The sequence below is a fragment of the Actinacidiphila oryziradicis genome (assembly GCF_005047355.1).
Lineage (GTDB): Bacteria > Actinomycetota > Actinomycetes > Streptomycetales > Streptomycetaceae > Actinacidiphila > Actinacidiphila oryziradicis.
Window position 1 is genome coordinate 1 of record NZ_SUMC01000012.1, and the last position, 57671, is coordinate 57671.

Here is a 57671-nt window from a genome sequence, read left to right on the forward strand (position 1 = left end):
CCCCACCCCCAGCTACCTCCCCCAGCCTTCGGCCGGGAGGTGCCCCCAGGAGGTGCCCCCACCTCCGCCTTGCCAGACTTGCCCCTCGCCCCGCTCCTTCCTCCACCCCACCTATTCGCGCGGCCTCTTAGCTAGCCCACCCAGAGGGTCACCGTGCTGCCCCTCGCGGCTTGGCCGCCGGCGCCGGGGGACTGGCTGCTGACCGTACCGGTGAAGAAGAAGCGGATCACGCGGACGTTGAAGCCGGCGTCCTGCAGGATCTGCTTGGCGTCGGCGACCTTCTTGCCGCTGACATCGGGGACGTCGATCATGTCCTGGCCCTTGGAAAGGGTGAGGGTGACCGTGTCGCCCTTGGCGAGCGGGATGCCGGCGGAGGGGGACTGCTGGGCGATACCGCCGGCGGTGACGGTGTCGGAGAAGGCTCGGGCGTCGGCGAGGGTGACCTTGAGGCCCGCGTCCTGGAGCTTCTGCTGGGCGTCGGCGACGGAGTCACCGACCACGTCGGGGGCGTCGATGGGCCGGCCCTTGCTGACGGTGATGGCGACGGCGTTGTCGGGGGAGCGGAGAGTGCCGGCGGCGGGCTCGGTGGAGATGACGATCCCGGCGGCGATGCTGTTGTCGAAGACCTTGGTGACGGTGCCCGGGGCGAGGCCGGCCGACTTGAGCCGTTGCCTGGCCTGGGCGAGCGTCTTGCCGACGGCATCGGGGACCCGGACGCGCTCGGGGCCCTTGGAGATGGTCAGAGTGACGGTGCCGTTGCTGCGGACCCGCCCGCCGGGGGCCGGCCTGGTGGAGATGACGTCGCCCTTGGCCACGGTCTCGCTGAAGCCGTAGGCCACGGCGGTGTTGAGACCGGCCGCGTCGAGCTGCTTCTCCGCCTCGGCCCGGGGCAGGGCGAGCACGCCGGGGGTACGGGTGAACTGGCCGTCGCTGATGTACCAGACGCCGGTGCCGAGGCCGAGGGCCAGGAGCACGGCCGCGACCAGGGCGATCACGGTGCGCCGGGAGCGGCGCCCGGGCTCGGGCGGTTCCAGGAGCTCCCCCATGGGGACCTGGAAGCGGCTGGTGCGGTTGAGGACCTCGTTGGTGTCGGTGGAGCCCATGCCGGTGGCGGGGGTACGCGGGATCGCGGCCGTAAGGTCCTCTGAGTGTGTGGCCGCGACCGCGGCGGCGGGCGGCATGGCGTCCAGCTGCTCGTCGGTGAGGGTCTGGCGGGCCGAGTGCAGTCCGGCGAGCAGCTGGGCGGCGTCGGCGGGGCGTAGCCGCGGGTCGCGGGCGGCGGCACCCGTGACAAGGGCGTCGAGCTGGGGCGCGAGGCCGGGGACGGTGGCGGAGGGCGGCGCGATGTCCTGGTTGAGGCGCTGGTAGATGACCTGCATCGGGGTGCCGCCGGTGTGCGGCTTGCTGCCGGTCAGCATTTCGTGGAGCAGCAGGCCGCAGGCGTAGACGTCCGAACGCGGGTCGCAGTGACCGTGCTCGATCTGCTCGGGCGCCATGTAGGAGACGGTGCCGAGCACCGATCCGGAGGAGGCGGTCGTGTTGGTGTCGACCGCCCTGACCAGGCCGAAGTCGGCGACCTTGACCCGGCCGTCGTCCCCGATGAGGACATTTTCCGGCTTCATGTCGCGGTGTACGAGCCCGGCCCGGTGCGCGGCCCCGAGGGCGGCGAGCACCGGCTCCAGGATGTCGAGCGCGGCGCGCGGCCGCAGGGCGCCGCGCTCGCGCAGGACGTCGCGCAGGGTGCAGCCCGCGATGTACTCCATGGCGAGGTAGACATAGGTGCCGTCGGAGCCCTGGTCGTAAACGCCCACCACATTGGGGTGGTCCAGGCGGGCGACGGACTTGGCCTCGCGGATGAAACGCTCGATGAATTCGTCGTCGGCGGCGAGCCCCGGATGCATCACCTTGAGGGCCAGCAGGCGGTCCAGCCGGATGTCCACGGCCCGGTAGACCGTCGCCATGCCGCCGACCGCGATGCGCGCCTCGATGCGGTACCGGCCGTCGAGCGTGTGCCCGATGAGCGGGTCGTGCAGGGTCGTATCCACGGTTCAGCAGTCTACGAGCCGTCCCGCAAGGCTTCTGCGGGATGCCCGGACTGTGGCGGGCCCGTGTTGTAAGGCGACCTAACCGTGACAGCCGAGCACGGCCCGGGCGTGGCTGATCAGCGCCCGGGCGGCGGGGCTGACCGGGCCGCCGTCCCGCCAGGCCAGCACGATCCGGGCACGCAGCCGTGGGTGGGTGACCGCGATGGCGTGGAGTTGCCCCGGACTGCCCTGGGCGGCGGAGGCGGGCAGGATGGCGACACCCAGGCCGCGGGCGGCGAGCCGCGCGACGACGGCCGGGTCGCCGGCCTCGAAGGCGATCCGGGGCCGGAACCCGGCGGCGGCACAGGCGTCGTCGAGGGCGGTACGCAGGCCGGTGCCCGGCGGGAGGCTGATGAGGGGCCGCCCGGCGAGGGCTTCGAGGGGGAGGGTGGTGTGCGCGGCCAGGGGATCGGTGGCGCTGACCGCGGCGGCCAGCGCCTCGTCGATGACGACCTGGGTCGCGATTCCGGGTGGCGCCGCGGTCGCCAGGCCGATCACGGCCATGTCCAGCCGCCCGGTCCGGAGCGCCTCGGTCAGGTGGTCGGAGGTGTCCTCGGAGAGAGTGATCTCCACCGCCGGATGGTCCTGGTGGAAGCCGGCCAGCAGATCGGGCAGGTCGACGCCGCCGCACGAGACCACCATCCCGACCGCGACCCGCCCGCGCACCAGCCCGGTGAGCTCGTCCACGGCGAGCCGCGCCCCGTCGACCGCGCCGAGCGCCGCCCGGGCGTAGGGGAGCACGGCCGTCCCGGCGGCGGTGAGCCGTACGGTGCGTCCCGAACGGTCGAACAGGGCCTGGCCCAGCTCTCGTTCCAGCTGGCGGATCTGGGCGCTCACACCGGGCTGTGCGACATGCAGTCTGGCGGCGGCCCTGGTGAAGTTCGCCTCTTCGGACACGGCGACGAAGTACTCAAGCTGACGCAGCTCCATAACTGATGATTCTAGTGACCAGAAGAACCAGATCTTCGACTTATGGCTCTTTGAACCCCACGATGGGTGGTGAGCGGCATGAGCGCCATGAGCTTGCAGATACGAAAGGGCGATGACGATCACGATGACGATGACCGGTTCACGTGAAAAGGCCGAACAGCCGGAGGACCTGGCGCGGCTCTTCGTCGAGCGGGCCAACGCCGGCGACGCGGAGGGACTCGCGGAGCTCTACGAGCCCGACGCGGTGCTCGGTTTCCCGCCGGGGGCCGAAACCGTGGGGCGGGAGGCGATCCGGGCCGTGTGCGAGCAGATGCTCGCCAAGGCGGGCGGCGTCAAGTTCGAACTGGAGGAGGCACTGCCCACGCTGCGCCACGGCGACCTCGCCCTCACGGCCACGCGTCCCGCCGACGGGACCGGCGGCCGGGCCCAGGTCGCCCGCCGCCAGCCGGACGGGACCTGGCTGCGGATCCTCGACCGCCCTGAGGCGCGAGGCTAGGTCCTCAATCGCCGGACGGGACGGGCTCATTTTTTGAGCCCGTCCCGACAGAACCGGCACCGGACGGATCCGGTGAACCGATGCGGTCACCGCAACTACCGCAGCGACCCCCCGGCCCCTGCGGGGAACGCCGGCCGCTCCGGATCGAACGCGGCCACCCCCTCGACCGGCGAGGACGCCTCCGCGTAGTGCCGCCGCGGGATCCGCCCGGCCCGGCGCGCGAGGCGGCCGCCCTCGACGGCATGGCGCATGGCCTCGGCCATGAGGACCGGCTCCTGGGCGCGGGTGACGGCCGACGCGAGCATGACGGCGGCACAGCCGAGCTCCATCGCGAAGGCCGCGTCCGACGCCGTACCCGCGCCCGCGTCGAGGATGACGGGAACGGCGGCGCGCTCGATGATCAGCTGGAAGTTGTGCGGGTTGCGGATCCCGAGCCCGGAGCCGATCGGGGAGCCGAGCGGCATGACGGCGGCGCACCCGGCGTCCTCGAGCCTGCGGGCGAGCACCGGGTCGTCGTTCGTGTACGGCAGGACGGTGAAGCCGTCGTCGACCAGCGTCTCGGCGGCGTCCAGCAGCTCCACCGGATCGGGCAGCAGGGTCCGCTCGTCGGCCACGACTTCGAGCTTCACCCAGTCCGTGCCGAGCGCCTCACGGGCGAGCCGGGCGGTGAGCACCGCTTCGCCCGCGGTGAAGCAGCCGGCCGTGTTGGGCAGGACGCGGATGCCGTGCCGCTGCAGCACGGACAGCACGGAGCCCTTGACCGTCGGGTCGAGGCGGCGCATCGCGACGGTGGTGAGTTGGGTGCCGGAGGCGAGCAGCGCCTGCTCCATGACCTCCAGGCTGGGGGCGCCGCCGGTGCCCATGATGAGGCGGGAGGCGAAGGCGGTGCCGGCGATGGTCAGCGGGTCTTCTGCCACGGTGGTGATCAGCCTCCCTGAACCGCGGTGAGGACCTCGACCCGGTCGCCGTCGGCGAGTGCGGTGGCGGGCCACTGACCGCGCGGTACGACGGTTTCGTTGACGGCGGCGGCGACACCGGACGGTGCCGCGCTGAAGCTCGCCACAAGGCGGTCGAGGGTGAGCCCGGCGGGGATGTCGCGGGGCTCGCCGTTCACTGACACGGTCATACGGGCTGCTCCTGCCGGGAAACGGGCCTGCCTGGGCGGAACCGGGCGGGGGAGAAGGGCCGTGCCTGTTCGGGCACCTCGCCGGTGGTGAGCAGCTCGGCCATGATGTCGCCGGTGACCGGGGTGAGCAGCACGCCATTGCGGTGGTGGCCGGTCGCCAGCGACAACCCCGGCAGAGCGGTACGGCCGAGCAGCGGGGCATTGTCCGGAGAGCCGGGGCGCAGTCCCGCCAGGGTCTCGGTGAGCGGCAGTTCGGTGATCCCCGGGACCAGCTCATGCGCGTCCCGCAGTAGTTCGTACACCCCGCCGGCGGTGACCGTGGTGTCCCAGCCGAGCTCCTCGCTGGTCGCGCCGACCACCAGCTCGCCGTTCTCGCGCGGTACGAGGTAGACGTGACTGCCCCGCACCACCGCTCGTACGGTCCTGGACAGGAACGCCGCCTGCCGCCCGTGCGGCGCCGGCATCCGCAGCCGCACCACCTGCCCCTTCACCGGTCGTACCGGCGGCAGGACGTGCTCCGGGAGGCCGTCCACCGTGCCGCTGCGGCTGCCCGCGGCCAGCACCGTCTGCCCGGCGGCCAGCACTGTCCCGTCATCGAGGACGGCGCCGCGCGCCCGGTCCCGTACGACCTCCACCCGGGCGGCCGCCGAGCGGTGGAAGACGGCCCCCGCGGCTTCGGCCGCCCGCAGCAGTGCCTTCGCCAGGCGGCGCGGGTCGACCTGATGGTCACCGTCCACCCGCAGGCCGCCCCGCACCCCCGGGGCGAGCATCGGCTCCAGGCGGCGGCATTCGCGGCCCGTGAGCCACTCCGACTCCAGTCCCAGGGAGCGCTGGAAGGTGTGCAGTTCACGCAGATGGGCACGGTCGTCGGCATCGAGCGCCACGGCGAGCGTCCCGCAACGCCGGTAGCCGATGTCCCCGCCGCCCGCCTCCGCCAGCTCTGCCGCGAAGGAGGGATACCGGCGCGCGGACGCGACGTTCAGGTCGAGCAGTGTCTGCTCGCCGTAACTCAGCTCCGTCACCGCCGCCAGCATCCCCGCCGCGACCCGCGCCGCCCCGCCGCCGGGTTCCGGATCCGCGACCGCGGTGCGCAAGCCCCGCTGGGCCGCGCGCCAGGCCGTGACAAGGCCGATGATTCCGCCGCCGATGACGAGCACGTCGTAGCTGTCGCGAGATGGACGCATGGGTGTCCCGCTCCTCCCTTCGCCGGCATGACCCGGATCAGGTTCGTACGGTCGGCGGCCGGTCAGCCGCCCTCTCAGCCCGGTCGCCGGGCTCCCGCGAGTGCGCTTCTTAGGCCTGACACCTTAGTACGCCCCCGCTCCCCGCAATAGGGCGCCCGGCAAGCGCGCTCCCCCCGGGCGGCCCGGCCCGGCGTTACGGTGATCGCGTGAGCAGCGATGAGCGAGTAGTAATCGTCGGGGCCGGGATGGCCGGCGTACAGACCGCGGTGGCGCTACGGGAGCAGGGGTGGGGCGGCGGGATCACGCTGCTGGGCGCGGAACGGCACGCGCCGTACGACCGGCCGCCGCTGTCGAAGGCGGTGCTCCTGGGCACGGTCGAGGACGCGGCGCTGGAGGTGGATTTCGCCGCGCTGGACGTGGAACTGCTGCTGAGCCGGGAGGCGGTGGCCCTGCACCCCGGCGAGCGGCGGGTGAGCACGGACCTCGGGCCGGTGCCGTACGACCGGCTGGTGGTGGCGACGGGGGCGGAGCCGGTGATGCTGCCCGGGAGCGAGGGCGTGCCAGGCGTGTACGCGCTGCGGACGCTGGACGACGCGGTGGCCCTGCGGCCGGTGCTGGAGGAGAAACGCCAGGTGGTGGTCGTCGGGGCGGGGTGGATCGGCGCGGAACTGGCGACGGTGGCCCGCACGGCGGGCTGTGCGGTGACCGTGGTGGAGGCGGCGCAGCGGCCGCTGGCGGGGGTGGTGCCGGAGGTGGTGTCGGAGCGGATGCGGGGCTGGTACGCGGAGGCGGGGGTGGGGCTGCTGACGGGGACGGCGGTCGCGGATGTCGAGCCGGGCGGGGTGCGGCTGGCGGACGGCAGATGGCTGGCGGCGGGGGCGGTGGTGGTGGGGATCGGGGCCCGGCCGACGACGGCATGGCTGGCCGGGTCGGGGGTGGCGCTGGGCCCGGACCGCGCGATCGTGGCGGACGACCGGCTGCGTACGTCGGTGCCGGAGGTGTACGCGGTGGGGGACTGCGCCTCCTTCCCGTCGGCGCGCTACGGGGAGCGGCTGCTGGTCCACCACTGGGACAACGCGGTGCAGGGGCCCCGCGTGGCCGCCGCGAATCTGCTGGGCGGGGACGAGGTGTACGACCCGGTGCCGTACTTCTGGTCGGAGCAGTTCGGCCGCTTCGTGCAGTACGCGGGACATCACGCCGCCGCGGACACGACGCTGCAGCGCGGTGATCCGGACGGTCACGCCTGGTCGGTGTGCTGGCTGCGCGAAGGCACCCTCGTCGCTCTCCTCGCCGTCGACCGTCCGCGCGATCTCGCCCAGGGCCGCAAGCTCATCGAACGCCGCGCGCGGCTCGACCCGGGCCTGGCCGCAGACCCGGCGGTGCCGTTGAAGGCCGCCGTGGCGTAGTCGGCACCGCGTACGGAGCAATGCCGCGGCACCCGCTCGCGGCCGCGGCCGCACCCGCCGTGGCCTGCGGCGCAGCCGCCTCCGGAGGGCAGACGAAGGCGCTCCGGAGGACGCCGCGGCGGCGATTGCGGTACCGCACTGTCGGTGCGGAGTGGCACGCTTGTCCTGTGACCGAGATCGACGCAAAGATTGACGCCCTCGTACCTTCATGGATGAACCTCCCCGATGTCGCCGAACGGCTCGGGCTGGAGATCACCCGGATCCGCCCGCTGATCAAGGAAGGTCAGCTGATCGCGGTGCGCCGCGGCGAGAACCGGGTGCTGATGGTTCCCTCAGACTTCATCGGCGACGGAAAGATTGTGAAGGGCCTCGCAGGCACCCTGACCCTGCTCAAGGATGACGGGTTCACTGACGAAGAGGCTCTGGAGTGGCTCTTCACGGAGGACCCGACCCTGCCTGGCACCCCGGCGCAGGCGCTGCGAGAGAATCGCGGGACCGAGGTGAAGCGCCGAGCCCAGGCGCTCGCCGTCTAGTCCGGCCCACGTAGGGGGAGCACCACACCATGTCCACCGCCCGCGAGAAGCTCGCCGATGCCCGGTTGTATCTGTGTACCGACGCACGTAGCGGCCGGGGTGATCTGGCGGCCTTCGCGGACGAGGTGCTCGCCACAGGCGTGGACATCATCCAGCTGCGGGACAAGGGCCTTGAGGCCCGCGAGGAGCTGGAACACCTCGCGGTGCTCGCGGAAGCGTGCCGCCGGCACGGCAAGCTGCTGGCGGTGAACGACCGGGCGGATGTCGCCCATGCGATCGGCGCGGACGTGCTGCACCTGGGCCAGGGTGACCTGCCGGTGCCTGCGGCCCGCGCCATCCTGGGCGGCTCCGACAAGGTGCTCATCGGCCGCTCCTGCCATGCCGAGTCCGAGGTGGCCGCGGCCGCCGTGGAGCCCGGTGCGGACTACTTCTGCACCGGGCCGTGCTGGCCGACGCCGACAAAGCCGGGACGGCCGGCCCCGGGCCTGCCCCTGGTGCGGTACGCGGCGGGGCTGGGCACGGCGCGGCCATGGTTCGCGATCGGCGGGATCGATCTGTCGAATGTGGAGCGGGTGCTGGAGGCCGGCGCCCGGCGGGTCGTTGTCGTACGGGCGGTCACCGAGGCCGCCGACCCCGGTGCGGCGGCTGCCGAGCTGGCCAAACGAGTCAGGTCGTACGACGGGTAGGACAGATGGACATCAGCCCGCTCACCGGCCCGGGCAATGAACATCCCGCAGACGTAACGGGCATATCCTCCCTTCCGGCGGTTGGCCGGGTGCGGTGCCAGCTAGCCTGAGGCGTATGGCATTGGGAACCCCTTCCACCAGGACCGATCGTGCGGTCACCATCCGTGAGCTGCTTGCGTCCGGTACGAGGTCGTTCTCGTTCGAGTTCTCCGCTCCGAAGACGGAGAAGGGCGAGCGGACTCTCTGGAACGCCATCCGGCGGATCGAGGCGGTCGGGCCGACCTTTGTGTCCGTCACCTATGGCGCCGGCGGCACCTCCCGGGAGGGCACGGTCCGTGCGACCGACCGGATCGTCTCGGACACCACGCTCACGCCGGTCGCACACCTCACGGCGGTCAACCATTCGATCGCCGAGCTGCGCAATATCATCGGCCAGTACGCGGACGCCGGGATCCGCAACATGCTCGCGGTGCGCGGTGACCCGCCCGGCGATCCGCTGGGCGATTGGGTCCGCCACCCGCAGGGCGTGGAGTACGCGGCGGATCTCGTCCGGCTGATCAAGGAGTCCGGCGACTTCTGCGTCGGGGTCGCGGCATTCACCGAGATGCACCCGCGGTCGGTCGACTGGGATACCGACACTCGTCACTTTGTCGACAAATGCCGGGCCGGGGCCGACTTCGCCATCACCCAGATGTTCTTCGACGCGGACGACTATCTGCGGCTGCGCGACCGGGTTGCCGCGGCCCGTTGCACCACCCCGATCATTCCGGAGATCATGCCCGTCACGAATGTCCGGCAGATCGAGCGGTTCGCGCAGCTCGGCAATGCTCCATTCCCTCCCGAGTTGGCCGACCGTATCCTCGCGGTCAAGGAGGATCCGGCCGCGGTGCGGGCGATCGGCGTAGAGTTCGCCACCGAGATGTGCCGCCGGCTGCTGGCCGAGGACATTCCGGGGCTGCACTTCATTACGCTGAACCACTCCACGGCCTCGTTGGAAATCTACGAGAATCTCGGATTGCACCAGCGGTCGTGACGGGCGGAACTGCCGCCCGCGGATGCCGACAGCACGGTGAACGGTGAGGAAGTGCGCACATGGGCTACACGGTCCTCTACATCGCGTTCGGTGGCGTCGCGCTGTGGCTGCTCGGCGAGGTGCTGCTGCAGTACAAGGCGCGGCTGCGCTGGCGGCTCCTAGCCTTCGGCGGTTTCGTCGGCGTGGTCCTGGGTGTCTACCTGCCGTCCGTGATTGTCATCGCACTCGGTGCGGCAGCCTTCGGCACCGGGCAGACCTTCGTCACTCTCTCCTACCGGCGCGGCTTCACTTCCGGCTGGGCGATCCGGTCCGGCGCGGACAAGCCCGGTAAGGACGAGCAGCCGGACAGGTCCGGCAAGTCGGAGAAGCCCGCCGGAGGCAACCGCCGCCGCCGGGGCCGTGGCGAGGAGGCCGAGGCCCAGCCTCCGTTCCAGGTCTCCCCGGTCGAACCGATCGCCGCGGGCGTCGGTGCGGGCGCGGCCACCGGCTCGGGGATGGGCGCCGCCGAGGACTACCAGGCGTACGAGAACTACGGCGCCTCGTACGAGAACGCCTCGTACGAGGGCATCGACTCCACGCAGGTCTACCAGCCGATGCCGCTGGTCGATGAAAGCGGCGAGTACCCGATCTACAACAACCAGTCCTCCTACACTCCCGACCCCTACACCAGCGGCGGCTACGAGGGCTATGGCGCCCAGGGCTACGACGGCTGGAACGGCGAGCAGCAGCAGCCCGCCGCTCCCGTCTACGACCAGCAGCAGGGCGCCTGGGACTCCCAGCAGGGGTACCAGCCCGCCAGCGACCCCTACCTCGGCTACGGCTACTCGGACCCCAACCAGGCCCAGCCTCAGTCCCAGTACAGCTACGACACCCCCGCCGGCGGGGTCTGGGTCCCCCAGCAGCAGTCCGGCGACGAGCAGCAGCCGTACATCCCGCAGCAACCGCAGTACGAGCCGAACCAGCAGGCCCAGCAGCCGCAGTACGAGCAGCAGCACGTGGACCCCTCCGACCCGTACCGCTTCTAACCGGGGGCTCCGCCCCCGGACCCGCCCCCTACGCCCTGCGGGCGTGGGGGGACCCCCACGGGGGAGGGTGGCCACAACCCGGCCACCGGCCCGCGCGTAAACAACGGGGCCCGGGGCAGAGCGGGGCCGGTTTCCTGCCCGTCCGGCGAGGACTCAGCGGCTGCCGCCAGGCCCGCCGGATATCAGGTCGGCCGTGATCGCACCGGACATCCCGGCATGCGCGAGCCCCCCGCCGGGGTGCGCCCACCCGCCCACGAGGTAGAGCCCGGGGAAAGGCGTGCGGTTCGCCGGGCGGCGGAACGCGCCGCCGCTTCCGGCGAGGACCGGGCCCGGGACGGCGCCGCCTGGGGCGCCGGTCTCACGCTCGGTGTCGGCGGGGGTGCGGACCTCGCGCCACAGGATGCGCTCGCGCAGCCCGGGGACGGCCGCCTCGGCCGCCCGCAGGAGACGCTCCGCGGTCTCATCGGCGCCGCCCTCCACCTCATGCCACGCGGCGGTGGCGGTGACGGTCACCGCCTCGTGCGACTCGTCCGGGCGGAGCGCGGGATCATCCGGCCGGAGCACGGTGACCGTGGGTTCCCCGCCGTGCCGCTCGGCGGGGTGGACCAGGGTGCGGTGTGCGGTACCGGCGGGGCGGGCACCGCACAGGGCGAGGCAGAGCGTGAGACGGCCGGGCATGCCAGGGCCGGGGGCGGGCGCCCAGGAGGTGTCCGGCGGGCCGGGCAGCAGCGCGTTCAGCTGCCAGGGGTCCACCCCGGCGACGACCGCGTCGGCTTCGGCCACGCGACCGTCGGCAAGCTCGGCCCCGGCGGCGCGGCCGTTCTTCTCGGTGATCCGCACTGCCTCGGCGCCGAAGTGGAACTCCACCCCGCGCGCAACGCACCGTCCGTACACCGCGTCGGCGAGGGCGCGCATCCCGCCCCGCACGTACCAGGTGCCGAAGGTCTGCTCGATGTACGGCAGCACGGTCGCGGCGGCCGGGGCGCGCCGGGGGTCGTAGCCGTACTCGAGCGCGTAGCTCTCCAGGAGGGCCGCCAGCCGGGGATCGCGCAGCTCGCGGATGGCGACCGAGGCCAGGGTCGGCTCTCCGCGCCGGAACAGGCCGCGCCGCGCCGGGTAGGGGTCGCGCCCGAGTGGAACGGCGCCGGGGGGCAGGGCGTCCTCCAGCAGCGGCCGGCGGGTGGCCTCCCAGACTTCCCGGGCGCGGGTCAGCAGCTCGCTCCACCGCTCCCCGGCGCCCGCGCCGAACGCGGCGTCCAGCGCGGCGGTGACGCCCGACCGCGAGGCGTTCGGCAGGGACACATCCGTGCCGTCGGCGAAGAGGTGGCGGCTCGCCGGGTCGACCTGCACCAGCTCGATGCTCTGCTCCAGAGTCTCCTTGCCGGTCTTGACGAACAGGTCCCGGTACACCGCCGGGAGCCGCAGCAGCCCCGGCCCGGTGTCGAAGGCGAAACCCTCCCGCGCGTACTGGCCGACGCCGCCGCCATGTGTTGCCGAGCGCTCGTAGACCGCCACCCGGTGGCCACCCGTGGCCAGCCGGGCAGCCGCTGCCAGCGCGCCCATTCCGGCGCCGATCACCGCGATTCGTGCCATGTCAGGGACTGTATCGGCAGCCACTGACAATGGCCGACGCCGGACCCTGAGTCATACCGCCCACCGGTGAGTACCTGTACTCAGGGGCGCAGTTGAGTAGGCGCGCGGATAGGCCGCTACGGGCGTAGACGTCAAAGTAGAGGCAACGGACGGGCGCGGTGCCGGACCGCCGACACGGGGCGGCGGAACGGTGCGGCCCGGACGGGAACGGGGGGAGCACGGGGGAGCGGGGAAAGCGCTGTTCTGGCACGGCCCGACGGGGGTTCGGACCGCGCCAGGACAGCGCGCTTTCATGTCCGGGCTCAGGCCGGGGCGTGGGGGATGTGCCGCCCCCCGACCCGGCCCTGGAGCAGCCGGGACAGCGCCGCGTGGACGTCGTCGATGCTCCGCTGCGGCTGGAACGCCTGCCAGTCCAGGGCCGTCATGAGGACCATCCCGAAGAGCGCCGCGGCCGTGAGCGGCACATCGATCTCCTCGCTCAGCTCGCCCGTGGCCACCGCCTCCGCCAGCACCTTCTCCACGGCCGACACCGCGTCGCTGCGGACCAGCATCAGGGTCCCCTGCCAGGCCCGGTTGGTGCGCCACAGCTCGGCGACGTACAGCTGGGTGACGGAGGGGTAGCGGGCGATGAACTCGAGTCCGGCCCGGATCATCGCGTCCAGGGCGTCCACCCGGCTGCCGCCGGCGGCGGCGGTGGCGGTGTCCGCCGCCCGCAGGGAAGCGGTGAGCAGCCCGACGCCGTGCCGCAGCAGCTCCTCGAAGAGCTCGTTCTTACTGGCGAAGTTGTAGTAGACGGTGCCCTTGGCGACCCCGGCGCGCTCGGCGATCTCGTCGACCGTGGTGGCCGAGAAGCCCTGCTCGGCGATGAGGGTGACGGCGGCCTCGTAGAGCTTCTGCCGGGTGGCCTGGCGTCGTGCGCTGTTCATGCCGTTGATTCTCCCTCGCACGGCGTCACAAGGTCAGCTCCGGGTGGAGCCGGTCCAGCGTCCACACCTGCTTGCGGCGGGCCGACCACGCGGTGAGGGTAAGCGCCGGCTCCTTGAGGCCGAACGACTCCGCTCGGATCACGATTCCTCTTTTTACGCTGACCAGTCAGTGCAAAAACTCTGCCGCATGGACTCCGACTCGTTCCGAACCGGCCTGTGTTGCGGGTGTTTGCCCAGGTCAGAGTGATTGTCAGTGGTGTGCCTCACGATGAACATGTACGGCCCGGAACTGTCGGACACGTCCCACGAAGACAGGAGGTTCGTGATGACTGCTCCAGCCACCGATGTACATCCCGTCCTGCGCCAGGCCGCGGCCCCGGCTGCCGCCCTCGACCTGCTCGGCCAGGCCCGCCGCGGGCTCGAGGAGGCGGCTGCCCTCGAACCGGCCAACGAACGCTATGCCACGGCTCATCTCGCCGCCCTCCGCACCGCGGCCGCCGTCCTCGCCGTGCGCGGCAGGCCCGAGCCCACCCGGCGGCGCCGGCAGCGGATCCGCAGCGCCTGGGAAGTGCTCCCCGAGGTCGCCCCCGAACTCGCCGAGTGGAGCGCGCTGTTCGAGGCCGGCGCGAGCACCCGGGCGCGGGCCGAGGCCGGCATACAGGGCGCCGCCACCCGCCGGGAAGCGGATGACCTGATGCGGGCGGCCGGGATGTTCCTGCGACTGGTCGAGCGGCTGCTGGCGCTCCAGCCGACGCTGCCCCAGCAGCAGGCCACCTGACCGGCCGCCGCCCGGGCAGGCCTTAGCGGCCGCGCCGCTGCGGCTGATATGCCTCCCCCGGCTACCTCCCCCATCTTCGGCCGGGAGGTGCTCCCAGCGCGGCGGGCCGCTCCTTCTCCCACGGAGATCGGCCGGGCAGGCCTTAGGGTTGAGGACAGGCCCCAGGGCCTGCCCGCCACCGCCCCCCGAGGAGCCGTTCGCCATGTCCCGTAATGGAGGGGCCGACTCGATGCGGCCCCGCGCGTCCCTGCGCACCGCCGTGGTCTGGGAGGTCCTCCGCGATGCCCTCGACCGGCAGGCCAAGGCAACCGGGCGGGACGTCCTGGACGTACTCGACACCGGGGGCGGCACCGGCAACTTCGCGGTGCCCGTCGCACGGCTCGGACACCGGGTCACCGTCGTCGACCCCAGCCCCGACGCGCTCTTCGCGCTGGAGCGCCGGGCCGCGGAGGCCGGAGTGACCGACCTGGTTCGCGGCGTCCAAGGCGACACCCATGGCCTGCTGGAAGTGGTCGGGCCGGAGAGCTACGACGTGGTGCTGTGCCACGGGGTCCTGGAATACGTCGACGACCCGGCCGAGGGCGTTCGCAACGCCGTGGGCGCGCTCCGTCCGTCCGGCACCCTCAGCCTGCTCGCCGCGAGCCGGGGCGGGGCGGTGCTGGCCCGTGCCCTCGCCGGCCACTTCGTCGAGGCCCGGCACGCCCTGGACGACCCCGACGGCCGCTGGGGCGACGGCGACCCGGTGCCGCGCCGCTTCGACGCAGACGGGCTCACCCGGCTGGTCGCCGACGCCGGGCTGCGGGTCGGCCCCGTGCACGGGGTCCGGGTTTTCGCGGACCTGGTGCCCGGAGTCCTGGTGGACACCGAGCCGGGAGCCCTCGAAGAGCTGCTCCGACTTGAGCTGGCCGCAGCCGAGCAGCCGGCGTTCCACGCGATCGCCACGCAGCTGCATGTGCTGGCCCATCGCGGTGATCGGTAGCAGGCAGTAGCAGATCCGGAGTAGTCCGTCACAGGCCCCCCGATCAGCGTTCCAGGACCGTATGCTGGCATGACGTGATGACGGACGGGGAATATCCCTACCGTCGGACTGGCGCAGTGGGGCGGGTTTCACGGGGACGATTCCCTGCCTATTCTGGAAGGGTCGTACCGGTCGCTTCCCCGCGACCGATGAGTAGGAGGACTCCGTGCCGCTCTCGGAGCACGAGCAGCGCATGCTCGAGCAGATGGAGCGAGCGTTGTACGCCGAAGATCCCAAGTTCGCGTCGGCGCTCGAGGGAAGCGGGCTGCGCACGTACACCCGGCGGCGCGTCTACCTGTCGGTGGCGGGCTTTCTGGTCGGTATCGCGCTGCTGATGGCCGGCATGATCGCACTCCAGTGGTGGATCAGTGTCGTGGGCTTCCTCGTCATGCTGGGCTGTGCCGTTCTCACGGTCACCGGATGGCGCCGGGTCACCAGACCCGGCGAAGCCCCGGTGCCTCCGGGTCACCATGGCCGCGCACCCCGCCAGGCTCGCCGCAGGGGCAAGGTGATGGACCGGATCGAGGAGCGGTGGCAGCGCCGCCGTGACGAACAGGGGCGGTGCGCGTGCCGCTTCGGCGCCCGAAACAGCCGCACAACGCCGAGGGGCGCGGGCTCTCAGGAGCCCGCGCCCCTCGGCGTTGTGTCGCCACTTGGCTCGTGCCCGCGGCGTTCGGTACCGCCGCCGGGCGGCGCTTGTCAAGGCCGCCCGGCGAGGCTGGGCCCTCTATGCCTGCCGTGAGGGCCGCCGGAGTGCGGTGAGTGCCCGGCGCAGGGCCACGGCCCATCGCTGAGTGGTCTCCGACCAGCGGTCGGAGAGTTCCCACACCACTCGGGCGGCCGATCGTGGCATGAGCACCGCCCGGAGCCGCGTCGTCCGCCCCGTCGAGCGCCGCAGGCCCTCCCGGACCAGGCGTACGTCGTCGGCCACTCCCACCGCGGGCTGCGGCCGGGGCGCGTACATCGCCTGTTCCGCCGCGTGGCCGACCCGCATGGCGGCCTGTCCGGCGGTCTCGTCGAGGCTTCCGTCCAGGACGAGCCGGGCCACAGCCCGGCGCGGCGTCTCGGAGTCGTCGGGCAGTACGCCGTAGTCCCAGCCGGTGTCGATGAGTTCACGCCATGCCGCCAGCGCCCGGGCCCCGTTGGACGCACGCAGGTGCGGCTGCCCCGGCTCCGAGGAGCCGGGCGCCACGGGATGGCCGGGATCCGGATCCGGGCCCTGACCCCCGTTCCCGGCGGCGGACGGTCCGCTGCCGAGCCGCCGGGCCCGCACCCGCAGCCGCCACAGCAATGGCACCGCGGGCACGGCGAGCAGGAGCAGCGCCAGCAGGGAGATGCCGAGCACGTTCCACTGGCTCAGCCCGGTACTGGTGGGCCCGGGGGCCGTCGCGGTGGTCAACAGGTCGCAGTTGCCCAGCTGCTGGTCCTTGGGGGAGCAACTCGACGTGGGCGAGGCGCTGACGTTCGGCGCCTCGGTGCCGGCCTTTGACGGAGTGTCGGTGCCGGGAGCGGTGGAGGCCGGCGTCTGGTCCAACGTGTAGCCGGGGGTGGAGCCGCGGCTCGGGGTCGGCTCGAAGCGGGTCCAGCCCACGCCCTGGAAGTACAGCTCGGGCCAGGCGTGGGCGTCCTTCAGCCCCACCGAGTAAGCCCCGTCGGCCTGCAGCGTCCCGGGTGTGAAGCCGACCGCGACCCGTGCCGGGATGCCCAGCGTGCGGGCCATCGCCGCCATGGTGAAGGCGAAGTGGACGCAGAAGCCCTGCTTGTCCTTGAGGAAGCGGGTGATGGCGTCGACCCCGGTGCCGGAACGTACCGAGGTGCTGTACGTGAACAGGCCGGAGGTGAACCAGCGTTGCAGCGCGACGGCCTTCTCGTAGTCGTTCGTGGCTCCCTGGGTGACCTGGAGCGCGGTCTTGGCCACCACATCCGGCAACGACCGGGGGACTTTGGTGTATTCGGCGAGGAACTTCGCATCCGGCGCCGGGGCGTTCGCGAGTTGCGCGGCAGTCGGCTCCACGGTCCAGCTCTGCACGCTGTACTTGGCACCGGAGGTGGTCTGCCCCCGGTCGCCGATGATCGTGCGGCCCTCGGGCTCGAACCGCCAGTGCCCGCCGACGTTCACCTTCATGGCGGGGTAGGGGAGCGGCAGCCAGATCTGCTGGTAGGCGGAGCTGGCGGCGATGTTGGTGGTGACTTCCTTGATCTTCACCCCGGCGCCGAGGCCCTTCGGGGTGGGCAGCTCCTTGGGCACGTCGGTGAGCGAGCGTTTCGACGGCTGCCACTCGGTGCCGTTGAACTGGTCCAGCGCGACGATCCGCAGATAGAGGTCGGAGTTGTCGACGGCGTTCGTCTTGTAGGTGAGCACCTGCTGGTTCGAGGACTGGTTGAGATTGTCCTGCAGGGCGACCACGGGGTTGACCGCCGCGATCGTCCCGCCGCCGTTACCTATGCCGCGCCCCGCCCCGGCGGCCCCCAGCAGCCCGCCGCCCAGCGAGGGCAGTGCCACGGGCGCGACCAGCGCGATACCCAGCGCCATCGCGCCGATCCTGCGCCCGGTACGGACCGGTGCCATCGCCCCGCCGTGGGGAGGGAGTCCGGACTGTCCGCCGCTGCCCCGGTAACCGGATTGCGCGGCGCCCGCTGAGCCGCCGGACCCCCCAAAGACTCGGCCCCACCGCGAGAGCCGGTCCTGGCCCTCGGCGAGGAGCAGCAGCAGATACCCGGAGGCGGCGACCACGAAGTACAGCCACCGGCTGCCGCCGGCATCCAGCCCGGCCGCGACCGAGTACAGGGCCAGCAGCGGCAGCCCCGCCGGAGCGGCCTGCCCGTAGGTCACCGCCAGCGCGTCGACGACCAGCGCGACCACCACCACCCCGCCGACCAGCAGCAGCCGGATGCCCTCCGTCACCGGCGCCGGGATGGCGTACTGGCTGACGTCCTGCCCGCCGGCGTTCAGCAGTTGCCCGAAGTGCTCGAACACCTTTGGCCCGGGCAGCAGCCCCAGCAGCGCCTGGTTCCGCGCGAAGAGCAGCGTCAGCAGCAGCAGCGACACGGCGGTCTGCACCAGCACTGTCACCGGTCTGGGCAGCGGTGCCCGCCGGGTCAGCGCGCCGACCGAGGTCTGCACCGCCACCAGCAGCACGGCCTCCAGGATCCACCCCGTGGGGGTCACCAGCGGCAGCAGCGAGCATGCGGCCATGACTGAGGCCGCCGCCGCGCACACCGCCAGCCGGGCACGTCCGCTCAGCATCTCGTCATCCTGTTCCCGCTTCTTCGCGAGACCGGTACCGGTCCGCGCGCTGCCACAGGTCGGCGAGCACATCGCCCGCCGAGACCTGCAGCACTGTCCATCCGGCCTCGCGCAGCATCCGTACCGCCCGCCGCGCTCTGATCTCCCCGTTCCGGGTCTCCCCGTCCCCGGCGTCCGCCCCGGGCAGCGGCAGAGCGGGATACGCCGGGTCCTGTGACTCCCGTGACTCCCGTGAAGACCACACCGAGCTGTCCATGACGAAGGCGACCGCGCCCCCGGCCCGCTGCCGCATCCGGCCGACGATCGCCGCCTGCTCCTCGTCCAGGTCGCCGAGGAAGGCCACCAGCAGCCCCTCGTTGCCGGCCCGCAGGACCTCGTGCGCCCGGGACAGGCCGGCCCCGTCGGAGTGGTCCACGACCGCCAGGGTGTCCAGCATGATCCCTGCCGCGTCCGAGGCGTCGGCGCCGCCTGCCCCGTCGGGGCCCGGTACCGAACTCCCGGTGTCCGTCAGCAGTCGCACCGAGTAGCCGCGCTCCAGCATGTGCATCGCCACCGACGCCGAACCGCCCACCGCCCACTCGAACGCCGAGTCGGGCCCGGCCCCGTAGTAGGCCGGCCGCCGGGTGTCGAGCAGCACCGTGCAGCGCGCCTTGTGCGGCTGTTCCTCGCGGCGCACCATCAGCTCGCCGTACTTCGCGGTCGACCGCCAGTGCACCCGTCGCAGGTCGTCGCCGTGCCGGTAGCCGCGCGGGATCAGATCGTCCTCGCCTGCCAGTGACAGGGTGCGGGTGCGGCTCTCGCCGTACCCGGAGGCCTCGCCGCCGAGCCGTACCGCCGGCAGCGCCTCGACCTTCGGGACCACGGTCAGGGTGTCGTACGCGCTGAAGGAGCGGGTCAGCTCGCACATGCCGAAGGGATCCGTCAGCCGCAGTTGCAACGGACCCAGCGGGTACTGCCCGCGCAGATCGGAACGGACCCGGTACGACACCTCGCGGTGCCCGCCCGGCTCCACCCGGTCCAGTACGAAGCGCGGCCGTGGCCCCAGCACATACGGCACCTGGTCCTGGAGCATCAGCAGCCCGGTCGGGATCCTCGACACGTTGTCGATCCGCAGATGCACCCGCGCCTCCGACGTGGCCGGCACCCGGGACGGCGCCAGCCGCCGGCCACCCGCCACCCGGTAGCGGGTCCGGTAGAGCACCGCCACGCACACCAGCGGCAGCACCGCCAGCAGCAGCCCCACCCTCAACAGGTCCGGCTGCCCCAGCACATACGCGCACACCGCCGCCGCGATCCCGGCTGCCAGGAACGACCGCCCGCGGGTCGTCAGGCCGCCGAGCGCGGCGCGCAGCCCGCTACCGCTGTCCTCGGTCACTTCACAGCCCCCGGATGCCCGGCGGCTTGGTGGCGAAAGGATCCGGCACAGGGGTGCGCTGCACGATCTCGGCCACCACCGCCTCCGGTGTACGCCGGTTCAGCTGGGCCTGCGCGGTGGGCAGCAACCGGTGCGCCAGCACGGCGGGGACCAGCGCCTGCACATCGTCCGGGAGCACGTATTCGCGCCCGTCCAGCGCCGCCGCGGCCCGTGCGGCCCGCAGCAGGTGCAGGCTGGCCCGGGGCGAGGCGCCGAGCCGCAGATCGGGGTGGTTGCGGGTGGCGCCGACCAGCGACACCACGTATCTCTGCACGGGGATCGCCACATGCACCGTGCGCACCGCCTCGACGAGCTTGGCGATCTCGTGCGCGTGCGCGACCGGCTGCAGGTCGTCCAGCGGACTGGCACCGCCGTGCACGTCGAGCATCTGCAGCTCGGCCTCCGGGCTGGGGTAGCCGACCGAGACCCGGGCCATGAAGCGGTCACGCTGCGCTTCGGGCAGCGGATACGTTCCTTCCATCTCCACCGGGTTCTGGGTGGCGATGACCATGAACGGATTGGGCAGCTGATAGGTGCTGCCGTCGACGGTGACCTGCCGCTCCTCCATGGACTCCAGGAGCGCGGACTGCGTCTTGGGCGAGGCGCGGTTGATCTCGTCGCCGACCACGATCTGCGCGAAGATCGCGCCCGGCTTGAACTCGAAGTCCCGCCGCTGCTGGTCGAAGACGCTGACACCGGTGATGTCGGAGGGCAGCAGATCCGGCGTGAACTGGATGCGCTGTACCGAACAGTCGATGGACCGCGCGAGCGCCTTGCAGAGCATTGTCTTGCCGACACCCGGCACATCTTCGATCAGGAGGTGCCCTTCGGCCAGCAACACGGTCAAAGCGATCCGTACGACCTCGGGCTTGCCCTCGATCACGTTCTCCACCGAACGGCGGACCCGGTCCGCCGTTGCCGTGAGATCGCCGAGACCCGCTCGTGCGTCATAGGTCGTCACCCAGTACTCCTCGGCCCGTTCTTAGGGACACGGTCAGCCCTGGACCGGCCCTCCCCGACTGCGTGCCCCTCACCTCGGGCGAGGCGGCACCGCACGGAGCATTGTCTCCTTGAACTATGCTCCGCGTCACGCGTTCCGTTACGTAGTCGTGATTTCCCGCAGCAAACCGGTATGCACATCGAAGACAAAGCCTCGGACATCATCGGTGTGTGCTAGGAACGGCGAGGTCCGCACCCGGGCCATCGACTGACGTACGTCCTGGTCAACATCGCGGAAGGACTCGACCGCCCACGTCGGCCGCTGTCCGACCGCGACCTCCAATTCCGTCCGGAAATCCTCGGTGAGGGTCTCCAGGCCGCACCCCGTGTGGTGGATCAGCACCACCGAACGGGTGCCGAGCGCGCGCTGGCTGATGGTGAGCGAGCGGATGGTGTCGTCGGTGACCACACCCCCCGCGTTACGGATGGTGTGGGCATCGCCGAGCTCCAGGCCGAGCGCGGCGTGCAGATCGAGCCGGGCGTCCATGCAGGCGACGATCGCCACCCGCAGGACCGGCCGGGCGTCCATGCCCGGGTCGCGGAAGTCATCGGCGTAAGTGCGGTTCGCGAGCACGAGCCGGTCAGTGACCGACCTGTTGACGGACTCGCCGGGCTGAGGCGCGGAAATCGACATAACACTGAAGGTAAGGCGCGCGGACCGCTCCGGCCTGCGTCAACGGGCCGTGGTGTGAGGTAACCCACAGGGCTCACCATGCCTCCCCCACCAGGGTGAATCGAGCGCGGAGGCGTGCGCGGGCGCCCACGCCGGAGCGGGCCTCTCGTTGACCGTGGGGCTTAGTGGAGTAAAGTGGCGCGAAGTGGGTTGCCTGATCAACCGCAGGAGGTGCGGATGTTCCTCGGGACGTACGCACCAAGGCTCGACGACAAGAGCCGCCTTGTGCTGCCTGCCAAGTTCCGCGAGCCGCTCGCCGAGGGCCTGGTGATCACCAAGGGCCAGGAACGCTGTCTCTACGTGTGGCCGCTGGCCGAATTCCAGTCGGTGACCGAGCAGCTCCGCCGGGCCCCGCTGACCTCGAAGTCGGCGCGGGACTACATGCGTGTGCTGTTCGCCGGTGCCCATGACGAGGTGCCCGACAAGCAGGGCCGGGTCACCGTCCCGCCCCCGCTCCGCGACTACGCCGGCCTGCGCCGGGACTGCGCGGTGATCGGCGCCAACACCAGGGTCGAGGTGTGGGACGCCACGGCCTGGGAGCAGTATCTGGCAGCCCAGGAGGACGCCTTCTCCGCGTTGTCGCAGGAGGTGCCCCCGGGCTTACTCTGACGCCGCCGGCTGTACGTACGGCTCGGCCTCCTCCCGCTCCCCGTCCCGCTGGCGCTACTTCCCCGGTGCCAGAGGCCCAGCCGAGCGGGCGGGGACCCAGTGGTACGTCCAAAGACCCGAAGGACACCGGATCCCGATGAGCTCCACCCCTCCCGCCAAGCATGTCCCCGTGATGCTCAAGCGCTGCCTGGACCTGCTGGACCCCGCGCTGACCGAACCCGGCGCGGTAGTGGTGGACGCCACGCTCGGCCTCGGCGGCCACAGTGAGGCGCTGCTCGCCCGCTTCCCCGACGCCCGGCTGGTCGCCATCGACCGGGACCGCGCCGCGCTCAAGCTCTCCGGCGAGCGGCTCTCCCCGTACGGCGACCGGGCCAGCCTGGTGCACGCCGTCTACGACGAACTCCCGGCCGTCCTGGACGGGCTCGGCATCCCGAAGGTCCAGGGCATCCTCTTCGACCTCGGCGTCTCCTCCATGCAGCTCGACGAGGCCGAGCGCGGCTTCGCCTACGCCCAGGACGCCCCGCTCGACATGCGCATGGACCAGAGCACCGGCATCAGCGCCGCCGAGGTCCTCAACACCTATCCGCCGGGCGACCTGGTACGGATCCTGCGCGTTTACGGTGAGGAGAAATTCGCCCGCAAGATCGTCGACGCGGTGGTCCGCCAGCGCGAGAAGGAACCCTTCAGCAATAGCGCCCGACTGGTCGAGCTGATCCGCGAGGCCCTCCCGCAGGCCGCCAAACGCACCGGCGGCAACCCCGCCAAACGCACCTTCCAGGCGCTGCGCATCGAGGTCAACGGCGAGCTCGCGGTGCTGGAGCGGGCCATCCCGGCGGCGGTGGCGGCCCTCGCCGTCGGCGGCCGGATCGCCGTCCTGTCGTACCACTCGCTCGAGGACCGCCTGGTCAAACAGGTCTTCGCGGCCGGCGCCGCCAACACCGCCCCACCCGGACTGCCGGTGGTACCCGAGCGCTACCAGCCCCGGCTGAAGCTCCTCACACGGGGCGCCGAGCTGCCGACCGAGACCGAGATCGCCGAGAACCGCCGCGCCGCGCCCGCCCGGCTGCGCGGCGCGATGCGCATCCGGGAGGACGAGCGGTGAGCTCCGTCCGGCCCCTTACCGGCACCGCCAAACGGTCGCCCTTCGTGCTGCTCGTCGTGGTCCTGCTGGCCGGCGGCCTCATCTCGCTGCTGCTCCTCAACGCGGCCGTCAACCAGGACTCCTTCGAGCTCACCAAGCTCCAGAAGGAGACCACCCAGCTCACCGACGAGAAACAGGCCCTCCAACAGGACGTCGGCCAATACGCCGCCCCCGGCGCCCTCGACAAGCGCGCCCGCGAACTCGGCATGGTCCCCGGCGGCAACCCGGCGTTCCTCGCTCCCGACGGCACCGTCCGTGGCGTCCCCGGCTCCGCCAGCGCCCTCCCCAGCCCCACCCCCGGCCCCTCCACCAGCACCCCGTCCACCGTCGCCGCCTCCCCTCAGGCCAGCCTCACCACCCTCCAGGCCACCCCATGACCCCGCCCCGCCCTCCCGCCAGGCGCACCGCCGCCTGCCATCCGGCGCCCGGCGGTCCGCGCGCTGAACCGGCGTACGCGGCTGCCCGCCCCGCGGCCCCGGTTCCGTCCGCGGCTTGCCATGGCGCGCGGGACACAGACCGTCGCCGCCCACCCGCTTCCGCCGTTCGGCACTGTTGTGTTCCGAGTAATGGGCGGGTGGGTGGGAAAACGCACACCGGGAGCCGCGCGTGAACCGTGAACAGCAACCACCCCGCAGGCGCCCGGCACAGCGGCCACCGGCACCGGGCCGGCAGCCCGGGCGCGGCGGGCCGTCCAGGCGCCGCGTGACGCCGTCCGGGCACAGTGTGCTGCGCCTCGGCAGCCCGCGCCCCAGGCTGCGCCTGGTGTGTATCGCCCTGGCCCTCGTCCTGATGGCATTCGTGGTGCGCCTCGTACAGGTGCAGGCCGTCGACGCGGCGCAGTTCGCCTCCAGGGCGGAGGTCAACCGCAATGTGACGTACACCCTGGCTGCCGAGCGTGGCACGATCACCGACCGCAATGGTGTGGATCTGGCCAATACGGTCGACGGGTACGACATCACCGCCGACCCCCTCCTCTTCACGCCCGACCAGGCGAAGGTGAAGGACGCCCCGCAGCAGGCGGCAGCGCTGCTCGCACCGATTGTCGGCGGCAACGAGAAGACGATCGCCAAGCAGCTCGGCAACACCAAGTCCCAGTACGAGCTCATCGCCCGCCAGCAGTCACCGCAGGTGTGGAAGCAGATCAAGGACCTGAAGAGCGCGCTCGCCGACCAGGCGGTCAAGGGCAAGGGTGCCAACGTCCTGGCCGGGATCTTCCAGCAGCCGCACACCAAGCGGGTCTATCCGGCGGGCGATCTCGCGGCCGGCGTCATCGGTTTCGTCAAGTCCGACGGCACCGGCGGCGGTGGGCTGGAGGCCGAGCTCAACAAGGAGCTGGCAGGCAAGGACGGCAAAATCACCTACGCCCAGTCCGGCGGCCGGCAGGTGCCGACCGTGGGCGTCCAGGAACGGGCCGCGGAAGCCGGTACCGATGTGGAGCTCACCCTGGACCAGGACATCCAGTGGGCCGCCCAGGACGCCATCACCAAACAGGTGAAGGAGTCCAAGGCCGACCGCGGCTATGTCATCGTCCAGGACAGCCGCACCGGCCAGATCCTGGCGATGGCCAACTCACCCGGCTACGACCCGAACGACCTCTCCACCGCCAGCGCCTCCGCCCTGGGCAACGCCGCCCTGCAGGACGCCTACGAGCCCGGCAGCGTCAGCAAGCTGATGTCCATGGCCGCCGTGCTCGACACCGGCGCGGCGACCGCCACGACCAGCGTCACCGTCCCCGGCACCCTGCCGCGCGCGGACCGGGTCTTCCACGACGACGTGGACCACGGCACCTGGTACCTGACGCTCAACGGGGTGCTGGCGAAATCCAGCAACATCGGCACCATCCTCGCCGCCCAGCAGCTCGGCAAGACGCAGGCCCAGGCCAACCAGGTGCTCTACTCCTACCTGAGGAAATTCGGCATCGGACAGCCCAGCGGCCTGGGCTTCCCCGGCGAGACCAGCGGCATCCTTGCCACGGCCAAGGACTGGAACGCCTCCCAGCAGTACACGATCCCGTTCGGCCAGGGCCTGTCCCTCAATGCCCTCCAGGCCACCTCGGTCTACTCCACCATCGCCAACGGCGGCGTGCGGGTCGAGCCCAGCCTGATCCGCGGCACCACGGGCCCGGACGGGAAGTTCGTGCCCGCCGCCGCGCCCAAGAAGACCCGCGTGGTGAGCGAGAAGACCGCGAAATCGCTCACCCAGATGCTGGAGTCCGTGGTCGGTGACGAACAGGGCACCGGCATCAAGGCGCGCATCCCCGGCTACCTGGTGGCGGGCAAGACCGGCACGGCGAACCGGGTGGACCCCAAGACCGGCACCTATCGTGGCTACACCGCGTCCTTTCTGGGATACGCCCCCGCCGACAACCCGCGCGTCACCGTCTCCTGCGTGATCCAGAACCCGACCAGTGGCAGCTACTTCGGCGGCCAGATCTGCGGTCCGGTCTTCAAGTCCGTCATGGAATTCGCCCTGAAATCGCTCCAGGTACAGCCGTCCGGTAGCAAGGCGCCCAATCTGCCGGTCGAATTCAATCCGGCGAAACCCTGACCCGCGTCCGTGAGGGGACGATCCAGTGAGAGACGATCCAGTGAGATCAGTCACACCGAACATCGGCCGCCCAGGACCGGGCCTGAGTCCTTTTGGCCCCGAGCCCGGCCCGCCCGGTACTCTCACCGCCGTGTCCCACCCTGATCAGTTCCCCCCCGGCAAACGCCCGCCCGCAGCCCCGGGCGGCACTCCCCGCCCGGCCCAGGTCCGTCCCAAGCCGCTGGCGGAGCTCGCGGAGCAGCTGGGCATCGAGCCGCCGGCCGACGGAGCTCCCGCGACCGGCATCACGCATGACTCGCGGGCGGTACGGCCCGGCGATGTGTACGCGGCGCTGCCCGGCGCCCGGTTCCATGGTGCGGACTTCGCCGCCCAGGCCGCCACCTCCGGCGCGGTGGCGGTCCTGACCGACCCGGCGGGTGCCGACCGGGCTGCCGCGACCGGGCTGCCGGTACTGGTGGTCGGGAACCCCCGCGGGCGGATGGGCGCGCTCGCCGCCGCCGTCTACGACGAGCCGGGCGCGGACCTCCTCCAGATCGGCATCACCGGCACCTCCGGCAAGACCACCACCGCCTACCTCGTCGAAGGCGGTCTGCGGGCGGTGCACGGCCGTCATACGGGACTGATCGGCACCGTCGAGTCGCGGATCGGGGACGAGCGGCTCAAGAGCGAGCGCACCACCCCCGAGGCCACCGACCTCCAGGCGCTGTTCGCGGTGATGCGGGAGCGCGGCGTGGAGTCGGTGGTGATGGAGGTTTCCAGCCACGCGCTCGTACTGGGGAGGGTGGACGGTGCGGTCTTCGATGTCGCCGTTTTCAACAACCTCAGCCCCGAGCACATGGAATTCCACGAAGGGATGGAGGACTACTTCCAGGCCAAGGCGCGGCTGTTCACCCTGAGCCGCAGCCGCCTCGGAGTGGTCAACATCGACGACGCCTACGGCCGCCGGCTCGCCGCCGAGGCCGAGGTGCCGGTCACCACCTTCTCCGCCGCGGGTCATCCCGGCGCCGACTGGCGTGCCGAAGAGCTTGAGATGGGGGCCCTGGGCTCCACCTTCACCGCGGTCGGCCCCAAGGGCGAGCGGGTCGCCGCCGCCGCCCCGATGCCAGGCCCCTTCAACGTCGCCAACGCGCTCGCCGCGATCACCGCGCTGGTCACCGCCGGGATCGACCCCCAGACGGCCGCCGACGGCGTCGCCGAGGTCCCCGGCGTCCCCGGCCGCCTGGAGCGGGTCGACGCGGGGCAGCCGTATCTCGCCGTCGTGGACTACGCGCACAAGACGGACGCCGTTGAATCGGTGCTGCGGGCGCTCCGCGAGGTCACCGAGGGCCGGCTGCACATCGTCATCGGCTGCGGCGGCGACCGTGACCGCACCAAGCGCGCCCCGATGGGCGCCGCCAGCGCCCGGCTCGCCGACACCGTCGTACTGACCTCGGACAACCCGCGTTCCGAGGACCCGCTGGTGATCCTCTCGGCAATGCTGGCGGGCGCCATCGAAGTGCCTCCGGACGAGCGCGGCCACGTCATCGTCGAGGGCGACCGGGCCGCCGCCATCGCCACCGCCGTCGCCCGCGCCCGGCCCGGCGACACCGTGCTGGTCGCCGGCAAAGGCCATGAACAGGGCCAGGAGGTCGCCGGAGTCGTACGTCCGTTCGATGACCGTGAGGTGCTCGCCGCAGCCATCCACGCCGCAGGACCCCACTTCGCCCCACCCCCGGCATGCCAGGAGGCCCCGTCCGGAGCGGATCCGAACGCAAGAATCGGCTCCACGAAGCCGGCCGCAGGCCATACGCAGTCGTACGACAAGGACCAGCTGTGATCCCACTCACCCTCGCCGAGATCGCATACGCGACCGGCGGGAGCATGCATGACATACCGGACCGCGAAACCCGGGTCACCGGGCCCGTGGTCAGGGACTCCCGAGAGGTGGAGCCCGGCGCGCTGTTCGCCGCACTGTCCGGGGAGCGCGTGGACGGCCATGACTTCGCCGCACAGGTCGTGGCAGCCGGAGCGGTGGCGGTGCTCGCCGCCCGGCCCGTCGGCGTGCCCGCGATCGTCGTCGACGACGTACAGGCGGCGCTCGGCAAGCTCGCCCAGCACGTCCTCGGGCGGCTCAAGGCCACCGTCGTCGCGCTCACCGGCTCGACGGGCAAGACCAGCACCAAGGACCTCATCGCACAGCTCCTGGAGCGCCTGGGACCGACGGTCTACACGCTCGGCTCGTACAACAACGAGATCGGCCTGCCGCTGACCGCCCTGCGCGCCGAGGAGTCCACCAGGCACCTCGTCCTGGAGATGGGCGCCCGGGGCATCGGGCACATCAGCTACCTCGCCTCCCTCACCCCGCCGCGCATCGGCCTCGTGCTCAACGTCGGCACCGCGCACATCGGCGAGTTCGGCGGCCGGGAACAGATCGCCCGGGCCAAGGGCGAGCTGGTCGAGTCCCTGCCGGCCGACGGCCTGGCGGTGCTCAACGCCGACGACCCGCTCGTGCGCGCCATGGCGACCCGTACCAAGGCGAGGGTGGTCCTGTTCGGCGAGGCCGAGGACGCCGAGGTAAGCGCCGAGAATGTCCGGGTGGGCGACCGGGGACAGGCGGCCTTCACGCTCAGAACACCCTCCGGGTGCAGCGAAGTGACCTTGCGCCTGTACGGTGAGCATCACGTGTCGAACGCGCTCGCCGCGGCTGCCGTCGCCCGTGAACTGGGCATGTCCACCGAAGAGATCGCCACCGCGCTCTCCGAGGCGGGAACGCTCTCCCGCTGGCGGATGGAAGTCACCGAGCGGCCGGACGGCGTGACGGTGATCAATGACGCCTACAACGCGAACCCCGACTCCATGAGGGCGGCTCTCCGAGCACTCGTCGCCATGGGCAGTGCCTCGCGGGCACAAGGGGGCCGCACGTGGGCGGTGCTCGGCGAGATGGCGGAGCTGGGCGGGGAATCCCTCGCCGAGCACGACGCGGTCGGGCGGCTCGCCGTCCGGCTCAACGTCAGCAAGCTCGTGGCGGTGGGCGGTGTGGAAGCCGCCTGGCTGCAAATGGGCGCCTATAACGAGGGTTCGTGGGGTGAGGAGTCGGTGCACGTGTCCGACGCTGAGGCGGCGATCGACCTGTTGCGCAGCGAGTTGCGCGCGGGGGACGTCGTGCTGGTGAAGGCATCGAGGGCAGTCGGCCTGGAGCGGATCGCGCAAGCGCTGCTCGACTCGGCCGAGGGCGAGGTCGCCGCCCGATGAAGCAGATTCTCATCTCCGGTGTGATCGCGCTCTTTCTGTCCCTGGTCGGCACTCCGGTGCTGATCAAGCTGCTGGCCCGCAAGGGCTACGGCCAGTTCATCCGCGACGACGGCCCGCGCGGCCACCACAGCAAGCGCGGCACGCCCACCATGGGCGGTATCGCCTTCATCCTGGCCACGATCATCGCGTACGTGGTCACCAAGGTGGTCACCTCCGACAGGCCGACGATGTCCGGTCTGCTGGTGCTCTTCCTGTTCGCCGGGATGGGCCTGGTCGGCTTCCTGGACGACTACATCAAGATCGTCAAGCAGCGGAGCCTCGGCCTGCGGGCCAAGGCGAAGATGGCCGGCCAGCTCATCGTCGGCATCACCTTCGCCGTCCTGGCCCTGAACTTCTCGGACGCCCGCGGCCAGACCCCGGCTTCCACCCGGCTGTCCTTCACCCAGGACTTCGGCTGGACGCTCGGGCCGGTGATCTTCGTCATCTGGGCGCTGTTCATGATCCTGGCGATGTCGAACGGGGTGAACCTCACCGACGGCCTCGACGGCCTGGCCACCGGCGCCTCCGTGATGGTCTTCGCCTCGTACACCGTCATCGGTATCTGGCAGTACGGCCAGACCTGTTCCAGCGTGGTCACCGCCGGCGCCGGCTGCTACGACACACCACATCCACTCGACCTCGCCGTCGTCGCCGCCGCGCTGATGGGCTCCTGCTTCGGCTTCCTGTGGTGGAACACCTCGCCCGCCAAGATCTTCATGGGCGACACCGGTTCGCTCGCGCTCGGCGGCGCACTGGCCGGGCTGGGAATCCTCACCCGCACCGAGCTGCTGCTCGCCATCCTCGGCGGCCTCTTCGTCCTGATCACCATGTCGGTGGTCATCCAGGTCGGCTCCTTCCGGCTCACCGGCAAGCGGGTCTTCCGGATGGCGCCACTGCAGCACCACTTCGAACTGAAGGGCTGGAGCGAAGTGCTGGTCGTGGTCCGCTTCTGGATCATCCAGGGCATGTGCATGGCCGTCGGCCTGGGCCTGTTCTACGCGGGCTTCGTGGCGGCCCAATGAGTACGTCCCCGGTGAGTACGGTCGAGGAACTGGCCGGGCGGCGCGTCACCGTCGCCGGCCTCGGGGTGAGCGGCGTCCCCGCCGCCAAGGTGCTGCAGGGCCTTGGCGCGGACGTCACCGTCGTGGACGGTGCCGACGGAGAGCGCCCGCGAGCCCAGGCCGCCGAGCTGGAGGCGCTCGGCGTGACCGTGCGCCTCGGCGACGGCGCCACCCTGCCCAAGGGCACCGAGCTGATCGTCACCACCCCCGGCTGGAAGCCCAGCAGCCCGCTCTTCCTGGCCGCCGCCGAGGTCGGCGTCCCCATCTGGGGCGACGTCGAACTGGCATGGCGCCTGCGCGGCCGGAACGGCGAGGTTCCAGCGCCCTGGCTGGCGGTCACCGGCACCAACGGCAAGACCACCACCGTCCGGATGCTCGCCGCCATCCTTGAGGCCGCGGGCCTGCGCACGGCCGCCGTCGGCAACATCGGCGTCTCGCTCCTGGACGTCGTACTCGCCGACGAGCCCTACGACGTCCTCGCCGTCGAGCTCTCCAGCTACCAGCTGCACTGGGCGTCCTCGGTGCGCGCCCACTCCGCGGTCGTCCTCAACCTGGCCCCCGACCACCTCGACTGGCACGGGTCGATGGAGGCGTACGCCGCCGACAAGGGCCGTATCTACGAGGGCAACCAGGTGGCCTGCGTCTACAACACCGCCGACCCCGCCACCGAGGCCCTGGTCCGCGAGGCCGACGTCGAGGAGGGCTGCCGGGCGATCGGCTTCACCCTCGCCAGCCCCGGGCCCTCCGAACTGGGGGTTGTGGACGGCATTCTGGTGGACCGCGCTTTTGTGCCGGACCGGCGTTCGAACGCCCAGGAGCTCGCCGAGGTCTCCGACATCAGCCCACCGGCCCCCCACAACATCGCCAACGCCCTGGCCGCCGCCGCCCTGGCCCGCGCCTTCGGCGTGGAACCCGCGGCCGTCCGCGACGGCCTGCGCGCCTTCCGCCCCGACGACCACCGCATCACCCATGTCGAGACCGTCGACGGCGTCGAGTACGTCAACGACTCCAAGGCCACCAACACGCACGCTGCCGAGGCGTCATTGGCCGCCTACGAACACATCGTCTGGATCGCCGGCGGCCTCGCCAAGGGCGCCGCCTTCGACGACCTCGTCACCCGGTCCGCCAGGCACCTGCGAGCAGTGGTGCTGATCGGCGCCGACCGGGCCCTCATCCGCGACGCCCTCGCGCGACACGCCCCCGAGGTCCCGGTCGTCGACCTCGACCGCACCGACACTGGTGCGATGGCGGCAGCCGTCCGGGCCGCCCATGAGCTGGCGCGGCCCGGTGACACCGTCCTGCTCGCCCCGGCCTGTGCCTCCATGGACATGTATCTCGACTACAACCAGCGCGGCGACGTCTTCGCGGAGGCGGTAAGGGACCTGGCAGCCACCGCGCAGTAGCCGGAGCGATCCGCACCCAGGAGGGCACATGACGGCCGACGGCTCTTCATCCCGCCGCGACGGCGCGAGCCGCGGCGGCGGGGCTCGGCGGTCCAGGAACGACCGCGGCTACCGCGGGGCGCCGTTCGCCGCCGCCCTGGGGCGGGCGCTGCGCAGCCTCGTCCCCGTACGGCCGGCGCTCGCCGGGGCGGCGGCACCGGCACCGGCGCCCTACGACCGACCGGGGAAGCGCGCCGCAGGCACCGCGCTGCGCGAGCGGATGGCCGCCCGGCCCGCCGGGCCGCCCCGGCCGCGCGCCGGGGGGCGTAGCGGCCCCGTCGCCCCCAAACCTCCGCGCGGGAGCGCCCTGCGCGGCGCGCGCACCGTGTACGAGCGGGCCAAGCGGGCTTGGGACCGCCCGCTGACGGCTTACTACGTCATCCTGGGCAGCAGCCTGCTGATCACGGTGCTGGGCCTGGTGATGGTGTTCTCCGCGTCGCAGATCAAGGCGCTGGAGTACGGACTGCCGTCCACGTACTACTTCCGTAAGCAGCTCTTCGCGGCGTCGCTCGGCGGAGTACTGCTGCTCGTTGCCTCGCGGATGCCCGTCCGGCTGCACCGGACGTTCGCGTATCCGCTGCTGGCGGGCTGCTTCTTCCTCCTGGTCCTGGTCCAGATCCCCGGGATAGGGGAGACGGTCAACGGCAACCAGAACTGGCTCTATCTCGGCGGTCCGTTCCAGCTGCAGCCCAGCGAGTTCGCCAAGCTCGCACTCGCCCTGTGGGGCGCGGACCTGCTGGCGCGCAAGGACGAGAAGAAGCTGCTGGTGCACTGGAAGCACCTGCTGGTGCCCCTCGTGCCCGTGGCGTTCATGATCCTGGGCCTGATCATGCTCGGCGGCGACATGGGCACGACGATCATCCTCACCGCGATCCTCTTCGGCCTTCTGTGGATCGCGGGCGCCCCCACCCGGCTCTTCGCCGGGGTGCTGTCCGTGGCCGGGCTGATCGCGATCCTGCTGATCAAGACCAGCGGCAACCGGATGGGCCGGCTGGCCTGCATCGGAGCCACCGACGTCACGCCTTCGGGAGGCTGCTGGCAGGCGGTGCACGGGATCTACGCCCTCGCCTCGGGCGGATGGTTCGGTTCCGGTCTCGGCGCGAGTGTGGAAAAATGGGGCCAACTTCCCGAGCCCCACACAGACTTCATCTTTGCCGTGACCGGGGAGGAACTGGGTTTGGCAGGGACACTGTCAGTGCTGGCCCTCTTCGCGGCTCTAGGCTATGCGGGTATCCGCGTGGCAGGACGTACGGAGGACCCCTTCGTCAGGTATGCCGCGGGTGGCGTGACAACGTGGATCATGGCCCAGGCCGTGATCAACATCGGTGCGGTGCTCGGCCTGTTGCCGATCGCCGGTGTCCCGCTCCCGCTGTTCTCCTACGGAGGGTCGGCCCTTCTGCCGACCATGTTCGCGATCGGGTTGCTCATCGCCTTCGCGCGGAGCGAGCCCGCCGCGCGAGCGGCACTCGCCATACGGGCACCTGGGCTGATGACTCGGACAATGAGGCGGTTCGCCAGACGGCGGCCGTCCGGAGAGCGGTGAATTTCGGTGCATGTCGTACTCGCCGGCGGGGGGACCGCCGGCCACATCGAGCCCGCGCTCGCACTCGCAGATGCCCTGCGCAGGCAGGACCCGACTGTGGGGATCACAGCCCTCGGTACGGAGAAGGGCCTGGAGACCAGGCTCGTCCCAGAGCGTGGCTACGAGCTGGCGCTGATCCCCGCGGTCCCGCTGCCACGCAAACCCACCCCTGAGCTGATCACCGTCCCCGGACGGCTGCGCGGCACCATCAAGGCCGCCGAGCAGATCCTGGAGCGCACGAAGGCCGATGTGGTCGTCGGCTTCGGCGGCTATGTGGCGCTGCCCGGCTACCTCGCCGCCAAGCGCCTCGGCGTGCCGATCGTCGTCCACGAGGCCAACGCGCGTCCCGGCCTCGCCAACAAGATCGGCTCCCGTTACGCCGCCGCCGTCGCCGTCTCCACCCCGGACAGCAAGCTGCGCGACGCCCGCTACATCGGCATCCCGCTGCGTCGCTCCATCGCGACACTCGACCGCGCCGCCATGCGCCCCGAGGCCCGCGCCGCCTTCGGGCTGGACCAGAACCTGCCCACCCTCCTGGTCTCCGGCGGCTCCCAGGGGGCCCGCCGCCTCAACGAGGTCATCGCCACCGTCGCCCCGCGCCTCCAGCGGTCCGGCATCCAGATCCTGCACGCCGTCGGCCCCAAGAACGAGCTCCCGTACGCCGAGAACATGCCGGGCATGCCCCAGTACCTCCCGGTGCCCTACCTCGACCGTATGGACCTCGCCTACGCCGCAGCCGATATGATGCTCTGCCGCGCCGGCGCCATGACCGTCGCCGAGCTCTCCGCTGTCGGCCTGCCCGCCGCTTATGTCCCGCTCCCCATCGGCAACGGTGAGCAGCGGCTCAACGCACAGCCCGTGGTCAAGCACGGCGGCGGCCTCCTCGTCGACGACGCGGAACTCACCGCCGAGTGGGTCCTGGGCAGTGTCCTGCCGGTCCTCACCGACCCGCACCGGCTGTACGCCATGTCCCGCGCCGCCGCGGAGTTCGGCCGCCGCGACGCGGATGACCTGCTGGTCGGCATGGTGTACGAGGCGGTGGCCGCCCGGCGGGCACGATAGGGGTCCACTAGCTGCCCCGGCGGTGTTCCGCGCCCGCGCCGGGGGCGGAACCCCGCCGCCGCTGAGTCGAATACCCCTGGGAGGAAGGACCGTGGCCGCACCGACGACCGCTCCGGCGGAGCGTGGTTCTCTTCACCTGCCGCCGCCCGGCCCGCGCCGCCGCCGAGCCGTGCTGGCACTGCTCGCCGCGGTGACGGTACTGGCCGTGGCCGGCGGCTGGCTGGTTTACGGCTCGTCCTGGCTCGCCGTGACCCGGGTCGAGGTGACCGGCACCAGGGTGCTGACGCCCGGCCAGGTCCGGGGTGTCGCCGATGTGCGGCTGGGCGGTGCGCTCGCCTCGGTGGACACCGGTGCGATCGGGCGGCGGCTGCGGAAGGCGCTGCCACGGATCGGGTCCGTGGAGGTGGCGCGGTCGTGGCCGCACACGATTCGACTGAAAGTGACCGAGAGGACACCGTCCGCGCTTATCAAAAAGGACGGCAAGTTCATCGAAGTCGACCCTACCGGTGTACGCTACGCCACTTCCGTTACCGCCCCGAAGGGTGTTCCTCTGGTTGAATTGACCCTGAGTCAGTCGCCCAGTGTTCGGCTTTTCGGCACAAAACGACTGCTTCAGACCGCTGTCGAGGTGGCGGCGGATCTCCCCTCCGCCGTGCACAAGGCGGCCAGGTCGATCCGGGTGCGCAGCTACGACAACATCACCATCTTGCTGTCCGGCGGCCGGACCGTGATGTGGGGGAGTCGGGAGCGCGGCGGTGAGAAGGCCGTTGCGCTCACCGCGCTGATGAAAGCGGCGGGAGGTGCGAACCGTTTTGACGTCAGCGCCCCCTCGGCGCCGGCTGCTGAGTAGGTTCGAACCCGGGTTGGCCCCACCCAGGCGTGATCACATAGGGTCAAAAGAAAAACGGGAGGTTCGGCGTGTTCGTTGAACCTCGACCGCTTGTCGATTTAGTGTCCTGTCACAAAGAACGCGTGGGACAGACATACTGGTAACCCTAAACCTCAGGGTTAGGGTTCGGGACAGCACAGCGAGCGTACCGACCGTCCCTCAGGCATACGTAACTCGAGGCGAGAGGCCTTCGACGTGGCAGCACCGCAGAACTACCTCGCAGTCATCAAGGTTGTCGGCATTGGCGGCGGTGGCGTCAACGCCATCAACCGGATGATCGAGGTCGGTCTCAAGGGCGTCGAGTTCATCGCGATCAATACCGATGCGCAGGCCCTGCTGATGAGCGACGCAGACGTTAAGCTCGATGTCGGCCGTGAACTCACCCGCGGCCTGGGCGCCGGCGCGAACCCCGATGTCGGCCGCAAGGCCGCCGAGGACCACCGCGAGGAGATCGAAGAGGTGCTCAAGGGCGCCGACATGGTCTTCGTCACCGCGGGAGAGGGCGGTGGCACCGGCACCGGTGGCGCGCCGGTCGTCGCCAACATCGCGCGCTCCCTGGGCGCCCTGACGATCGGGGTGGTCACCCGCCCGTTCACCTTCGAGGGCCGCCGCCGGGCCAACCAGGCCGAGGACGGCATCGCCGGGCTGCGGGAAAACGTCGACACTTTGATCGTCATTCCCAATGACCGCCTGCTGTCCATCTCCGACCGTCAGGTGAGCGTCCTTGACGCATTCCGTTCCGCGGACCAAGTGCTGCTGTCGGGCGTCCAGGGCATCACCGACCTCATCACCACCCCCGGCCTCATCAACCTCGACTTCGCCGATGTGAAGTCCGTGATGTCCGAGGCGGGTTCGGCTCTCATGGGCATCGGATCCGCCCGCGGCGACGACCGCGCGGTCGCGGCGGCCGAGATGGCGATCTCCTCGCCGCTGCTGGAGGCATCCATCGACGGTGCCCGCGGCGTGCTGCTCTCCATCTCCGGCGGCTCCGACCTCGGACTGTTCGAGATCAACGAGTCCGCCCAGCTGGTCAGCGAAGCGGCCCACCCCGAGGCCAACATCATCTTCGGCGCCGTCATCGACGACGCTCTCGGCGACGAGGTCCGGGTCACCGTCATCGCCGCCGGCTTCGACGGCGGCCAGCCGCCCCCCAAGGGCAGCCGCGACAAGGTGCTCGGCTCCTACGGCAGCCGGGACGACTCGCCGTCCTCCGCCGCCCCGGTCCCGCCGCGGATCGAGCCCCTGCGCCCGGCGTACGGCGGCCTCGGCAGCGTCACCCAGGGGGAGCCGCGGCGGGAGGACGCCCAGGAGCCCGTCGCCGAGGTCCCGGTCGCCCAGATCCCCTCGCCGCAGGTGCCTCCGGCCCGTCCGTACCAGGACACCACGGCCGAGGAGCTGGACGTCCCGGACTTCCTCAAGTGAGAACCGGCCCCAAGTGATACGCCAGAGCAGCACACCGAGCGGCGCGCACTTCGCTTTCACCAACCGGTGGGGCGGGGTGAGCGCCGCTCCGTACGAGAGCCTCAACCTCGGCGGCCATGTCGGCGACGACCCCGCCGCCGTACGGGCCAACCGGGATCTCGCGGCCAAGTCGCTGGGCCTGGACCCGGAGCGGGTCGTCTGGATGAACCAGGTGCACGGCAATGATGTCGCCGTGGTCGCCGCCCCGCGGCGCGGCGCGCAGGCGCCGACCGCCGATGCCATCGTCACCACCCACCCCGGCGTGGCCCTCGCCGTGCTCACCGCCGACTGCGTCCCCGTACTGCTGGCCGATCCCGGGGCCGGGGTCGTCGCCGCCGCCCACGCGGGCCGCCCGGGCCTTGTCGCCGGGGTCGTCCCGGCCACCGTCGAGTCGATGGTCGGCCTCGGCGCCCGGCCGGAGCGGATCATCGCCGCCATCGGCCCCTCCGTCTGCGGCGGTTGCTACGAGGTGCCGGCCGCGATGCGCGACGAGGTCGCTGCGGCCGTCCCCGAGGCCCGCGCGACCACCGGCTGGGGCACTCCCTCGGTGGACGTGGCCGCCGGGGTACTTGCCCAACTCGCCCGGATCGGGGTGCCTGTGGGTGCTGCGACATCCCGGGGGGCGACCCCCGGCCCCCCGTGGAGATCCCATATCTGCACCATGGAGTCCGCGGATCACTTCTCGTACCGCCGGGAGCGCACCACAGGCCGGCTCGCGGGATACGTATGGCTGGACCTGGACAAGGAAACGCAGTGACAGATGAAACAGCCGGGACGGGGCAGACCGGTCGAAAGGCCGAACTGGCCCGGAATCTCGCAGTGGTCGAGAGGCGCATCGCCACCGCCTGCGCCGTCGCCGGTCGCAAGCGGGAGGAGGTGACCCTGATCGTGGTCACCAAGACCTACCCCGCCGATGATGTGAGGATCCTCTCGGAACTCGGCGTCCGTCAGGTCGCGGAGAACCGTGACCAGGATGCCGCACCAAAGGCTGCCGAGTGCGCGGATTTGCCGTTGACTTGGCACTTTGTGGGTCAACTGCAGACCAACAAGGTACGCTCCGTGATCAGTTACGCCGGTATTGTGCACTCTGTGGACCGGCTCCGGTTGGTCGATGCGCTCTCCGCCGGCGCGGTCCGGGCCGGGCGCGAGATCGGCGCCCTGGTCCAAGTGGCGCTCGACGCCGAGTCAGGAACGCGAAGCAGCAGGGGCGGAGCCGCCCCTGACACCGTCGGGGAGATCGCCGAAGCGATCGCGGCGGCGCCGGGGCTGCGGCTCGACGGCCTCATGACCGTCGCGCCACTGGCCGGACCGTATGCGGGCCAACCCCGCGCTGCCTTCGATCGGCTGACGGAAATCTCATCCTTGCTGCGCGAGGCCCATCCTGCTGCGAACATGGTCTCGGCAGGGATGAGTGCGGACCTTGAGGACGCCATCGCGGCAGGGGCGACACATGTGCGTATCGGTAGCGCGGTACTCGGAGTCCGTCCCGGGCTCGGGTAACGTCACCAAACAAGTCTGACCACAGCAAGGAATATGTTGTGGCGGTCGCCTCCCGAGGCGGCCGAGGATCACAACCCCGCTGAGAGGACGCAGAGCATGGCCGGCGCGATGCGCAAGATGGCGGTCTACCTCGGCCTCGTGGAGGACGACGGGTACGACGGCCCGGGATTCGACCCCGACGACGAGTTCGAACCGGAGCCGGAGCCGGAGCGCCCTCGCCGGACTCACCAGCCGCCCCAACACCAGCCGCATCAGCTGCACCAGACGCCACAGGACGAACCAGCGCGGATCGCGCACGTGCCGATCGCCCCTCGAGAACCGCGGATCGCCCCAGTGGCATCCATCACACAAGAACGTCATAGCCTGGAGAAGAACGTACCGGTGATCATGCCTAAGGTCGTGTCCGAACGAGAGCCGTACCGGATCACGACGCTCCACCCCCGGACGTACAACGAAGCCCGTACGATCGGGGAACACTTCCGAGAGGGAACCCCGGTGATCATGAATCTGACGGAGATGGACGACACGGACGCGAAGCGTCTTGTCGACTTCGCCGCCGGCCTGGTCTTCGGCCTCCACGGCAGTATCGAGAGGGTGACGCAGAAGGTGTTCCTGCTGTCGCCTGCTAACGTCGATGTCACGGCGGAGGACAAGGCCCGTATCGCCGAGGGCGGGTTCTTCAATCAGAGCTGAGTTACGCAAGTTGCGGCAAATCGGTCCAAAGGCCGATGAACGAGAACGAGCAGGGGAGAGGTAAGGCACGATGAGCGTCGCACTGCAGGTGCTGTACATCGCGCTGATGTGCTTCCTGATCGTGCTGATCTTCCGGTTGGTGATGGACTACGTCTTCCAGTTCGCCCGCTCATGGCAGCCTGCTAAGCCGATGGTTGTCATCCTGGAGGCCACCTACACTGTCACCGATCCGCCGCTCAAGCTTCTGCGGCGGTTCATTCCGCCGCTGCGTCTCGGGGGCGTGGCGCTCGACCTGTCCTTCTTCGTATTGATGATCATCGTGTACGTCCTGATTAGCATTGTGCAGGGTGCGATGTGAACGATGCGGGCTCCCGATATGCCGACGATCACGTTGAGGTGAAGAGATGCCGTTGACCCCCGAGGACGTTCGTAACAAGCAGTTCACGACCGTCCGCCTCCGAGAGGGCTATGACGAGGACGAGGTCGACGCCTTCCTCGACGAGGTAGAAGCCGAGCTGACCAGGCTCCTACGAGAAAACGAGGACCTGCGCGCGAAACTGGCCGCGGCCACCCGAGCCGCCGCCCAGAATCAGCAGCAGGGCATGCGCAAGCCCGACCAGCAGGATCGCGGCGGCGCTCCGGTGCCCGCTGCCATATCCGGCCCGCAGCCCGTACCGCCGCAGCAGATGGGCCCGCCCCAGCAGCAGGGCAGCGCCCTGCAGTTGCCGGCCGGTCCCAGCGCGATGGGCCAGGGCGGCCCTATGCAGCAGCAGGGCCCCGGTCCGATGGGCCAGGGCGGCCCCATGCAGCAGGGCCCGGGCCAGATGCAGCAGGGTCCCGGTCCGATGCAGCAGGGCGGCCCGATGGGCCAGGGCGGTCCCATGGGCCAAGGCGGTCCGATGGGCCAGGGTGGCCCGATGGGCGGCCCCATGCAGCAGGGCGGCCCCATGGGTCCCGGCCCGATGCAGCAGGGTGGCCCGATGGGTCATCAGGGCGGCCCGATGGGCGGACCCATGCAGCAGCAGGGTCCCGGCGGGGACAGCGCCGCACGCGTTCTTTCCCTTGCCCAGCAGACCGCCGACCAGGCGATCGCGGAGGCCCGTTCCGAGGCCAACAAGATCGTCGGCGAGGCGCGCAGCCGTGCCGAGGGACTTGAGCGTGACGCCCGGTCCAAGGCGGACGCCCTTGAGCGGGACGCCCAGGAGAAGCACCGCGTGGCCATGGGCTCGCTGGAGTCCGCCCGTGCCACGCTGGAGCGCAAGGTCGAGGATCTGCGCGGCTTCGAACGCGAGTACCGTACGCGTCTGAAGTCGTACCTGGAGAGCCAGCTCCGTCAGCTGGAGACCCAGGCCGACGATTCCCTCGCTCCTCCGCGCAGCGCTCCTCCGGCCCCCTCCCTGTCCTCCTCCACCATGGGCGGTTCCTCCTTCGGCAGCGGCATGGCCGCTGCCGGCGCAGGCACCATGGGCGGCGGTCAGTCCTACGGCGGCCAGAGCATCGGCCAGCAGGCCCCCGCGCCCACTTACGGCGGCCAGCAGCAGATGTCACCGGCCATGACCCAGCCCATGGCCCCGGTCCGCCCGCAGGGCCAGGTCCCCCTCCAGCAGGCGCCCACGCCCATGCGCGGGTTCCTCATCGACGAGGACGACAACTAGCCTGCGGCAAGCACAGCACCACCAAGGGCCGGGCCCCGGGGGATTACCCCGGGGCCCGGCCCTTTGCGGTTCCTTCCCCCCGTCCCGTGCAGGCCCCCGCCCGGGGGCGCGCTGGCGCGCGAGAGTGCCTGCGCATGGTGTGGTGCTGGGCACGTTTATCCCGCCGCGATGGCGAAGGCGGGGGACGATGTTTTCCGGCGGTGTCGATCTGGCCGTGCGGACGTGTTGGTGCGTGGTGTGGTACCGGGCACCTTTTCCCGCCGCGATGGTCAGAGACGGGACGGTGTTGTCCGGCGGTGTTGATCCGGCCGGGGCGTGGGCGCGTTGCGGGCGCAGCCGCGCCGGGACCGGGGCCAGGAATCTGGCCCCGGTCCCTCGGCGGGTGGGCGGGTGGGTGGGGGAAGGCCCGGCGCCGGGGGCTAACCGTGCTTGCGGAGCCGGAAGGTGAGGCCGAGGGTGTCGTCCGTGAAGGCGGCACCGTAGGCGTCGCTGCCGGGACCTTCCGAGAAGTCGAGGGCGAGGACCTCGTCCGCGACCAGCACCGAGTGCTCGCCCAGTGCGGCGGAGAGCTCGGGGTCCGTGGACTCCCAGCGCAGCGCGATGCGGTCGGCGACGTCGAGGCCGGAGTTCTTGCGGGCCTCCTGGATGAGGCGGATCGCGTCACGGGCGAGGCCGGCCCGGCGCAGGGCGGGGGTGATCTCCAGGTCGAGGGCGACGGTCGCGCCGGAGTCGGACGCGACGGACCAACCCTCGCGCGGGGTCTCGGTGATGATGACCTCGTCGGCGGAGAGGGCGACGGTCTCGCCGTCCACCACGACGGAAGCCGAACCGTCGCGCAGCGCCGCCGACAGCGTGGCGGCATCCGCTTCGGCGATGGTCTTCGCCACGGCCTGGACGCCCTTGCCGAAGCGCTTGCCGAGGGCACGGAAATTGGCCTTGGCCGTGGTGTCCACCAGCGAGCCGCCGACCTCGCTCAGCGAGGCGAGCTCGCTGACATTCAGCTCCTCGGCGATCTGGCCCCGCAGCTCCGCGCCCAGCGACTCGAACCCCGCGGCCGCGACCAGCGCACGCGACAGCGGCTGGCGGGTCTTGACGCCGGACTCGGCGCGGGTCGCCCGGCCGAGCTCCACCAGGCGGCGGACAAGTGCCATCTGGGCGGAGAGATCCGGGTTGATCAGCGCCTCGTCGGCGGTCGGCCACGACGACAGATGGACGGACTCCGGCGCTTCCGCTGTGACCGGCACGACCAGGTCCTGCCAGACCCGCTCCGTGATGAACGGCACCAGCGGCGCGAGCAGCCGGGTGACCGTCTCCAGCACCTCGTGCAGCGTCCGCAGCGCCGCCGCGTCGCCCTGCCAGAATCGGCGGCGCGACCGGCGCACGTACCAGTTGGACAGGTCGTCCACAAAGGCGGAGAGCAGCTTTCCGGCCCGCTGGGTGTCGTACGACTCCAGGGAGGCGGTGACATCCCGTACGAGCGTGTGGAGCTCGCCCAGCAGCCAGCGGTCCAGCAGCGGCCGGTCCGCCGGAAGCGGGTCGGCCGCGCTGGGCGCCCACTGCGACGTACGGGCGTAGAGCGCCTGGAAGGCGACCGTGTTCCAGTACGTGAGGAGGGTCTTGCGGACGACCTCCTGGATGGTGCCGTGGCCGACCCGCCGGGCCGCCCAGGGCGAGCCGCCGGCGGCCATGAACCAGCGCACCGCGTCGGCGCCGTGCTGTTCCATCAACGGGATGGGCTGCAGGATGTTGCCCAGATGCTTGGACATCTTCCGGCCGTCCTCGGCGAGGATGTGCCCCAGGCAGACCACGTTCTCGTACGCGTTCCGGTCGAAGACCACCGTGCCGACAGCCATCAGGGTGTAGAACCACCCACGCGTCTGGTCGATCGCCTCGGAGATGAACTGCGCGGGGTAGCTGCGCTCGAAGACCTCCTTGTTGTGGTACGGGTAGCCCCACTGGGCGAACGGCATCGACCCGGAGTCGTACCAGGCGTCGATGACCTCGGGCACCCGGACGGCCTCGGCGGAGCACTGCGGGCAGTCGAAGGTCACCGCGTCGATATAGGGGCGATGCGGGTCCAGGCCGCTCTGGTCGGTGCCGGTGAGCTCCGTCAGCTCGGCCAGCGAGCCGACAACAGTGAGGTGGTTCTCCTCACAGCGCCAGATCGGCAGCGGGGTGCCCCAGTAGCGGTTGCGGGAGAGCGCCCAGTCGACGTTGTTGTTCAGCCAGTCGCCGAAGCGGCCGTGCTTGACCGATTCCGGGTACCAGTTGGTGCGCTCGTTCTCGCGGAGCAGAGCGTCCTTGACGGCGGTGGTGCGGATGTACCAGGACGGCTGCGCGTAGTAGAGCAGCGCGGTGTGGCAGCGCCAGCAGTGCGGGTAGCTGTGCTCGTACGGCAGGTGCTTGAAGAGCACGCCGCGCGCCTGGAGGTCGGCGACGAGCTTCTCGTCGGCCTTCTTGAAGAACTCGCCGCCGACCAGGCCGACGGTCTCCTCGAAGGTGCCGTCCGGGCGGACCGGGTTGACCACCGGCAGGCCGTAGGCGCGGCAGGTCCTGAGGTCGTCCTCACCGAAGGCAGGGGACTGGTGGACCAGACCGGTGCCGTCCTCGGTGGTGACGTACTCGGCGTTGACGACATAGTGCGCGTCCGGGATCTCTACCAGCGAGAAGGGCCGCTCGTACTTCCAGCGCTCCATCTCCCGGCCGCTGAAGCTCTGGCCAGTGGTGGTCCAACCCTCACCGAGGGCCTTGCCGACCAGCGGCTCGGCGACGACCAGCTTCTCCTCGCCGTTGGTCGCGACGACATAGGTGACGTCCGGGTGGGCGGCGACGGCGGTGTTGGACACCAGGGTCCACGGGGTCGTCGTCCAGACCAGCAGCGCCGCCTCGCCTGCCAGCGGGCCTGAGGTCAGCGGGAAACGGACGAAGACCGACGGATCGACGATCGTCTCATAGCCCTGCGCCAGCTCGTGGTCCGACAGGCCGGTGCCGCAGCGCGGACACCACGGCGCGACGCGGTGGTCCTGGGTCAGCAGTCCCTTGTCGAAGATCTGCTTCAGCGACCACCAGACGCTTTCGATGTACTCCGGGTCCATGGTCCGGTAGGCGTCGTCAAGGTCGACCCAATAGCCCATCCGGGTGGTGAGCTCGGCGAAGGCGTCGGTGTGGCGGGTGACGGATTCGCGGCACTTCGCATTGAATTCGGCGATGCCGTACGCCTCGATGTCCTTCTTGCCGGAGAAGCCCAGCTCCTTCTCCACGGCGAGCTCCACCGGCAGACCGTGGCAGTCCCAGCCGGCCTTACGGGTGACATGGAAGCCCTGCATGGTCTTGAAGCGCGGGAAGACGTCCTTGAAGACCCGGGCCTCGATGTGGTGCGCCCCCGGCATGCCATTGGCGGTCGGCGGGCCCTCGTAGAAGACCCATTCGGGCCTGCCCTGGGACTGCTCCAGGGAACGGGCGAAGATCTTCTGCTCGTTCCAGCTATTGAGCACGTCATGCTCGAGCGCGGGCAGATCGACCTGTGCGGGTACCTGGCGGTACTGCGGCGTCATCGGTGGGGCCTCCGGCGGACGTATAACTGCTTCCGACGGAGGGACGAGAGCCGGTGCGCTGCCGCGCCGCTCCCGCGGTACCACCCTCCTTGGCTGCGGACGGGCTCGTCCGCAACCCCCTCATTGGGGCCGCGCTGCCGGTTCTACCAGCCGTACGGCGATACGGCCTTCTTCCGGCGGCTCCGGGGTGATCTTCACGTCGCGCACACCCCCGGGCTTCCACCGTCCCCGGGTCGCTCTCGGCTGCGTGCGGCGCTACTCGTCCCCATCCATGCCTGTCGCTGCGCCCAGTGTACGGGGGTGCCGGCGGCACTGTCGGCCCGTTTTCCGCCGCCCGGGAACTGCCGGCCGGGAGTGACCCGAATGGCCCGGTACCCCCGGCCCTACCGGTAAGTACCGGCATACCTGGCGGTGAGCTGGGCACAACGGATGCAGACCTGTCTCCCGAGCGGGCCTGGCGGGCGAATCAGGCGGCGTGCCCCGTTGCCGCGGGTCCGGAGTCGATTTATCGTTCCGGAACGATTCGCGAGCAAGATCACAATATGTGAAGGGGCCGCGGCCATGGTGGCGAAGAAGAGGACGGCGACAGCCGTCACGAACGCGCGGGCGACTGCCAAGAAGGCGTCCGCGCTCGCCGCGAAGGCCGCCAGGGCGCCTGCGGCGGCCAACGACAAGGCGGTCCCCGCCGCGCAGCCCGCAGGAGCGGAGAACCAAGCGGCCCTGGCCAAGAAGACAGCCCCGGCCAAGAAGACAGCCCCGGCCAAGAAGACACCGGCTCCGGCCGAGAAGACGGCGGAGCCAGCCGCCGGAAAAGCCGAGAAGGCCGCCGCACCCGCGGCAGCGCATCGCACCGCCAAGAAGACCGCGGCCAACAAGGACGCCGTCGCGAAGAAGATTGGAGCTAAGAAGGTGGCAGCGAAGAAGACGGTGGCCGGGACGGCCGCCCCTGTGGAGCCGGGGATTCCGACAGCGCGCGCGGCGGCCGCGCCGGAGGAGCTGGCCGTACGGCCTGGTGAGGAGCCATGGACCGCCGAGGAGGTGGAGGAGGCGCGAACCGGACTGCATGACGAGGTGCTGCGGTTGCGCGCGGAGATCGCGGCTTCCCAGGCCGCTGTGGCGGGCCTGCTGCGGGACTCCGGCGACGGGGCCGGCGACGACCAGGCCGACACCGGCACCAAGAACATCACCCGCGAGCACGAGATGTCGCTGGCGGCGAACGCCCGCGAGATGCAGATCCAGACCGAGCACGCGCTGGAACGGCTGGCGGCGGGCACGTACGGATTGTGCGAATCGTGCGGGAACGCGATCGGGAAGGCGCGGATGCAAGCGTTCCCGAGGGCCACGCTCTGCGTGGAGTGCAAGCAGAAACAGGAGCGCCGCTGACCCGCCCGTACGTGTGTGCCGTAACCTCGTCCTCGTCAGGAAGGGACGCACAATGGCGAACGCGGAGAGCGTGGAGAGCACCATCGGTACGCAGGAAGACGAGCCGCCCGTCATCACCCGGAACGGGACGCGGCGGATCCCGGTGCTGGTCGGGGTGGCGGCGCTGGCGTACGTCCTGGACCTGCTCAGCAAGATCTGGGTGGTGACCAGTCTGGAGGGCCGCGCGCCGATCGATGTGATCGGCAGCTACCTGCGGCTGGAAGCGATCCGCAACGGGGGCGCCGCCTTCGGCTTCGGGCAGGGGATGACCATCGTCTTCACGATCATCGCGGCCTCGGTGATCGTCGTGATCGCCCGGCTGGCACGGAAGCTGTACAGCCTGCCCTGGGCGATCGCGCTCGGACTGCTGCTCGGCGGGGCGTTCGGCAATCTCACGGACCGGGTCTTCCGTGCGCCCGGCTTCCTGCAGGGCCATGTCGTGGACTTCATCGCGCCGTCCCATTTCGCGGTCTTCAACCTTGCCGACTCGGCGATCGTCTGCGGCGGCATACTCATCGTGCTGCTCTCCTTCCGCGGCCTGGACCCCGACGGGACGATGCACAAGGACTGAGCGCCGGGGTGTGCTGCCGGCCGGCGAATGGGCGCAAGGGGGGCGCGGCGTCGCGGGCCGGGGGCCGTCGTCCGGCCGCGCTGTCGTCGTCCGGTCCGAGCCGTCCGCGGTGTCCGGCATACTCGTACTGGTGATGTCTACCCAGGTTCGATCCCTGCCCGTACCCGACGGCCTCGAAGGCGAACGCGTCGACGCCGCGATCGCCCGCATGTTCGGCTTTTCGCGGACCAAGGCGGCGGAGCTGGCCGCCGAGGGCAAGGTGCTGGTCGACGGGAGCGTCGCCGGGAAGTCCGACCGGGTCATCGCCGGCGCGTGGCTCGAGGTCGAGATGCCGGCCCCGCCGCGACCGGTGGAGATCGTCGCCGAGCCGGTGCCGGGCATGGGCATCGTGTACGAGGACGATCACGTCGTCGTCATCGACAAGCCCGTCGGGGTCGCCGCTCACCCCAGCCCCGGCTGGACCGGCACCACCGTCATCGGCGGCCTCGCCGCCGCCGGGTACCGGATCTCGACCTCCGGCGCCGCCGAGCGCCAGGGCATTGTGCACCGGCTCGACGTCGGCACCTCCGGGCTGATGGTCGTCGCCAAGTCGGAGATCGCGTACACGCTCCTCAAGCAGCAGTTCCGCGAGCGCACCGTGGACAAGCGCTACCACGCGCTGGTGCAGGGCCACCCGGACCCGATGAGCGGCACCATCGACGCTCCCATCGGGCGGCACCCCACCCACGACTACAAGTGGGCCGTCACCGCCGAGGGCAAGCCCAGCGTCACCCACTACGACCTCGTCGAGGCGTTCCGGTCGGCCTCGCTGCTCGACGTCAAGCTCGAGACGGGGCGCACCCACCAGATCCGGGTCCACATGGCCGCCCACCGCCACCCTTGCGTCGGCGACCTCACCTACGGCGCCGACCCGACGCTCGCCAAGCGGCTGAAGCTGGAGCGGCAGTGGCTGCATGCCGTCCGGCTCGGCTTCGAACACCCCGAGGACGGACGCTGGGTGGAGTTCGAGAGCAAGTACCCGGACGACCTGCGATTCGCTCTCGACATCGTGCGTGGGGAAAGCGCCTGACTCAGAGGCCGCGCGAATAGGTGGGCCCTCTTAGCGCCGCCGATCCGGGGCCCGCGCATGCGAGGCTGAGCATGTGGATCAACTCGCCCTCTTCTTTGTGCTCATGCTCGCGGCCATCGTCATGGTGCCGCTCGGTGAACGGCTGAAGCTGCCCTCGCCGGTGCTGATGACACTGCTTGGCGGCGTCATGGCGGCACTGCCGTTCGTACCGGACGTACAGATCCCGCCCGGACTGATCCTGCCGCTGGTGCTGCCGCCGCTGCTCTACGCCTCCGTGCAGCGCACCTCATGGCGGCAGTTCGCCAACAACAAGCGGTCGATCTTCCTGCTGGCCGTGGCACTGGTCTTCGTCACCACGGCGGCGGTCGCCGCGGTCGCCCAAGCGGTGGTGCCGGGTATCACCCTGGCCGCCGCGGTCGCGCTGGGCGCTCTGGTCGCGCCGCCGGACCCGGTGGCGGCGACCGCCGTGGCCGGGAGTCTGGGACTGCCCCGCCGGATGGTGTCGATCCTGGAGGGCGAGGGCCTGTTCAACGACGTCACCGCGATCGTGCTCTACAACGTGGCGATCACCGCCGCCGTCACCGGCACCTTCTCCTGGCCGCACGCCGTCGGCGAATTCGTCCTGTCCGCCGTGGTCGCCGTCGGGGTCGGGGTCGTGCTCGGCTGGGGCGCCAACAAGCTGATGGACATCGTCGACGACCCCACGCTCCAGATCGGGCTGACGCTACTGGTCCCCTTCGCCTCGTACGTCATCGCCGACCGCGCCCAGGGCTCCGGGGTGCTCGCGGTGCTCACCACCGCGCTCTTCCTCGCCGAGTACGCGACGGACGCCGACGACGTGAGGGGGCGGCTGGCCTCGAACACCTTCTGGCCGATTGTCGACACCCTTGTCACCGGGCTCGCCTTCGGTCTGATCGGCCTGGAGCTCCACAATGTCTTCGACGTCGGGTCCGGCCGCTGGGGTTCGATGCTCGCCCACGCCGGGATCATCGTCGGTGTGGTCGTCGGCGTACGGCTGCTGTGGCTGTTGCCGGCCGCCTCCCTGCTGGCCCGGCGGCTGAAGCGCGAGCACCGTGAGCGGCTCGAGGAGCGCGAACGCGATGGCCAGGACGACCGCGCAGAAGACCAGGACATCCCCATGACCTGGCGGGAGACCGCCGTCATGTGGTGGGCCGGCATGCGCGGGGTGGCGTCCGTCGCGCTGGCGCTGGCGATCCCGCTCACGACACACAACCACGCGCCCTTCCCGGCCCGGGACGAGGTGCTTTTCATCGCGTTCGCGGTGGTGCTGAGCACCTTGGTGCTACAGGGGCTCACCCTGCCGTGGATGGTCAAACGCCTCGGCGTACGCAGCGACATCGGGCTGGAGCACGACCTGGAACGGATGCTGGCCCTGCGGGCGATGATGGCCGCCAAGCTCCGGCTGAAGGAGATCGAGACGGTCGAGACGTTCTCCGACGAGCTGTCCGAGCTCCTGCACCGCCGGGCCTTCGATGTCGGGGCGCGGATCTGCCCCGACATCGTCACCGAGGAGCGGCGCGAGACCCATGGCCAGCATGTGAAGCGGATGCGGAAGATCCGCCAAGTCCAGAACGAGATGCTTTCCGCCGCGCGGCACGAGGTGCTGTCGGCGCGCAGCGAGGCGGGGTACGACCCGGAGATCGTCGACCGGGTGCTGCGTCAGCTGGATGTACGCAGCCTGCGGTAGTGCTCGCGGCCGCGGCACGCCTGCCATCGGGTTCACCTGGCCGGCTGGCGGGAGCCGCCGCGGGAGCCGTCCCGCGTCGCGGGCGCCGGCACCCCGGGAGTGAGCGGGGGAGAGACCTCGTGCGGCGCCGCCGGCTCGGCCGCCGACGCGGTGTTGATCCGCGGGAGCGCGTAGGGGTGTTCCCGGCTGAGCCAGTCGATGAGCTGCTCGCGGACCAGACAGCGAAGGGTCCAGACCTCGGGGGAGTCCGCGGCCGTGACCAGGGCGCGGACCTCGATCGTGCTGGCTGTGGTGTTGGTCACTTCCAGGGCCCAGCCACGGCGGTCCCAGATCGCGGTGGCGGTGAGCACTTCGTGCAGCCGCTCGCGCATGAGGGCGATGGGGGTGGCGTGGTCGAGGTAGAAGAAGACGGTGCCGGTCATGCGGGGGTCGTGCCGGGACCAGTTCTCGAAGGGCTTGCTGGTGAAATACGACACAGGCATGGTGAGGCGCCGCTCGTCCCAGGTCCGTACCACCAGGTATGTGAGCGTGATCTCCTCGACGGTGCCCCACTGGGTGTCTATGACGACGGTGTCGCCGATCCGCACCATGTCGCCGAAGGCGATCTGCATCCCGGCGAAGAGATTGCCCAGCATGGACTGCGCCGCGATACCGGCGACGATGCCCAGCACCCCGGCCGAGGCCAGCAGCGAGGTCCCGGCCGCGCGCATCGCGGGGAAGGTCAGCAGCATCGAGGCGATCGCGACGACCACGACGATCGCCGCGACGACCCGCTGGATGAGCGTGACCTGCGTACGGACCCGCCGCACCCGGGCCGGATCGTGGGAGCTGGAGGCGTAGCGGGAGTACGAGGACTCCACCACGACCGCCGCGGCGCGAACCGCGAGCCAGGCGCAGGCGCCGATGAGGATGAGGGTGAGGATATGGCCGATGCCGGACCAGGGGCCACGGCCGACCCACGCGGCCCAGTAGGAGCCGCGCAGCAGGGCCGTGCAGAGCACGACGAGCATCGACGGGCGGCAGCGGTGCAGCCGGGGCCACAGGGGGCTGCGGGGCTGCCGGACGGCGGCCCGGCGCAGCGCCCGGCCGGCTGTCCAGTCGGCGGCTAGGGTGATGACCAGGGCGGCGCCGACCACGATTACCGGACGTAGCACGCTCTCCATACGGACCTCGATTGCGTTGGGGAAAGAGATCTTGTCGTCGCCTCTCCACATCATTTTGTTTCATTCGGCCTACGGGCTGCGTCCCGCCGTCCACGCCGCCGCTGACCGGCTGCGCGCCGCCGGTCACGAGGTGCATGTCCCCGACCTCTACGGCGGCCGGACCACAGACAGCGTGGAGGAGGGCATGGCGGTCAAGGACGAGATCGGCCGTGACGAGCTGCTGATGCGCGCGGTGACCGTCTCCGGGCCGCTGTCGGACAAGCGGCTGGTGTACGCCGGGTTCTCGCTCGGCGGCTCCATCGCGCAGAATCTCGCGCTGGCCGACGACAAGGCCCGTGGCCTGCTGCTCCTGCACGGTACCTCGGACATCGCGGACGACGCGGCCACCGACATTCCCGTACAGCTGCATGTCGCCGAACCGGACCCCTTCGAGCCCGAGGACTGGCTGAACGCCTGGTACCTGCGGATGCGCAAGGCCGGAGCGGATGTGGAGGTGCACCGCTACCGGGGCGCCGGGCACCTCTACACCGATCCGGAGCTGCCGGACTACGACGAGGCGGCGGCGGAACGGACGTGGGCCGTCGCACTGGACTTCCTCACGGAGCTCGCCGATTAGGGCCTGACAGGCCCTTGGCCTGTCCGCCGGCCGGTCCCGGGGCTCTGCCCGGGACCGGCCGGCGAGGCGCCGCTACTTCTTGCCGAGCTGGGTGTTCACCGCTGACTCGAACTGGGCGGCGGTCATGGACTGCACGTTGGCGATGGCCTTGCCGTCGAGCTTCACCGTCGGCGTGCCGGTGATGCCGTCGGAGTCGAACTGCTTGGACATGGTCAGCGCCCACTTGTCGTAGGTGCCCTTGTTCACCGCGTTCTGGAAGGTCTTGTTGTCCTTCAGCAACTTGGTCTTCTGCGCCAGCTCGATCAGCTTCTTGTTGCTGGAGAAGGTGTCCGTCGTCTCCACCGGGTGGTACTTCGCGGAGTACAGCAGCGTGTGGTACTCGACGAACGCGTCCTTGCTGACGTTCAGAGCCGCGCCGAGCGCGGCGAGCGCGTTCTTCGACCCGGTGCCCTTGAGGTTGCCGTCGAGGAACGTGCCCATGGTGTAAGAGATCTGGTACGTGCCGTTCGCGGCCAGCTTCTGCACCGACGCGCCCGACGTCTGCTCGAACTGCGCGCAGACCGGGCACCGCATGTCCTCGTAGACCTTGAGCACATGCTTGTTGCTCGCGTTGCCGATGACGATCGACGTTCCGTTCTTGCCGGACGAGTTGGCCGGCTGCACCAGCGGCTGGTTCGCGGCCTTCGCCCAGTAGCTGGGCTGGTTCATCTTCACCACGGCCACGCCGATGCCGACGGCTATCGCCAGCACCGCGACGACCGCGCCGCCGACGATGAACTGGCGCTTGGCCTTGTCCTTCTTCGCCTGCCGCTCGCGCTCCGCTCGAAGCCGTTCGCGGGCTGCGGACTTGGCGGCGATACTGTTCCTCTGGCTCATGATCGTGTGTTCTCCATGCTCGTACCTACGTGGACGTGGGGGGTGTTGCTCAGCAGCTCAGCAGCTCGGCCGCTCAGGCAGCGAGCGAGCAGGGCGGCCCACGTCGTACGACGGAGTGCAGCAGGAGCGGCAGCGCCGGGCCGACGGCGTTCCCCTGGGCCGGACGGTGCTTCGGGCGGGACGGCAGAGCCGCGTCCGGCGCGGCAACCGCGTGCGGCAGCGGCCGGAAGGTGGTGCGCAGCAGCTGGTGTATCGCGGCTTCGCCACGCCGCAGCCACCAGCAGGCGGTCAGGCCCACGGCGACATGGGCGGCGAGCAACATCCAGGGCGCGGCCACCGGGTCCGGGGCGGCGTGCGCGAGAGGGGCGCCGACTTCGCCGCCCCTGCAGACGAAGGCCGCGTTGATCGTGCGCCAGGAGCCGGTGATGGGCCCGCCGCCCGGGCCGTAACAGGTGTGCTGGCCGCTGGTGAAGAGCGCGTCGGCGGCCAGCTCCAGCGGCACGAGCAGTGAGGCGATCGCCCAGTAGCCGCGTTCGCGGCCGCCCAGCGCGTAGGCGGCCGCGAAGATGCCGGCGTAGGCTCCCGCCACCGTGGTGAGCGGCAGCGGGAGTTGCGACAGAAGGGTGTGGGCGGTCACGGCGAGCGTGACGCACAGCGCCGCGAAGAGCGCCGCGCGCAGCGCCCTCAGCCGGGGTCCCGTCACCTCCATGGCGCAGAGTGTGCCACGGTTGTGTGTAAGTAGTAATTAAAGCTTGGGGTTCTCCTGAATCAACCGAGCCTTCCATTGCGGAAGAGGTCCACGAAGATCTGGTGATCGGCGCGTGCCCGGGCGCCGTAGCGGTGCGCGAACTCCACCAGCGCCTCGGCGAAACCCTTCTCGTCCCGGGCGATCGCCTCATCGATGGCGTCCTCGATGGAGAACGGCACCAGCGAGTGCCCGCTCTCGTTGTCCGCCGCCGCGTGCATCCCGGCCGTCGCGCGCCCCAGATCGGCGACAACCGCCTCGATCTGGGCCGGCTCGTCGAGGTCCGACCAGTCCAGGTCCACGGCGTACGGCGACACCTCGGCGACCAGCTGGCCGACGCCGTCCAGCTCGGTCCAGCCCAGATACGGGTCGGCGTGGGCCTGGAGCGCGCGCTGCGAGATCACCGTGCGGTGGCCCTCGTGCCGGAAGTAGTCCCGTACCGCCTGGTCGGTGATGTGCCGGGAGACCGCCGGGGTCTGCGCCTGCTTCATATAGATCACCACGTCGTTCTCGAGCGCGTCGGTGTGACCCTCCAGCAGGATGTTGTACGAGGGCAGGCCCGCGCTCCCGATACCGATGCCCCGCCGCCCGACGACATCCTTGACCCGGTGGCTCTCCGGGTTGATGCGGCTGGTCTCCGGCAGCGTCTCCAAATAGGCCTCGAACGCCTCCAATACCCTGGCGCGGGTAGCGTCGTCCAGCTCCACCGAACCGCCACCGGGCGTGAAGCGGCGGTCCCAGTCCCGGACTTCCGTCATCGAGTCGAGCAGTGAGACCCTCGTCTCGGTACGGGCATGCCGCAACGCGTCCAGCAGCGGGCCCCGCGCCGTGTCGAGCGTGAGCGGCGGGACGCTCTTGTCCGCGGCAAGGGCACGGATACGCTCGCGGTAGGCGGCGGCGTAGGTGCGTACCAGCCCGGAAATGGTCTCGTCGGCGAGCGCCTTGGTGTAGCCGATCAGCGCTATGGAGGCGGCGAACCGCTGGAGGTCCCAGGTGAAGGGGCCGACGTAGGCCTCGTCGAAGTCGTTGACATTGAAGATCAGCCGGCCGTTGGCGTCCAGATATGTGCCGAAGTTCTCGGCGTGCAGGTCGCCGTGGATCCACACCCGTGAGGTGCGCTCGTCCAGGTAGGGGCTGTGGTTCTGCTCCTCCTCGGCCAGATCCGCGTAGTACAGGCACGCGGTGCCCCGGTAGAAGGCGAAGGCGGAGGCCGCCATCTTGCGGAACTTGACCCTGAACGCGGCCGGGTCCGCTGCCAGCAGCTCGCCGAACGCGGTCTCGAAGACCGCCAGAATCCGCTCGCCGCGCTGCTGGTCCGTGTTGCTTGCGGTGCCCATGGTGGGGAAGCCTCCCGGTCTCGTACACGATCGGGGAACGGCCCCCGGATGTGACGCAGGAGCCTACGCCGTCATCTCCGTCGTCGATGCGATCACCAACCGTCACTGTCCGGCGACACGACGGATCTGACACCCCGCTGACCTCGCAATTGCCCCGTCGCAACCATCTGACCTGCGGAAACACGCCTGTGACCGGATCGTGGGCAAGGCCTGTGCGACGGGTCCGCGGGGGTAGGGTTAGGGGCCTCCGACCCCCCCGACGGAAGGCCTGCCCGGTGACCGATCAGCCGTTTACGCACCTGCATGTCCACACCCAGTACTCGCTGCTGGACGGTGCGGCCCGGTTGAAAGACATGTTCAAGGCGTGCAACGAGATGAACATGTCGCATGTCGCGATCACCGACCACGGCAATCTGCACGGGGCGTACGACTTCTTCCATCAGGCGAAGGCCGCCGGGGTGACCCCTGTGATGGGCGTCGAGGCCTATCTGGCGCCGGAGTCGCGCCGTTACAACAAGCCGGTCAAGTGGGGCGCGCCGCACCAGAAGCGCGACGACGTCTCCGGTGCCGGCGCCTACACGCACATGACGATCTGGGCCCGGAACAAGACGGGGCTGCACAATCTCTTCCGCGCACAGTCGCGCGCGAGCTTCGAGGGTTACTTCCGTAAGCCGCGGATGGACCGTGAGTTGCTCAGCGAGTACGCCGAGGGTCTGATGGGCACCACGGGCTGCCCCTCAGGAGAGGTCTCCACCCGTATCCGCCTGGGCCAGATGGACGAGGCGCTGAAGGCGGCCGGGGAGTACCAGGACATCTTCGGCAAGGAGAACTTCTTCGTCGAGATCATGGACCACGACATCGACATCGACCGCCGGGCCCGCGACGGCCTGATGGAGGTCTCCAAGAAGCTCGGAGCGCCGTTCGTCGTCACCAATGACTCGCACTACACGTACGCGAGCGAGTCGTCCGCCCACGACACCCTGCTGTGCATCCAGACCGGGTCGAACATGTCCGACCCCGACCGGTTCAAGTTCGACGGTTCCGGCTACTACCTGAAGTCCGCCGCCGAGATGTACGCGATCGACTCCTCCGACACCTGGCAGCAGGGCTGCCGCAACAGCCAGCTGCTGATCGCCGACCGCGTCGAGATCGACGGCATGTTCGAGTCCCGCAACCTGATGCCGCGCTTCGAGGTGCCGGAGGGGTTCACCGAGATCACCTGGTTCCGTGAGGAGGTCGCCAAGGGCATGCGGTGGCGCTTCCCGGGCGGGATCCCGGAGGACCGGCAGAAGCTCGCCGAGTACGAGATGAACACCATCATCGAGATGGGATTCCCGGGGTACTTCCTCGTGGTCGCCGACTTCATCATGTGGGCGAAGAACAACGGCATCGCCGTCGGCCCCGGCCGAGGCTCCGCCGCCGGCTCGATCGTCTCGTACGCCATGGGCATCACCGACCTCGACCCGGTGCCGCACGGTCTGATCTTCGAGCGGTTCCTGAACCCCGAGCGCATCTCGATGCCCGACGTCGACATCGACTTCGACGAGCGCAGGCGTGGCGAAGTCATCAGATATGTGACGGAAAAATATGGTTCCGACAAGGTCGCCCAAATCGCGACCTACGGCACCATCAAGGCCAAGGCCGCCATCAAGGACTCCGCGCGAGTCCTCGGCTACCCGTTCTCCATGGGCGACCGGATCACCAAGGCCATGCCCGCGGACGTCCTCGGCAAGGGCATCCCGCTCTCCGGCATCACCGACAAGAACCACCCGCGCTACAGCGAGGCGGGCGAGGTCCGGGCGATGTACGAGAATGAGCCGGACGTCACCAAGGTCATCGACGCCGCCAAGGGCATCGAGGGTCTGGTCCGGCAGATGGGTGTGCACGCCGCCGGTGTGATCATGTCCAGCGAGCCGCTGATCGACCATGTGCCTATCTTCTCGCCGAAGAACGACGGCGCGGTCGTCACCCAGTGGGACTACCCGAGCTGTGAGTCGCTCGGCCTGCTGAAGATGGACTTCCTGGGCCTGCGCAACCTGACGATCATGGACGACGCGGTCAAGTCGATCAAGGCCAACAAGGGCATCGACATTGACCTGCTGTCGCTGCCGCTTGACGACCCGAACACATACGCCCTGCTCGCACGCGGTGACACCCTCGGCGTTTTCCAGTTCGACGGCGGCCCCATGCGCTCCCTGCTGCGCATGATGAAGCCCGACAACTTCGAAGACATCTCCGCCGTCTCGGCCCTCTACCGGCCGGGCCCGATGGGCATGAATTCGCACATCAACTACGCCCTGCGCAAGAACAAACAGCAGGACATCACCCCGATCCACCCCGAGCTGGAGGAGCCGCTCCGAGAGGTCCTCGAGGTCACCCACGGCCTCATCGTGTACCAGGAGCAGGTGCAGAAGGCCGCCCAGATCCTCGCCGGGTACTCGCTCGGCGAGGCCGACATCCTGCGCCGCGTGATGGGCAAGAAGAAGAAGGAGGAGCTGGACAAGAACTTCGTCTTCTTCCAGGAGGGCTGCAAGAAGAACGGCTACTCCGACGCGGCGATCCAGGCGGTGTGGGACGTGCTGGTCCCGTTCGCCGGCTACGCCTTCAACAAGGCCCACTCGGCCGCGTACGGCCTGGTGTCCTACTGGACCGCCTACCTCAAGGCGAACTACCCGGCCGAATACATGGCCGGGCTCCTGACTTCGGTCAAGGACGACAAGGACAAGATGGCGCTCTACTTGAACGAGTGCCGTCGGATGCGTATCAAGGTGCTGCCGCCGGACGTCAATGAGTCGAACGCGAACTTCACCCCGAGCGGCGACGATACGATCGTCTTCGGCCTCACGGCGGTCCGCAATGTCGGCGCGAATGTCGTCGATTCGGTGGTGCGGAGCCGTAAGGCCAAGGGGAAGTACAACTCCTTTCCCGACTTCCTCGACAAGGTCGAGGTGGTGGCCTGCAACAAACGAACCGTCGAATCACTGATCAAAGCCGGTGCCTTCGACGAGCTGAAGCACACCCGGCGCGGGCTCACCGAGCACTTCGAGACGATGATCGACAATGTTGTCGCGGTCAAGCGCAAGGAGGCCGAGGGGCAGTTCGACCTCTTCGGCGGCGGCGACGAGAGCGACGACACACCCGGCTTCGGGCTCGATGTCGTCTTCTCCGACATCGAATGGGACAAGGCGTACCTGCTGGCGCAGGAGCGCGAGATGCTCGGGTTGTACGTCTCGGACCACCCGCTCTTCGGCATCGAGCACATCCTCAACGACAAGACCGATGCTGCCATCGCCGCGCTGGCGGGTGACTACCAGGACGGCGCGATCGTCACCATCGGTGGCATCATTTCGGGCCTCCAGCGGAAGATGACCAAGCAGGGCAACGCCTGGGCGATCGCCACGGTGGAGGACCTGGCTGGCTCGATCGACTGCATGTTCTTCCCAGCCTCCTACCAGTTGGTATCGACCCAGCTGGTCGAGGACGCGGTGGTCTTCGTCAAGGGCCGGCTCGACAAGCGCGAGGACATCCCGCGACTGGTCGCCATGGAGCTCATGGTCCCGGACCTCTCGGACGCCGGGACCAACGCCCCGGTGACGATCTCCATCCCGACGGTCAAGGTCACCCCGCCGCTCGTTGCCCGGCTCGGTGAGGTGCTGGCCAGCCACAAGGGCAACACCGAGGTGCGTGTGAAACTCCAGGGAGTACGCAAGACCACCGTCCTGCGACTGGACCGGCACCGGGTCACCCCCGACCCGGCGCTCTTCGGAGACCTCAAGGCGCTGCTGGGGCCGGCTTGCCTCGGCACGGTGGCGCAGCAGCAGGCGGGCTGACGGGTAGCTGACGGGTAAGGGGCGCCACCAAAACAGTGGCGCCCCTTACCTCGGTCACTTCGCGGCGGTCACTCCGCTCAGTTGTGGCCGAATTTCTTCCCGCGCTTGTGGGAAGGCTGCTCCACGGAGCCGGGGATCGGCAGCCGCTCCTGGGTGGCAGTGCGGCTCTCGGACTGGTGCGGTTGCGATTCGGCGTCACGGCGTCGTTCCTGGCCGGTGCGTTCGCCACGGTTCTTGCTCTTGCCCACGATCGTGCCTCCTGGGGAAAAACTCGGACGAGGGGCTTCCCCAGGGTCGCACGGGAGTATGAAGGTCGCATTTCGGGCAGTTGATGGGTGAGACGCCCGGAAATACCGGGACCGCCACGCCGGTGATCGAGTTCCAGCTGATAACCCCTGCGCATTCGGGCAGACTCGGAGGAATATGCACGCCGGGGGGACGACCGGAAGAAGGTGCGACATGGACCGCTGCGTCGTCCTGGTGGACGCCGGGTACCTGCTGGGTGCAGCCGCGAGCCTGCTCGCAGGAGAGCCTTCCCGGTCCAGGATCACCGTCGACCACCCCGCGATCGTGGCAGGGCTCCGCGAACGCGCCGAGCTGGAGACCGGGCAGCCGCTGCTGAGGATCTACTGGTTCGACGGCGCCCCCGACCGCGTACCGCAGCCCGAGCACCGGCGGCTGCGGGTCATGCCGCGGGTGACCGTACGGCTGGGCGCA

49 protein-coding genes, 1 pseudogene and 1 riboswitch (1 of these 51 running past the window's edge) are annotated in these 57671 nt (G+C 70.4%); of the genes and pseudogenes, 33 read left to right on the forward strand and 17 right to left on the reverse strand.

The genetic code is table 11. From position 1 onward, the window contains the following. Positions 1–131: 131 nt before the first annotated feature. Both pknB and FCI23_RS15165 read right to left on the reverse strand, forming a co-directional pair. Positions 132–2045 (reverse strand): Stk1 family PASTA domain-containing Ser/Thr kinase, encoded by a 1914-nt coding sequence (gene pknB / locus FCI23_RS15160; protein WP_136724409.1) that lies wholly within the window; start codon positions 2043–2045, stop codon positions 132–134. Positions 2046–2123: 78 nt separating this feature from the next. Continuing rightward, positions 2124–3014 (reverse strand): LysR substrate-binding domain-containing protein, encoded by an 891-nt coding sequence (locus FCI23_RS15165; RefSeq protein WP_136724410.1) that lies wholly within the window; start codon positions 3012–3014, stop codon positions 2124–2126. Between the two features lie 112 nt (positions 3015–3126). Between FCI23_RS15165 and FCI23_RS15170 the strand changes: the two genes are divergently transcribed. Further along, positions 3127–3510 (forward strand): YybH family protein, encoded by a 384-nt coding sequence (locus FCI23_RS15170; RefSeq protein ID WP_407645963.1) that lies wholly within the window; start codon positions 3127–3129, stop codon positions 3508–3510. 95 nt (positions 3511–3605) lie between these two features. Here FCI23_RS15170 and FCI23_RS15175 read toward each other — a convergent pair whose 3' ends face one another. From FCI23_RS15175 to thiO, 3 genes are all read right to left on the reverse strand, one after another. Beyond that, a complete protein-coding gene (locus FCI23_RS15175; RefSeq protein ID WP_136724411.1) occupies positions 3606–4427 on the reverse strand; it encodes a thiazole synthase in 822 nt (273 codons plus the stop codon). Between the two features lie 8 nt (positions 4428–4435). After that, positions 4436–4636, reverse strand: a complete 201-nt coding sequence (gene thiS, locus FCI23_RS15180; protein ID WP_136724412.1) for a sulfur carrier protein ThiS — start codon at positions 4634–4636, stop codon at positions 4436–4438. Then, on the reverse strand, positions 4633–5820 hold the full coding sequence (gene thiO / locus FCI23_RS15185; protein ID WP_136724413.1) for a glycine oxidase ThiO: 1188 nt from the start codon (positions 5818–5820) through the stop codon (positions 4633–4635). Before thiO ends, thiS begins: the two co-directional genes overlap by 4 nt. Further along, positions 5817–5928, reverse strand: a riboswitch (TPP riboswitch). (Overlaps the previous gene by 4 nt.) Before the next feature lie 98 nt (positions 5929–6026). Between thiO and FCI23_RS15190 the strand changes: the two genes are divergently transcribed. From FCI23_RS15190 to FCI23_RS15210, 5 genes are all read left to right on the forward strand, one after another. After that, a complete protein-coding gene (locus tag FCI23_RS15190; RefSeq protein ID WP_265737746.1) occupies positions 6027–7226 on the forward strand; it encodes an NAD(P)/FAD-dependent oxidoreductase in 1200 nt (399 codons plus the stop codon). Between the two features lie 167 nt (positions 7227–7393). Then, entirely contained in the window at positions 7394–7759 is a 366-nt protein-coding gene (locus FCI23_RS15195; RefSeq protein ID WP_136724414.1) for an Rv2175c family DNA-binding protein, read from the forward strand. 29 nt (positions 7760–7788) lie between these two features. After that, positions 7789–8445, forward strand: a complete 657-nt coding sequence (thiE, locus tag FCI23_RS15200; protein WP_136724415.1) for a thiamine phosphate synthase — start codon at positions 7789–7791, stop codon at positions 8443–8445. A 115-nt stretch (positions 8446–8560) separates the two neighbouring features. Beyond that, entirely contained in the window at positions 8561–9478 is a 918-nt protein-coding gene (gene metF / locus FCI23_RS15205) for a methylenetetrahydrofolate reductase [NAD(P)H] (protein ID WP_136724416.1), read from the forward strand. A 59-nt stretch (positions 9479–9537) separates the two neighbouring features. Continuing rightward, positions 9538–10503, forward strand: a complete 966-nt coding sequence (locus tag FCI23_RS15210; protein ID WP_136724417.1) for a hypothetical protein — start codon at positions 9538–9540, stop codon at positions 10501–10503. A 153-nt stretch (positions 10504–10656) separates the two neighbouring features. Here the strand turns inward: FCI23_RS15210 and FCI23_RS15215 are convergent, their stop codons facing one another. Then, positions 10657–12096, reverse strand: coding sequence for a phytoene desaturase family protein (locus FCI23_RS15215; RefSeq protein WP_136724418.1), 1440 nt, complete (start codon positions 12094–12096; stop codon positions 10657–10659). A 302-nt stretch (positions 12097–12398) separates the two neighbouring features. Then, positions 12399–13022 (reverse strand): TetR/AcrR family transcriptional regulator, encoded by a 624-nt coding sequence (locus FCI23_RS15220; RefSeq protein WP_136724419.1) that lies wholly within the window; start codon positions 13020–13022, stop codon positions 12399–12401. Positions 13023–13347: 325 nt separating this feature from the next. On the opposite strand from FCI23_RS15220, the gene FCI23_RS15225 reads away from it, so the two are divergent. The 3 genes and pseudogenes from FCI23_RS15225 to FCI23_RS15235 form a co-directional block, all read left to right on the forward strand. Next, entirely contained in the window at positions 13348–13800 is a 453-nt protein-coding gene (locus FCI23_RS15225) for an SAV_6107 family HEPN domain-containing protein (protein ID WP_246143725.1), read from the forward strand. A 202-nt stretch (positions 13801–14002) separates the two neighbouring features. Then, positions 14003–14779, forward strand: coding sequence for a class I SAM-dependent methyltransferase (locus FCI23_RS15230; RefSeq protein WP_136724421.1), 777 nt, complete (start codon positions 14003–14005; stop codon positions 14777–14779). Between the two features lie 205 nt (positions 14780–14984). Next, a pseudogene (locus FCI23_RS15235) lies at positions 14985–15377 on the forward strand (DUF3040 domain-containing protein); the annotation flags it as partial. Positions 15378–15545: 168 nt separating this feature from the next. Here the strand turns inward: FCI23_RS15235 and FCI23_RS15240 are convergent. The 4 genes from FCI23_RS15240 to FCI23_RS15255 form a co-directional block, all read right to left on the reverse strand. After that, a complete protein-coding gene (locus tag FCI23_RS15240) occupies positions 15546–18065 on the reverse strand; it encodes a transglutaminase TgpA family protein (protein ID WP_246143726.1) in 2520 nt (839 codons plus the stop codon). Positions 18066–18069: 4 nt separating this feature from the next. After that, positions 18070–19440 (reverse strand): DUF58 domain-containing protein, encoded by a 1371-nt coding sequence (locus tag FCI23_RS15245; RefSeq protein ID WP_136724423.1) that lies wholly within the window; start codon positions 19438–19440, stop codon positions 18070–18072. A 1-nt stretch (position 19441) separates the two neighbouring features. Beyond that, positions 19442–20440 (reverse strand): AAA family ATPase, encoded by a 999-nt coding sequence (locus tag FCI23_RS15250; protein WP_136724424.1) that lies wholly within the window; start codon positions 20438–20440, stop codon positions 19442–19444. 138 nt (positions 20441–20578) lie between these two features. Then, positions 20579–21112: a beta-class carbonic anhydrase gene (locus FCI23_RS15255; RefSeq protein WP_136724425.1), complete on the reverse strand. Its 534-nt coding sequence runs from the start codon at positions 21110–21112 to the stop codon at positions 20579–20581. A 216-nt stretch (positions 21113–21328) separates the two neighbouring features. On the opposite strand from FCI23_RS15255, the gene mraZ reads away from it, so the two are divergent. The 17 genes from mraZ (at position 21329) to FCI23_RS15340 (ending at position 40063) form a co-directional block, all read left to right on the forward strand. Next, positions 21329–21760 (forward strand): division/cell wall cluster transcriptional repressor MraZ, encoded by a 432-nt coding sequence (gene mraZ / locus FCI23_RS15260; protein WP_136724426.1) that lies wholly within the window; start codon positions 21329–21331, stop codon positions 21758–21760. A 136-nt stretch (positions 21761–21896) separates the two neighbouring features. Further along, a complete protein-coding gene (rsmH, locus tag FCI23_RS15265; RefSeq protein ID WP_136724427.1) occupies positions 21897–22862 on the forward strand; it encodes a 16S rRNA (cytosine(1402)-N(4))-methyltransferase RsmH in 966 nt (321 codons plus the stop codon). Further along, the gene (locus tag FCI23_RS15270) at positions 22859–23278 is read left to right on the forward strand and encodes an FtsB/FtsL family cell division protein (RefSeq protein ID WP_136724428.1); all 420 of its coding nucleotides are present in this window, start codon (positions 22859–22861) and stop codon (positions 23276–23278) included. Before rsmH ends, FCI23_RS15270 begins: the two co-directional genes overlap by 4 nt. A gap of 229 nt (positions 23279–23507) precedes the next feature. Then, the gene (locus FCI23_RS15275; protein ID WP_136724429.1) at positions 23508–25448 is read left to right on the forward strand and encodes a peptidoglycan D,D-transpeptidase FtsI family protein; all 1941 of its coding nucleotides are present in this window, start codon (positions 23508–23510) and stop codon (positions 25446–25448) included. Positions 25449–25578: 130 nt separating this feature from the next. Then, positions 25579–27264 (forward strand): UDP-N-acetylmuramoyl-L-alanyl-D-glutamate--2,6-diaminopimelate ligase, encoded by a 1686-nt coding sequence (locus tag FCI23_RS15280; RefSeq protein WP_246143727.1) that lies wholly within the window; start codon positions 25579–25581, stop codon positions 27262–27264. Further along, complete coding sequence (locus tag FCI23_RS15285; protein WP_136724431.1) at positions 27261–28679, forward strand: UDP-N-acetylmuramoyl-tripeptide--D-alanyl-D-alanine ligase; 1419 nt, start codon at positions 27261–27263, stop codon at positions 28677–28679. The genes FCI23_RS15280 and FCI23_RS15285 overlap by 4 nt, the downstream gene beginning before the upstream one ends. Beyond that, positions 28676–29740, forward strand: coding sequence for a phospho-N-acetylmuramoyl-pentapeptide-transferase (gene mraY / locus FCI23_RS15290; protein WP_136724432.1), 1065 nt, complete (start codon positions 28676–28678; stop codon positions 29738–29740). The genes FCI23_RS15285 and mraY overlap by 4 nt, the downstream gene beginning before the upstream one ends. After that, the gene (gene murD, locus FCI23_RS15295; RefSeq protein WP_136724433.1) at positions 29737–31182 is read left to right on the forward strand and encodes a UDP-N-acetylmuramoyl-L-alanine--D-glutamate ligase; all 1446 of its coding nucleotides are present in this window, start codon (positions 29737–29739) and stop codon (positions 31180–31182) included. The genes mraY and murD overlap by 4 nt, the downstream gene beginning before the upstream one ends. Positions 31183–31441: 259 nt before the next feature. Further along, on the forward strand, positions 31442–32764 hold the full coding sequence (ftsW, locus tag FCI23_RS15300; RefSeq protein ID WP_211265339.1) for a putative lipid II flippase FtsW: 1323 nt from the start codon (positions 31442–31444) through the stop codon (positions 32762–32764). Positions 32765–32770: 6 nt separating this feature from the next. Continuing rightward, positions 32771–33865: an undecaprenyldiphospho-muramoylpentapeptide beta-N-acetylglucosaminyltransferase gene (murG, locus tag FCI23_RS15305; RefSeq protein ID WP_136724435.1), complete on the forward strand. Its 1095-nt coding sequence runs from the start codon at positions 32771–32773 to the stop codon at positions 33863–33865. A gap of 91 nt (positions 33866–33956) precedes the next feature. Further along, positions 33957–34715 carry a cell division protein FtsQ/DivIB gene (locus tag FCI23_RS15310; RefSeq protein ID WP_136724436.1) on the forward strand — a complete coding sequence of 253 codons (759 nt, stop codon included), beginning with the start codon at positions 33957–33959 and terminating at the stop codon, positions 34713–34715. A gap of 234 nt (positions 34716–34949) precedes the next feature. Next, positions 34950–36176 carry a cell division protein FtsZ gene (gene ftsZ, locus FCI23_RS15315; protein WP_136724437.1) on the forward strand — a complete coding sequence of 409 codons (1227 nt, stop codon included), beginning with the start codon at positions 34950–34952 and terminating at the stop codon, positions 36174–36176. A gap of 13 nt (positions 36177–36189) precedes the next feature. After that, complete coding sequence (gene pgeF / locus FCI23_RS15320) at positions 36190–36972, forward strand: peptidoglycan editing factor PgeF (protein ID WP_136724438.1); 783 nt, start codon at positions 36190–36192, stop codon at positions 36970–36972. After that, entirely contained in the window at positions 36969–37715 is a 747-nt protein-coding gene (locus FCI23_RS15325; RefSeq protein ID WP_246143729.1) for a YggS family pyridoxal phosphate-dependent enzyme, read from the forward strand. Before pgeF ends, FCI23_RS15325 begins: the two co-directional genes overlap by 4 nt. Before the next feature lie 96 nt (positions 37716–37811). Further along, positions 37812–38408, forward strand: a complete 597-nt coding sequence (locus FCI23_RS15330; RefSeq protein WP_136724440.1) for a cell division protein SepF — start codon at positions 37812–37814, stop codon at positions 38406–38408. A gap of 70 nt (positions 38409–38478) precedes the next feature. Beyond that, complete coding sequence (locus FCI23_RS15335; protein ID WP_136724441.1) at positions 38479–38766, forward strand: YggT family protein; 288 nt, start codon at positions 38479–38481, stop codon at positions 38764–38766. 46 nt (positions 38767–38812) lie between these two features. Then, positions 38813–40063, forward strand: coding sequence for a DivIVA domain-containing protein (locus tag FCI23_RS15340; protein WP_136724442.1), 1251 nt, complete (start codon positions 38813–38815; stop codon positions 40061–40063). Positions 40064–40482: 419 nt separating this feature from the next. Here FCI23_RS15340 and ileS read toward each other — a convergent pair whose 3' ends face one another. Further along, the gene (ileS, locus tag FCI23_RS15345) at positions 40483–43617 is read right to left on the reverse strand and encodes an isoleucine--tRNA ligase (protein ID WP_136724443.1); all 3135 of its coding nucleotides are present in this window, start codon (positions 43615–43617) and stop codon (positions 40483–40485) included. A 561-nt stretch (positions 43618–44178) separates the two neighbouring features. On the opposite strand from ileS, the gene FCI23_RS15355 reads away from it, so the two are divergent. The 4 genes from FCI23_RS15355 (at position 44179) to FCI23_RS15370 (ending at position 48387) form a co-directional block, all read left to right on the forward strand. Continuing rightward, positions 44179–45000 (forward strand): TraR/DksA family transcriptional regulator, encoded by an 822-nt coding sequence (locus FCI23_RS15355; RefSeq protein WP_136724444.1) that lies wholly within the window; start codon positions 44179–44181, stop codon positions 44998–45000. Between the two features lie 52 nt (positions 45001–45052). Continuing rightward, complete coding sequence (gene lspA, locus FCI23_RS15360; RefSeq protein ID WP_136724549.1) at positions 45053–45610, forward strand: signal peptidase II; 558 nt, start codon at positions 45053–45055, stop codon at positions 45608–45610. Positions 45611–45743: 133 nt separating this feature from the next. Beyond that, complete coding sequence (locus FCI23_RS15365) at positions 45744–46679, forward strand: RluA family pseudouridine synthase (RefSeq protein ID WP_136724445.1); 936 nt, start codon at positions 45744–45746, stop codon at positions 46677–46679. A 73-nt stretch (positions 46680–46752) separates the two neighbouring features. After that, positions 46753–48387, forward strand: a complete 1635-nt coding sequence (locus FCI23_RS15370; RefSeq protein WP_136724446.1) for a Na+/H+ antiporter — start codon at positions 46753–46755, stop codon at positions 48385–48387. A gap of 32 nt (positions 48388–48419) precedes the next feature. Here the strand turns inward: FCI23_RS15370 and FCI23_RS15375 are convergent, their stop codons facing one another. Beyond that, positions 48420–49550: a mechanosensitive ion channel family protein gene (locus tag FCI23_RS15375; protein WP_136724550.1), complete on the reverse strand. Its 1131-nt coding sequence runs from the start codon at positions 49548–49550 to the stop codon at positions 48420–48422. Positions 49551–49581: 31 nt separating this feature from the next. On the opposite strand from FCI23_RS15375, the gene FCI23_RS15380 reads away from it, so the two are divergent. Then, positions 49582–50166, forward strand: coding sequence for a dienelactone hydrolase family protein (locus FCI23_RS15380; RefSeq protein ID WP_136724447.1), 585 nt, complete (start codon positions 49582–49584; stop codon positions 50164–50166). A 72-nt stretch (positions 50167–50238) separates the two neighbouring features. On the opposite strand, the gene FCI23_RS15385 is transcribed toward FCI23_RS15380, so the two are convergent. The 3 genes from FCI23_RS15385 to FCI23_RS15395 form a co-directional block, all read right to left on the reverse strand. Continuing rightward, entirely contained in the window at positions 50239–51042 is an 804-nt protein-coding gene (locus FCI23_RS15385) for a thioredoxin domain-containing protein (protein WP_136724448.1), read from the reverse strand. Positions 51043–51115: 73 nt separating this feature from the next. Further along, the gene (locus FCI23_RS15390; protein WP_136724449.1) at positions 51116–51751 is read right to left on the reverse strand and encodes a hypothetical protein; all 636 of its coding nucleotides are present in this window, start codon (positions 51749–51751) and stop codon (positions 51116–51118) included. 59 nt (positions 51752–51810) lie between these two features. Further along, positions 51811–53124, reverse strand: a complete 1314-nt coding sequence (locus FCI23_RS15395) for a DUF2252 domain-containing protein (protein ID WP_136724450.1) — start codon at positions 53122–53124, stop codon at positions 51811–51813. Between the two features lie 275 nt (positions 53125–53399). On the opposite strand from FCI23_RS15395, the gene dnaE reads away from it, so the two are divergent. Continuing rightward, positions 53400–56954, forward strand: coding sequence for a DNA polymerase III subunit alpha (gene dnaE, locus FCI23_RS15400; protein WP_136724451.1), 3555 nt, complete (start codon positions 53400–53402; stop codon positions 56952–56954). Between the two features lie 77 nt (positions 56955–57031). Here dnaE and FCI23_RS56375 read toward each other — a convergent pair whose 3' ends face one another. Next, positions 57032–57202 (reverse strand): hypothetical protein, encoded by a 171-nt coding sequence (locus tag FCI23_RS56375; protein WP_169316806.1) that lies wholly within the window; start codon positions 57200–57202, stop codon positions 57032–57034. A gap of 211 nt (positions 57203–57413) precedes the next feature. On the opposite strand from FCI23_RS56375, the gene FCI23_RS15405 reads away from it, so the two are divergent. After that, positions 57414–57671: the start of an NYN domain-containing protein gene (locus FCI23_RS15405; protein ID WP_136724452.1), read on the forward strand. Its footprint extends 924 nt past the window's final position; the window shows 258 of its 1182 coding nt (coding positions 1–258); it begins with the start codon at positions 57414–57416; its stop codon lies beyond the right edge, outside the window.

Excerpts from the sequence above, each read along its gene's own strand:
- FCI23_RS15340 (WP_136724442.1), top strand. The coding sequence starts at position 38,813 with ATGCCGTTGACCCCCGAGGACGTTCGTAACAAGCAGTTCACGACCGTC.
- FCI23_RS15385 (WP_136724448.1), bottom strand. The coding sequence starts at position 51,042 with ATGAGCCAGAGGAACAGTATCGCCGCCAAGTCCGCAGCCCGCGAACGG.
- lspA (WP_136724549.1), top strand. The coding sequence starts at position 45,053 with ATGGCGAACGCGGAGAGCGTGGAGAGCACCATCGGTACGCAGGAAGAC.
- FCI23_RS15240 (WP_246143726.1), bottom strand. The coding sequence starts at position 18,065 with ATGCTGAGCGGACGTGCCCGGCTGGCGGTGTGCGCGGCGGCGGCCTCA.
- FCI23_RS15390 (WP_136724449.1), bottom strand. The coding sequence starts at position 51,751 with ATGGAGGTGACGGGACCCCGGCTGAGGGCGCTGCGCGCGGCGCTCTTC.
- FCI23_RS15210 (WP_136724417.1), top strand. The coding sequence starts at position 9,538 with ATGGGCTACACGGTCCTCTACATCGCGTTCGGTGGCGTCGCGCTGTGG.
- FCI23_RS15335 (WP_136724441.1), top strand. The coding sequence starts at position 38,479 with ATGAGCGTCGCACTGCAGGTGCTGTACATCGCGCTGATGTGCTTCCTG.
- FCI23_RS15375 (WP_136724550.1), bottom strand. The coding sequence starts at position 49,550 with ATGGAGAGCGTGCTACGTCCGGTAATCGTGGTCGGCGCCGCCCTGGTC.
- FCI23_RS15170 (WP_407645963.1), top strand. The coding sequence starts at position 3,127 with ATGACGATCACGATGACGATGACCGGTTCACGTGAAAAGGCCGAACAG.
- metF (WP_136724416.1), top strand. The coding sequence starts at position 8,561 with ATGGCATTGGGAACCCCTTCCACCAGGACCGATCGTGCGGTCACCATC.
- mraZ (WP_136724426.1), top strand. The coding sequence starts at position 21,329 with ATGTTCCTCGGGACGTACGCACCAAGGCTCGACGACAAGAGCCGCCTT.
- FCI23_RS15215 (WP_136724418.1), bottom strand. The coding sequence starts at position 12,096 with ATGGCACGAATCGCGGTGATCGGCGCCGGAATGGGCGCGCTGGCAGCG.
- ileS (WP_136724443.1), bottom strand. The coding sequence starts at position 43,617 with ATGACGCCGCAGTACCGCCAGGTACCCGCACAGGTCGATCTGCCCGCG.
- FCI23_RS15230 (WP_136724421.1), top strand. The coding sequence starts at position 14,003 with ATGTCCCGTAATGGAGGGGCCGACTCGATGCGGCCCCGCGCGTCCCTG.
- FCI23_RS15165 (WP_136724410.1), bottom strand. The coding sequence starts at position 3,014 with ATGGAGCTGCGTCAGCTTGAGTACTTCGTCGCCGTGTCCGAAGAGGCG.
- thiE (WP_136724415.1), top strand. The coding sequence starts at position 7,789 with ATGTCCACCGCCCGCGAGAAGCTCGCCGATGCCCGGTTGTATCTGTGT.
- mraY (WP_136724432.1), top strand. The coding sequence starts at position 28,676 with ATGAAGCAGATTCTCATCTCCGGTGTGATCGCGCTCTTTCTGTCCCTG.
- FCI23_RS15395 (WP_136724450.1), bottom strand. The coding sequence starts at position 53,124 with ATGGGCACCGCAAGCAACACGGACCAGCAGCGCGGCGAGCGGATTCTG.
- FCI23_RS15355 (WP_136724444.1), top strand. The coding sequence starts at position 44,179 with ATGGTGGCGAAGAAGAGGACGGCGACAGCCGTCACGAACGCGCGGGCG.
- rsmH (WP_136724427.1), top strand. The coding sequence starts at position 21,897 with ATGAGCTCCACCCCTCCCGCCAAGCATGTCCCCGTGATGCTCAAGCGC.
- FCI23_RS15365 (WP_136724445.1), top strand. The coding sequence starts at position 45,744 with ATGTCTACCCAGGTTCGATCCCTGCCCGTACCCGACGGCCTCGAAGGC.
- thiO (WP_136724413.1), bottom strand. The coding sequence starts at position 5,820 with ATGCGTCCATCTCGCGACAGCTACGACGTGCTCGTCATCGGCGGCGGA.
- ftsW (WP_211265339.1), top strand. The coding sequence starts at position 31,442 with ATGGCCGCCCGGCCCGCCGGGCCGCCCCGGCCGCGCGCCGGGGGGCGT.
- FCI23_RS15225 (WP_246143725.1), top strand. The coding sequence starts at position 13,348 with ATGACTGCTCCAGCCACCGATGTACATCCCGTCCTGCGCCAGGCCGCG.
- FCI23_RS15220 (WP_136724419.1), bottom strand. The coding sequence starts at position 13,022 with ATGAACAGCGCACGACGCCAGGCCACCCGGCAGAAGCTCTACGAGGCC.
- FCI23_RS15330 (WP_136724440.1), top strand. The coding sequence starts at position 37,812 with ATGGCCGGCGCGATGCGCAAGATGGCGGTCTACCTCGGCCTCGTGGAG.
- FCI23_RS15255 (WP_136724425.1), bottom strand. The coding sequence starts at position 21,112 with ATGTCGATTTCCGCGCCTCAGCCCGGCGAGTCCGTCAACAGGTCGGTC.
- thiS (WP_136724412.1), bottom strand. The coding sequence starts at position 4,636 with ATGACCGTGTCAGTGAACGGCGAGCCCCGCGACATCCCCGCCGGGCTC.
- murD (WP_136724433.1), top strand. The coding sequence starts at position 29,737 with ATGAGTACGTCCCCGGTGAGTACGGTCGAGGAACTGGCCGGGCGGCGC.